Source organism: Arthrobacter sp. Y3221159 (genome assembly GCF_059089885.1).
On sequence record NZ_JBNHFC010000017.1, the window covers coordinates 1 to 57,671 of the forward strand.

53 protein-coding genes (1 of these 53 running past the window's edge) are annotated in these 57,671 nt (G+C 66.8%); 8 read left to right on the plus strand and 45 right to left on the minus strand.

The annotated features are described in order from the left end of the window. From AC5RT3_RS16235 to pyrR, 13 genes are all read right to left on the minus strand, one after another. A partial coding sequence (locus AC5RT3_RS16235; RefSeq protein WP_494124660.1) for a primosomal protein N' family DNA-binding protein occupies nt 1-744 on the minus strand: 744 nt, incomplete at its 3' end. A 67-nt stretch (nt 745-811) separates the two neighbouring features. Further along, entirely contained in the window at nt 812-2,047 is a 1,236-nt protein-coding gene (gene metK, locus AC5RT3_RS16240; protein WP_494053648.1) for a methionine adenosyltransferase, read from the minus strand. 76 nt (nt 2,048-2,123) lie between these two features. Further along, entirely contained in the window at nt 2,124-3,365 is a 1,242-nt protein-coding gene (gene coaBC, locus AC5RT3_RS16245; protein WP_494124661.1) for a bifunctional phosphopantothenoylcysteine decarboxylase/phosphopantothenate--cysteine ligase CoaBC, read from the minus strand. A 37-nt stretch (nt 3,366-3,402) separates the two neighbouring features. Then, complete coding sequence (gene rpoZ, locus AC5RT3_RS16250; protein ID WP_003800778.1) at nt 3,403-3,663, minus strand: DNA-directed RNA polymerase subunit omega; 261 nt, start codon at nt 3,661-3,663, stop codon at nt 3,403-3,405. Between the two features lie 15 nt (nt 3,664-3,678). Further along, nucleotides 3,679-4,272 carry a guanylate kinase gene (gmk, locus tag AC5RT3_RS16255; protein WP_494009248.1) on the minus strand — a complete coding sequence of 198 codons (594 nt, stop codon included), beginning with the start codon at nt 4,270-4,272 and terminating at the stop codon, nt 3,679-3,681. Between the two features lie 46 nt (nt 4,273-4,318). Further along, nucleotides 4,319-4,636: an integration host factor, actinobacterial type gene (gene mihF / locus AC5RT3_RS16260; RefSeq protein WP_494124662.1), complete on the minus strand. Its 318-nt coding sequence runs from the start codon at nt 4,634-4,636 to the stop codon at nt 4,319-4,321. A 111-nt stretch (nt 4,637-4,747) separates the two neighbouring features. Beyond that, on the minus strand, nt 4,748-5,608 hold the full coding sequence (gene pyrF, locus AC5RT3_RS16265) for an orotidine-5'-phosphate decarboxylase (protein ID WP_494124663.1): 861 nt from the start codon (nt 5,606-5,608) through the stop codon (nt 4,748-4,750). Continuing rightward, the gene (gene carB, locus AC5RT3_RS16270; protein WP_494124664.1) at nt 5,601-8,915 is read right to left on the minus strand and encodes a carbamoyl-phosphate synthase large subunit; all 3,315 of its coding nucleotides are present in this window, start codon (nt 8,913-8,915) and stop codon (nt 5,601-5,603) included. The genes pyrF and carB overlap by 8 nt, the downstream gene beginning before the upstream one ends. Beyond that, the gene (gene carA / locus AC5RT3_RS16275) at nt 8,915-10,264 is read right to left on the minus strand and encodes a glutamine-hydrolyzing carbamoyl-phosphate synthase small subunit (RefSeq protein ID WP_494124665.1); all 1,350 of its coding nucleotides are present in this window, start codon (nt 10,262-10,264) and stop codon (nt 8,915-8,917) included. Before carA ends, carB begins: the two co-directional genes overlap by 1 nt. Then, entirely contained in the window at nt 10,245-10,763 is a 519-nt protein-coding gene (locus AC5RT3_RS16280) for a PH-like domain-containing protein (protein ID WP_494124666.1), read from the minus strand. Before AC5RT3_RS16280 ends, carA begins: the two co-directional genes overlap by 20 nt. Next, complete coding sequence (locus AC5RT3_RS16285; RefSeq protein ID WP_494053643.1) at nt 10,763-12,100, minus strand: dihydroorotase; 1,338 nt, start codon at nt 12,098-12,100, stop codon at nt 10,763-10,765. The genes AC5RT3_RS16280 and AC5RT3_RS16285 overlap by 1 nt, the downstream gene beginning before the upstream one ends. Next, complete coding sequence (locus AC5RT3_RS16290) at nt 12,100-13,122, minus strand: aspartate carbamoyltransferase catalytic subunit (protein ID WP_494053642.1); 1,023 nt, start codon at nt 13,120-13,122, stop codon at nt 12,100-12,102. The genes AC5RT3_RS16285 and AC5RT3_RS16290 overlap by 1 nt, the downstream gene beginning before the upstream one ends. Continuing rightward, complete coding sequence (gene pyrR, locus AC5RT3_RS16295; RefSeq protein WP_494053641.1) at nt 13,119-13,706, minus strand: bifunctional pyr operon transcriptional regulator/uracil phosphoribosyltransferase PyrR; 588 nt, start codon at nt 13,704-13,706, stop codon at nt 13,119-13,121. Before pyrR ends, AC5RT3_RS16290 begins: the two co-directional genes overlap by 4 nt. Nucleotides 13,707-13,887: 181 nt before the next feature. Between pyrR and AC5RT3_RS16300 the strand changes: the two genes are divergently transcribed. Further along, entirely contained in the window at nt 13,888-15,165 is a 1,278-nt protein-coding gene (locus AC5RT3_RS16300; RefSeq protein WP_494053640.1) for a PrsW family intramembrane metalloprotease, read from the plus strand. Nucleotides 15,166-15,258: 93 nt separating this feature from the next. Here AC5RT3_RS16300 and nusB read toward each other — a convergent pair whose 3' ends face one another. From nusB to AC5RT3_RS16370, 14 genes are all read right to left on the minus strand, one after another. Next, the gene (gene nusB / locus AC5RT3_RS16305; protein WP_133347200.1) at nt 15,259-15,669 is read right to left on the minus strand and encodes a transcription antitermination factor NusB; all 411 of its coding nucleotides are present in this window, start codon (nt 15,667-15,669) and stop codon (nt 15,259-15,261) included. After that, entirely contained in the window at nt 15,669-16,232 is a 564-nt protein-coding gene (efp, locus tag AC5RT3_RS16310) for an elongation factor P (protein WP_043454411.1), read from the minus strand. Before efp ends, nusB begins: the two co-directional genes overlap by 1 nt. Before the next feature lie 172 nt (nt 16,233-16,404). Continuing rightward, the gene (locus tag AC5RT3_RS16315) at nt 16,405-16,923 is read right to left on the minus strand and encodes a tetratricopeptide repeat protein (protein WP_494053167.1); all 519 of its coding nucleotides are present in this window, start codon (nt 16,921-16,923) and stop codon (nt 16,405-16,407) included. Beyond that, a complete protein-coding gene (gene aroB, locus AC5RT3_RS16320; RefSeq protein ID WP_494053166.1) occupies nt 16,923-18,014 on the minus strand; it encodes a 3-dehydroquinate synthase in 1,092 nt (363 codons plus the stop codon). The genes AC5RT3_RS16315 and aroB overlap by 1 nt, the downstream gene beginning before the upstream one ends. Continuing rightward, nucleotides 18,011-18,580 (minus strand): shikimate kinase, encoded by a 570-nt coding sequence (locus AC5RT3_RS16325; RefSeq protein ID WP_494009259.1) that lies wholly within the window; start codon nt 18,578-18,580, stop codon nt 18,011-18,013. The genes aroB and AC5RT3_RS16325 overlap by 4 nt, the downstream gene beginning before the upstream one ends. Further along, a complete protein-coding gene (gene aroC / locus AC5RT3_RS16330; RefSeq protein ID WP_494053165.1) occupies nt 18,580-19,779 on the minus strand; it encodes a chorismate synthase in 1,200 nt (399 codons plus the stop codon). The genes AC5RT3_RS16325 and aroC overlap by 1 nt, the downstream gene beginning before the upstream one ends. Nucleotides 19,780-19,805: 26 nt before the next feature. Further along, entirely contained in the window at nt 19,806-20,666 is an 861-nt protein-coding gene (locus AC5RT3_RS16335) for a shikimate dehydrogenase (protein ID WP_494053164.1), read from the minus strand. Next, on the minus strand, nt 20,663-22,342 hold the full coding sequence (mltG, locus tag AC5RT3_RS16340; RefSeq protein WP_494053163.1) for an endolytic transglycosylase MltG: 1,680 nt from the start codon (nt 22,340-22,342) through the stop codon (nt 20,663-20,665). The genes AC5RT3_RS16335 and mltG overlap by 4 nt, the downstream gene beginning before the upstream one ends. Further along, entirely contained in the window at nt 22,339-22,938 is a 600-nt protein-coding gene (gene ruvX, locus AC5RT3_RS16345; protein ID WP_494124667.1) for a Holliday junction resolvase RuvX, read from the minus strand. The genes mltG and ruvX overlap by 4 nt, the downstream gene beginning before the upstream one ends. Nucleotides 22,939-22,945: 7 nt before the next feature. Beyond that, nucleotides 22,946-25,624: an alanine--tRNA ligase gene (alaS, locus tag AC5RT3_RS16350; protein WP_494124668.1), complete on the minus strand. Its 2,679-nt coding sequence runs from the start codon at nt 25,622-25,624 to the stop codon at nt 22,946-22,948. A gap of 121 nt (nt 25,625-25,745) precedes the next feature. Further along, nucleotides 25,746-25,973: a DUF6167 family protein gene (locus AC5RT3_RS16355; protein WP_235046815.1), complete on the minus strand. Its 228-nt coding sequence runs from the start codon at nt 25,971-25,973 to the stop codon at nt 25,746-25,748. A gap of 17 nt (nt 25,974-25,990) precedes the next feature. Continuing rightward, entirely contained in the window at nt 25,991-26,365 is a 375-nt protein-coding gene (locus AC5RT3_RS16360; RefSeq protein WP_079596215.1) for a DUF948 domain-containing protein, read from the minus strand. A 143-nt stretch (nt 26,366-26,508) separates the two neighbouring features. Next, the gene (gene rpsD, locus AC5RT3_RS16365) at nt 26,509-27,135 is read right to left on the minus strand and encodes a 30S ribosomal protein S4 (protein ID WP_043454433.1); all 627 of its coding nucleotides are present in this window, start codon (nt 27,133-27,135) and stop codon (nt 26,509-26,511) included. Nucleotides 27,136-27,305: 170 nt separating this feature from the next. Further along, entirely contained in the window at nt 27,306-28,736 is a 1,431-nt protein-coding gene (locus tag AC5RT3_RS16370; protein ID WP_494053160.1) for a replication-associated recombination protein A, read from the minus strand. 64 nt (nt 28,737-28,800) lie between these two features. Here AC5RT3_RS16370 and AC5RT3_RS16375 point away from each other — a divergent pair, with 64 nt between their 5' ends. Continuing rightward, on the plus strand, nt 28,801-29,475 hold the full coding sequence (locus AC5RT3_RS16375; protein ID WP_494053159.1) for an acVLRF1 family peptidyl-tRNA hydrolase: 675 nt from the start codon (nt 28,801-28,803) through the stop codon (nt 29,473-29,475). An 11-nt stretch (nt 29,476-29,486) separates the two neighbouring features. Here AC5RT3_RS16375 and AC5RT3_RS16380 read toward each other — a convergent pair whose 3' ends face one another. From AC5RT3_RS16380 to hisS, 3 genes are all read right to left on the minus strand, one after another. After that, nucleotides 29,487-30,257 (minus strand): GNAT family N-acetyltransferase, encoded by a 771-nt coding sequence (locus AC5RT3_RS16380; RefSeq protein WP_494124700.1) that lies wholly within the window; start codon nt 30,255-30,257, stop codon nt 29,487-29,489. Between the two features lie 146 nt (nt 30,258-30,403). Beyond that, nucleotides 30,404-32,206, minus strand: a complete 1,803-nt coding sequence (gene aspS / locus AC5RT3_RS16385; protein ID WP_494053158.1) for an aspartate--tRNA ligase — start codon at nt 32,204-32,206, stop codon at nt 30,404-30,406. Nucleotides 32,207-32,341: 135 nt separating this feature from the next. After that, the gene (hisS, locus tag AC5RT3_RS16390) at nt 32,342-33,706 is read right to left on the minus strand and encodes a histidine--tRNA ligase (protein WP_494124669.1); all 1,365 of its coding nucleotides are present in this window, start codon (nt 33,704-33,706) and stop codon (nt 32,342-32,344) included. 224 nt (nt 33,707-33,930) lie between these two features. Between hisS and AC5RT3_RS16395 the strand changes: the two genes are divergently transcribed. From AC5RT3_RS16395 to AC5RT3_RS16405, 3 genes are all read left to right on the plus strand, one after another. Further along, a complete protein-coding gene (locus AC5RT3_RS16395; protein ID WP_494053156.1) occupies nt 33,931-34,737 on the plus strand; it encodes a peptidylprolyl isomerase in 807 nt (268 codons plus the stop codon). 63 nt (nt 34,738-34,800) lie between these two features. After that, nucleotides 34,801-36,378 carry a DUF349 domain-containing protein gene (locus tag AC5RT3_RS16400; protein WP_494053155.1) on the plus strand — a complete coding sequence of 526 codons (1,578 nt, stop codon included), beginning with the start codon at nt 34,801-34,803 and terminating at the stop codon, nt 36,376-36,378. A 95-nt stretch (nt 36,379-36,473) separates the two neighbouring features. Further along, entirely contained in the window at nt 36,474-37,205 is a 732-nt protein-coding gene (locus AC5RT3_RS16405) for a type IV toxin-antitoxin system AbiEi family antitoxin (protein ID WP_494053154.1), read from the plus strand. Here AC5RT3_RS16405 and AC5RT3_RS16410 read toward each other — a convergent pair. The 9 genes from AC5RT3_RS16410 to pdxT form a co-directional block, all read right to left on the minus strand. Next, complete coding sequence (locus AC5RT3_RS16410) at nt 37,086-39,476, minus strand: RelA/SpoT family protein (protein WP_494124670.1); 2,391 nt, start codon at nt 39,474-39,476, stop codon at nt 37,086-37,088. The two genes, AC5RT3_RS16405 and AC5RT3_RS16410, sit on opposite strands and share 120 nt — an antisense overlap. A gap of 154 nt (nt 39,477-39,630) precedes the next feature. After that, nucleotides 39,631-40,647, minus strand: a complete 1,017-nt coding sequence (gene secF, locus AC5RT3_RS16415) for a protein translocase subunit SecF (protein WP_494009274.1) — start codon at nt 40,645-40,647, stop codon at nt 39,631-39,633. Next, a complete protein-coding gene (secD, locus tag AC5RT3_RS16420) occupies nt 40,647-42,404 on the minus strand; it encodes a protein translocase subunit SecD (RefSeq protein WP_494009275.1) in 1,758 nt (585 codons plus the stop codon). Before secD ends, secF begins: the two co-directional genes overlap by 1 nt. Nucleotides 42,405-42,502: 98 nt before the next feature. Further along, nucleotides 42,503-42,904 carry a preprotein translocase subunit YajC gene (gene yajC, locus AC5RT3_RS16425; RefSeq protein WP_494009276.1) on the minus strand — a complete coding sequence of 134 codons (402 nt, stop codon included), beginning with the start codon at nt 42,902-42,904 and terminating at the stop codon, nt 42,503-42,505. A gap of 205 nt (nt 42,905-43,109) precedes the next feature. Further along, nucleotides 43,110-44,198, minus strand: a complete 1,089-nt coding sequence (ruvB, locus tag AC5RT3_RS16430; protein WP_494053152.1) for a Holliday junction branch migration DNA helicase RuvB — start codon at nt 44,196-44,198, stop codon at nt 43,110-43,112. Next, nucleotides 44,191-44,835, minus strand: a complete 645-nt coding sequence (gene ruvA / locus AC5RT3_RS16435) for a Holliday junction branch migration protein RuvA (RefSeq protein WP_494124671.1) — start codon at nt 44,833-44,835, stop codon at nt 44,191-44,193. Before ruvA ends, ruvB begins: the two co-directional genes overlap by 8 nt. Nucleotides 44,836-44,922: 87 nt before the next feature. Next, nucleotides 44,923-45,501 carry a crossover junction endodeoxyribonuclease RuvC gene (gene ruvC / locus AC5RT3_RS16440; protein WP_494009279.1) on the minus strand — a complete coding sequence of 193 codons (579 nt, stop codon included), beginning with the start codon at nt 45,499-45,501 and terminating at the stop codon, nt 44,923-44,925. A gap of 50 nt (nt 45,502-45,551) precedes the next feature. Then, entirely contained in the window at nt 45,552-46,307 is a 756-nt protein-coding gene (locus tag AC5RT3_RS16445; RefSeq protein ID WP_133347236.1) for a YebC/PmpR family DNA-binding transcriptional regulator, read from the minus strand. A gap of 3 nt (nt 46,308-46,310) precedes the next feature. Then, nucleotides 46,311-47,021 (minus strand): pyridoxal 5'-phosphate synthase glutaminase subunit PdxT, encoded by a 711-nt coding sequence (pdxT, locus tag AC5RT3_RS16450; RefSeq protein WP_494053150.1) that lies wholly within the window; start codon nt 47,019-47,021, stop codon nt 46,311-46,313. A gap of 90 nt (nt 47,022-47,111) precedes the next feature. Here pdxT and AC5RT3_RS16455 point away from each other — a divergent pair, with 90 nt between their 5' ends. Continuing rightward, nucleotides 47,112-48,404, plus strand: a complete 1,293-nt coding sequence (locus AC5RT3_RS16455; RefSeq protein ID WP_494053149.1) for a MurT ligase domain-containing protein — start codon at nt 47,112-47,114, stop codon at nt 48,402-48,404. After that, entirely contained in the window at nt 48,401-49,162 is a 762-nt protein-coding gene (locus AC5RT3_RS16460; RefSeq protein WP_494124672.1) for a type 1 glutamine amidotransferase, read from the plus strand. Before AC5RT3_RS16455 ends, AC5RT3_RS16460 begins: the two co-directional genes overlap by 4 nt. A gap of 5 nt (nt 49,163-49,167) precedes the next feature. On the opposite strand, the gene AC5RT3_RS16465 is transcribed toward AC5RT3_RS16460, so the two are convergent. Next, on the minus strand, nt 49,168-50,460 hold the full coding sequence (locus AC5RT3_RS16465) for a CapA family protein (protein WP_494124673.1): 1,293 nt from the start codon (nt 50,458-50,460) through the stop codon (nt 49,168-49,170). 85 nt (nt 50,461-50,545) lie between these two features. On the opposite strand from AC5RT3_RS16465, the gene AC5RT3_RS16470 reads away from it, so the two are divergent. Next, nucleotides 50,546-52,558 (plus strand): M3 family metallopeptidase, encoded by a 2,013-nt coding sequence (locus AC5RT3_RS16470; RefSeq protein ID WP_494124674.1) that lies wholly within the window; start codon nt 50,546-50,548, stop codon nt 52,556-52,558. Between the two features lie 232 nt (nt 52,559-52,790). Here AC5RT3_RS16470 and pdxS read toward each other — a convergent pair whose 3' ends face one another. The 5 genes from pdxS to AC5RT3_RS16495 all read right to left on the minus strand — a co-directional run. Beyond that, nucleotides 52,791-53,717: a pyridoxal 5'-phosphate synthase lyase subunit PdxS gene (gene pdxS, locus AC5RT3_RS16475; RefSeq protein ID WP_494009285.1), complete on the minus strand. Its 927-nt coding sequence runs from the start codon at nt 53,715-53,717 to the stop codon at nt 52,791-52,793. A gap of 142 nt (nt 53,718-53,859) precedes the next feature. Continuing rightward, complete coding sequence (gene pgsA / locus AC5RT3_RS16480; RefSeq protein ID WP_494053145.1) at nt 53,860-54,483, minus strand: phosphatidylinositol phosphate synthase; 624 nt, start codon at nt 54,481-54,483, stop codon at nt 53,860-53,862. After that, on the minus strand, nt 54,473-55,060 hold the full coding sequence (locus AC5RT3_RS16485; RefSeq protein WP_494009287.1) for an HIT family protein: 588 nt from the start codon (nt 55,058-55,060) through the stop codon (nt 54,473-54,475). The genes pgsA and AC5RT3_RS16485 overlap by 11 nt, the downstream gene beginning before the upstream one ends. A gap of 18 nt (nt 55,061-55,078) precedes the next feature. Then, nucleotides 55,079-57,088, minus strand: coding sequence for a threonine--tRNA ligase (thrS, locus tag AC5RT3_RS16490; RefSeq protein ID WP_494124675.1), 2,010 nt, complete (start codon nt 57,086-57,088; stop codon nt 55,079-55,081). A 116-nt stretch (nt 57,089-57,204) separates the two neighbouring features. Beyond that, nucleotides 57,205-57,671, minus strand: partial view of a DNA polymerase III subunit alpha gene (locus tag AC5RT3_RS16495; protein WP_494053144.1) — the final stretch only. 3,022 nt of this gene lie beyond the right edge of the window; only the last 467 of its 3,489 coding nucleotides appear in the window; its start codon lies off the right edge, out of view; its stop codon occupies nt 57,205-57,207.

Here is a 57,671-nt window from a genome sequence, read left to right on the forward strand (position 1 = left end):
CAGTTCTAGCGGGCCAGCGCAGCGGTTGCGATGGCGGCGCCGGACTGTCTGGACGAGGGCATGAGGTGCGCGTACCGGGAGTCCGTGGTCAAGGTGGCGCAGGAACGCCGGACCGTTGCGGTATGCCGTCCACGCGGAGGCGGCCGGCAAACCGGATGCAGCCGCAACGTCCGTGCCGGTGCCTGCTTCCGGGACAGTGGGTGATTCCGAACCAGTGGCTGCTTCCGCTTCCGCTGCCCCCTCCGTGGCGGCGAGTAGAAATTCCTTGTCCAGGCGGGCCACCCTGGGCGGCACGGCAAGGCGGAGGACATCGCTGAGTGTTCCCGCGTACCGGGCGGCCACCGCGGCGGCAAGGTCCCGTACAGCGGGGGTCAGCACGGGAACCGGTGAAACCACCTTGCCCAGCGGCAGCAGGCTGGTCCCGGCGTCGGATTCCGCGAGCCGTTCCAGCAGGAACCCGGGCAGGTCCTGGCCGTTGAAGCTGACCTTCACCCGGACACCGGGTGAAGCTTCTTCGTCCATGCTGGCCGGGACCGCGTAATCGAAGGGCCGGTCCAGGTGCGGCAGCGAGGATTCCACCAGCACACGGGCCACCGGAAGGGTGGCAGCCAGGGGTACGCCGCCCGGCAGCTTCCTTGATGGAAAGCCTTGGAGCAGGGAAGGCTGCACGGCCTGTCCCCCTGCACTGGAAAGGGCAGAGCCCGGCTGGACGGACCGGTCACCAACCACTGCTGCCGCCTCCATTCAGTTCCCGTCCGGACATGGCAAGCCAAGCACCGGGCACTGACATTCGGGCTCCCGGCAATATGTCCTAGGCGTTGAAGAATGCTTTCAGCTCGTCCACACGGTCCAGCCGCTCCCAGGTGAAGTCGGGCTCGTCGCGGCCAAAGTGCCCGTGGGCTGCTGTCTTGGCGTAGATGGGCCGCTTCAGGTCAAGGGCGTCGATGATGGCGCGGGGGCGCAGGTCGAAGATTTCGGCGATTGCGGCGCTGATCTTGGCGGGGTCCACGGTTTCGGTGCCGAAGGTTTCCACGTACGTGCCCACCGGGCGGGCCTGTCCGATGGCGTAGGCGATCTGTATTTCCGCCCGTTTGGCAAGGCCGGCGGCCACCACGTTCTTGGCGACCCACCGCATGGCGTAGGCGGCGGAGCGGTCCACCTTGGACGGGTCCTTGCCCGAAAAGGCACCGCCGCCGTGGCGGGCCATGCCGCCATAGGTGTCCACGATGATCTTGCGCCCGGTCAGGCCGGCGTCACCCACAGGGCCGCCGATGACGAATTCCCCGGCCGGGTTCAGGATGTTTTTGGCACGGGAGATGTCCAGGTTCGCCCCGGCAAGAACAGGCTCGATGACCACTGCGGCGAGGTCGGCACGGAGCTGGTCCAGGCTTGCGCCTTCAGCATGCTGGCTGGAGATGACCACGGTTTCCACCGAAACCGGAAGATCGCCGTCATATCCTACGGTGACCTGGGTTTTGCCGTCCGGCCGCAGGTACGGCAGTTCGCCGGATTTCCGGACTTCGGTGAGCCGCTCGGAGAGGCGGTGCGCAAGCCAGATGGGCGTGGGCATGTACGAGGGCGTTTCGTCGCTGGCATAGCCGAACATCAGGCCCTGGTCGCCCGCACCCTGCAGGTCGTAATCGTCCTCCTGGCGCCCCTCGCGGGCCTCCAGGGAGTTGAATACGCCGCCGGCGATGTCATTGGACTGCTGGCCGATGGACACCGAAACGCCGCAGCGGGCGCCGTCGAATCCGTTCGCGGACGAGTCATAGCCGATGCCGAGAATGGTCTCCCGGACGATCTGCGGGATCTCCACATAGGCGTCGGTGGTGACCTCGCCTGCCACATGCACCAGGCCGGTGGTGGCCATGGTTTCCACGGCGACCCTGGATTCCGGATCTGCGGCCAGCAGGGCGTCCAGGATGGCGTCGCTGATCTGGTCGCAGATCTTGTCCGGGTGGCCCTCGGTGACCGACTCGGACGTGAAGAGCCGGAGCGCCGGGGGCGTGGCCGCGGAAGTCTGGGGAAGGTGCAGGGGTAAAGTCACTCAACTACCTTACTGGTTGGAGCACGTTGGCCCCGCGGGAGATGTCTTTCCGCGAAGCAAACGTGGCGCGGAACACTCAGGCCCGGGGTGAAACAGAGTTCAGTTCGAAACCGATGCGGTTGATGATGGCCTCGGAAACCTCTGCCTTGGTCCCCGACGCCTCCTGCGGTTCGGAGCCGGAACGGGCCAGGATGACCACGGAGTTGGTGTCCTGGCCAAACACCTTGTCCGAACCGACGTGGTTGACCACCAGGAGGTCGCAGCCCTTGCGCTGCAGCTTGGCCTCAGCGTATGCAAGGACGTCTCCCTGGCTGTCGCCGGTCTCGGCGGCGAATCCGACGATCAGCCGGTGCCGCCCTTCGTCCCCGGCGGCGTTCCGGACTTCAACCAGTTCATGCAGGATGTCGGGGTTGCGGACCAGTGTGATGACGGGATCGGCACTGTCATCGCGCTTCTTGATTTTGGTATTGGAGACCACGGCCGGCCGGAAGTCGGCGACGGCGGCGGACATAATGACGACGTCTGAATCCGCGGCCGCCGCCAACGCGGCCTCGCGCAGCTGGAGGGCCGTTTCGACCGTCACCACCTCAACGCCGGCGGGCGGCGGAACTTCCATGTGGGCAGCCAGCAGCCGGACAGTTGCCCCGGCGTTGCGGGCAGCCACGGCCAGGGCCACCCCCTGCTTCCCGGAGGACCGGTTGCCAAGGAACCGGACGGGATCCAGGGGTTCGCGGGTGCCGCCGGCGCTGATGGTGACGGTCCGGCCCGCCAGTGGCAGCTGGAAGTCGGTCTGCCCCTGGACCAGGGCCATGGCGGCGTCGAAAATGACCTGCGGTTCGGGCAGCCGCCCGGGGCCCGAATCGGCGCCCGTCAGCCGCCCGGTGGCAGGTTCCAGGACGGCTGCGCCCCGGCCGCGGAGGGTTTCCACGTTGGCGCGGGTGGCCGCATGCTGCCACATTTCGGTGTGCATGGCCGGGGCGAACAGGACCGGTCCGCGGGCCATGAGGAGCGTGTTGGTGAGGAGGTCGCCGGCCTGTCCTGTCGCGGCCTTGGCCAGGAGGTCGGCCGTGGCCGGTGCAACCACCACAAGGTCGGCCTCGTGGCCAAGGCGTACGTGGTTGACCTGGTGGACGTCATCGAAAACGCTGTTGCTGACCGGGTTCCCGGACAGTGCCTCCCAGGTGGCAGTCCCCACGAAGCGGGTGGACGCCTCCGTGGGAATGACGGTCACGTTGTGGCCGGCTTCAGTAAAAAGCCGGAGGAGCGATGCCACCTTGTAGGCGGCGATCCCTCCCCCGACTCCGAGGACTATGCGCACGTGACCTCCGTCAACAGCAAGTCAGTTCAGCGGCAAATTACTCTGCGGCTTCGATCGGCGTGGAAACCAGCTTGCCTTCGTTGATCTCGCGCAGGGCGATCGAGAGCGACTTCTCGTTCAGCTTGGTGTCGACCAGCGGGCCGACGTACTCGAAGAGGCCCTCGTGCAGCTGGGCGTAGTAAGCGTTGATCTGACGAGCACGCTTGGCACCGAAGATCACCAGGCCGTACTTGGAATCGGCTGCCTCGAGCAGCGAGTCGATCGGCGGGTTGATGATGCCTTCAAGGTTCGTGGACACGAATTCTCCAAATTCCTAGCGGGCTGACGGTTCCGGCAGATGCGGATGCGGGGTCAGCCCCATGAGTGAAACAAGCTCGTCCGCTGCCCGGCGGACGTCGTCATTGATGACGGTGTGGTCGAACTCCGGTTCAGCAGCAAGTTCCAGTTTAGCGGTTTCCAGGCGCCGCTGCTGTTCATCGGGCGTTTCGGTGCCGCGGCCCACCAGCCGGCGGACCATTTCGTCCCAGGTGGGCGGGGCCAGGAAGACAAACTGGGCGTCCGGCACGGCCGCCTTGACCTGCCGTGCACCCTGCAGGTCGATTTCCAGGAGCACGGAACGGCCCTCTGCGATGGCCTTGTCCACTGTGCTCTTCAGAGTGCCGTAGGTGTTCTGGCCGTGTACCACTGCCCATTCCAGCAGCTCGCCGTCTGCGATGAGCTGCTCGAACTCCTCCTTGGACTTGAAGAAGTAGTGGACGCCGTCCACTTCCCCGGGCCGTGGCGCCCTGGTGGTGGCCGAGACGGAAAGCCAGACCTCGGGGTAGTTGTCGCGGATGTAGGTGGACACGGTGCCTTTGCCAACAGCCGTCGGACCAGCGAGGACTGTCAGTCCAGGTTTCTTGCTCACGTATTCCTTTGCCGGAGTTCGGGGATGGGCGGGGTACGTGCCCGCCCTAATGCTCGTCTATAAAATCTACCAGCGCCCGGCGCTGGTGGACGCCCAGCCCGCGGACCCTGCGGGAGGTGGCAATGCCCAGCTGCTCCATGATGGCCGCCGCCCGGACCTTGCCGATTCCGGGCAGCGCCTCGAGAAGCTCGGAAACCCGCATCCGCGCCAGGGCGTCGTCCTCCATGGCGGAGTTGATGATGTCCTCAGCGGACCTCTTGCCGTTCTTCAGGCTTTCCTTGGCCGCGGCGCGGGCGGCCCTGGCGGCGGCTGCCTTGTTCAGGGCGTCAGCCCGTTCCGATGCGGTCAAAGGTCGCAGCACCATGGTGGACACCCCCGGATTCGGCGGATTCGTCCAAGGGCGGCCGCCCTTGAACCTGTCCCTGAAACTACCCTTTGGTGCGGCCTGAATCAATGCATCCAGGCAAACGGAACGTTATTCGCCGCGCAGTCCGTCCAGCGTCCTCAGGGCCGCGTCACGGAGGCCGCCAAGTCCCGGGCCGGCAGCGAGGATGTCCCGGCTGGAGGTCCCCAGCACCTGGGAATAGGCCGTTCCGAACGTTGCCCGGAGATCGGCCGGGGTGGCCCCTTGCGCGCCCAGTCCGGGGGCGAGGATGGGACCCCGCACTGCCGCAAGATCCATCCCAAGGTCAGCCAGGGCGCTGCCCACGGTTGCCCCGACCACCAGCCCGACGGAACCGAGCGCACCGGGGTAGCGGGTGTTCTCGGCAGCGGCGGCTCCGGCGATCCCGCGCGCTACGGACTCCGCTCCCCCGACGTGCTGGACGGACGGGCCCTCCGGGTTGGAGGTAAGGGCGAGGACGAAGACGCCCCGTCCGGTCTCCGCGGCCAGGTCCAGGGCCGGCCGGAGCGATTCAAAGCCCAGGTACGGGCTCAGGGTCACCGAGTCGGCTGCCAGCGGTGATCCGTCGCGCAGCCAAGCGTCCGCGTAGGCGGCCATGGTGGACCCGATGTCACCGCGCTTGGCGTCCGCAATCGTCAGCACCGACTCGTCGCGGGCAGCGGCGAGGAGCTCTTCCAGCACAGCCATGCCCGCCGAGCCGTGGCGCTCAAAGAGCGCCACCTGCGGCTTGACCGCGGCAGCGAGGGAAGCCACGGCCTCCAGGACGGTGAGCGAAAAGCTCCTCAGCCCGGCGGCGTCGTCGTCCAAGCCCCAACTCTTCAGCAGGGCAGGGTGCGGGTCAATCCCGACGCACAGCGGGCCGCGGGCGGCCATGGCGGCACCGAGCCGGGAGCCGAATGACTCCCGGCCGACGCCGGATACCTGCTCAGGCATTCTGCAGGGCCGCCTTCTGCGATTCCGCCAGGGCGGCGGCGTGCTCCTGCAGGCTGGTGACCGACCATTCATAGGTGCGCAGGGCCTCGATGGCCTGGACCGCCGCGTTGAACTCGGCCACCGTGGTGATGCAGGGAATGCCGATCGACGTGGCGGCGGCACGCAGCTCGTAGCCGTCGCTGCGGGCCTCGCCGCCGGACGGCGTGTTGAAGACCATGTCGATCTCGCCGGCTACCACCAGGTCGGCAATGGTGCCCTCGCCTTCGGCGCTGCTGCCTTCGGCAACCTTCCGGACCGGGGTGGCCTGGATGCCGTTGCGGCGCAGGACATCGGCGGTGCCGCCGGTGGAGACGATTTCGAAACCGAGGTCCGAGAGCCGCTTGACGCCCATGATGACGGAGCGCTTGTCCCGGTTGGCCACGGAGACGAAGACCTTGCCCTCCGTGGGCAGGGCGTTGTTGGCGCCGGCCTGGCTCTTGGCGAAGGCGGTGTCGAAGTGCTTGTCGATGCCCATGACTTCGCCGGTGGAACGCATTTCCGGGCCGAGGAGGGAATCCACGACCTTGCCTTCGGGGGTCCGGAAGCGGCTGAAGGGCAGGACTGCTTCCTTGACGGCCACCGGCGCGTCCAGGGGCAGCGTGGATCCGTCACCGGTTTCAGGCAGCATCTTGTAGGCGCTGCGGAGCTGGTTGATGGTCACGCCGGTGCCGATCAGGGCGGCGGCCTTGGCCATCTGGACGCCCGTTGCCTTGGACACGAACGGAACCGTGCGGGATGCGCGGGGGTTGGCTTCGAGGACGTACAGGACGTCCGAGGCCAGCGCGAACTGGATGTTGATCAGGCCCCGCACACCCACGCCCTCGGCGATGGCGCGGGTGGCCGTGCGCACCCGCTCGATGACGTTGCTGCCCAGCGTGATGGGCGGCAGGACGCAGGCGGAGTCGCCGGAGTGGATGCCGGCTTCCTCGATGTGCTCCATGATGCCGCCAAGGTACATGTCGGTGCCGTCGAAGAGGGCGTCGACGTCGATCTCGACGGCGTCCTCCAGGAAGCGGTCGATCAGGACCGGGTGGTCCGGGGTGATCTCGGTGGCGTTGGCGATGTAGCGGGAGAGGTTGGCCTCGTCGTAGACGATTTCCATGCCTCGGCCGCCCAGGACGTAGGACGGGCGCACCAGCACGGGGTAGCCGATTTCGTCCGCGATCTTCTTGGCGTCCTCGAAGGACACGGCGGTGCCGTTCTTCGGGGAGACGAGCCCTGCCTTGTCCAGGACCCGGGCAAACGCTCCGCGGTGCTCGGCCAGGTCGATGGCCTCCGGGGAGGTGCCGAGAATCGGAACCCCGGCGTCGGCGAGCTGCTGTGCAAGCTTCAGCGGTGTCTGGCCGCCGAGCTGGACGAACACGCCCATGACGCCCCCGGTCCGCTCTTCGGCCGCGATGACCTCCAGCACGTCCTCGAGCGTCAGCGGCTCAAAGTACAGGCGGGTGGAGACGTCGTAGTCGGTGGAGACGGTTTCCGGGTTGCAGTTGACCATGACGGTCTCGTAGCCGGCCTTGCGCAGTGCCATGGAGGCGTGCACGCAGGAGTAGTCGAACTCGATGCCCTGGCCGATCCGGTTGGGCCCGGAGCCCAGGATGAGGACGGACGGCTTGGAGTGCAGCGCCACCTCGTCCTCTTCGTCGTAAGCGGAGTAGTGGTACGGGGTGTAGGCGGCAAATTCGGCGGCGCAGGTGTCCACTGTCTTGTAGACCGGGCGGATGCCGAGGGCCTGCCGGACGCCACGGACCACGGCTTCGGAGTTGTGCGTGAGCGTTCCGATCTGCTCGTCCGAGAAGCCGTGGCGCTTGGCGCGCTGCAACATCTCCTTGGTGAGGGCGCCGGCCTGCCGGATTTCGCGGGAAATCTCGTTGAGCAGCTGGAGCTGGTCAAGGAACCACGGGTCGATCTTGGTGGCTTCGAACAGCTGCTCCACCGTGGCACCGCCCAGGAGGGCGCGCTGGACCTGGTGCAGGCGTTCGGTGGTGGGGCGCTTGGCCTTTTCGATGAGCTCCGGGACTTCCCATTCGGGAACGCTGCTGAAGTCCAGCTGCGAGCCCTTCTGCTCGAGGGAGCGCAGGGCCTTCTGCAGGGCTTCGGTGAAGTTGCGGCCCATGGCCATCGCTTCGCCCACCGACTTCATGGTGGTGGTCAGCGTGTTGTCCGCTGCGGGGAACTTCTCGAACGCGAACCGGGGCACCTTGACCACAACGTAGTCAAGGGTGGGCTCGAAGGACGCCGGGGTCTTCTGGGTGATGTCGTTCGGGATCTCGTCCAGGGTGTAGCCGAGCGAGAGCTTGGTGGCGATCTTGGCGATGGCGAAGCCGGTGGCCTTGGACGCCAGGGCGGACGAACGGGACACCCGGGGGTTCATTTCGATGACCACCACGCGGCCGGTGGCGGGGTCGATGGCGAACTGGATGTTGCAGCCGCCTGTGTCCACGCCCACTTCGCGGATGACGGCGATGGCGACGTCGCGCAGCTTCTGGTACTCGCGGTCCGTCAGGGTCAGCGCTGGGGCCACGGTGATGGAGTCGCCGGTGTGGACGCCGACCGGATCGAAGTTCTCGATGGAGCAGACCACAACCACGTTGTCGTTCTTGTCCCGCATCATCTCGAGCTCGTATTCCTTCCAGCCCAGGATGCTCTCTTCGAGCAGGACCTCGCTGGTGGGGCTGTACTGCAGGCCCTGGCCGACGATGCGGCGCAGGTCCTCCTCGTCGTAGGCCAGGCCGGAGCCCAGGCCGCCCATGGTGAAGGAGGGGCGGACCACCATGGGGTAGCCGAGATCCTCGGCGGCCTTGAAGGCCTCGTCCATGGTGTGGATGATGTGGCTGCGCGCGGACTCGGCGCCGCAACGCTCCACCACGCCCTTGAACTTCTCACGGTCCTCGCCGAGTTCGATGGCGGCGATGTTGGCGCCGATGAGCTCCACGTTGTACTTCTCGAGCACGCCGTTCTTGTCCAGCGCGATGGCCGTGTTCAGGGCCGTCTGCCCGCCCAGGGTGGGCAGGACGGCGTCCGGACGCTCCTTGGCGATGATCTTCTCCACCACCTCGGGGGTGATGGGTTCGACGTAGGTGGCGTCGGCGAACTCGGGGTCCGTCATGATGGTGGCGGGGTTGGAGTTCACCAGGATGACCCGCAGGCCCTCCTCTTTGAGGACGCGCAGGGCCTGCGTGCCGGAGTAGTCGAACTCGGCCGCCTGGCCGATGACGATGGGTCCGGATCCGATGACCAGGACGCTCTTAAGGTCTGTTCTCTTGGGCATTACTTCTTGTCCTCAGTCTTGTTGGTGCCCTGCTGCGGGGCGGCGTCGCGGTCGATCGGGTTGTGCACGGAGTCCACGGGCTCCTTGGACAGGTTGGCGGTGCGGCCGTCCCGGGTTCCCTCCATCAGTTCGATGAAGCGGTCGAAGAGGTAGGCGGCGTCGTGCGGGCCGGCTGCGGCTTCGGGGTGGTACTGGACGGAGAACGCGGGGATGTCCAGGCAGGCGAGGCCTTCGACGACGTCGTCGTTGAGGCTGACGTGGCTGACCTCAACGCGGCCGTAGCGCTCCTCCGGAGCCTGGGTGGCGCCGTCGAGCGGGGCGTCCACGGCAAAGCCGTGGTTCTGGGACGTGATCTCCACCTTGCCCGTGCGGCGGTCCATGACGGGCTGGTTGATGCCGCGGTGGCCGTAGCGGAGCTTGTAGGTGCCGAAGCCGAGCGCGCGGCCCAGGATCTGGTTGCCGAAGCAGATGCCGAAGTAGGGCAGCTTTTCATCCAGGACGGAGCGGAGCAGCTTGACCTGCGTTTCGGCTGTGGCGGGATCGCCGGGGCCGTTGGACATGAAGAAGCCGTCCGGGTTCACGGCCTTGACGTCCTCAAGGGTGGCGGTGGCCGGCAGGACGTGGACCCGGACGCCGCGTTCGGCGAACCGTACCGGGGTCATGGCCTTGATGCCGAGGTCGACCGCGGCGATGGTGAAACGGGGTTCGCCATCCCAGCCGTGGTCCTTGGGTTCCACGACGTACGCCTCGTCCACGCTGACTTCCTCGGCCAGGCGGGCGCCTTCCATGGGTGCGCTGGCCAGGACCGCGTCAAGGAGTTCCTTGTCGGTTGCCTGGGCTGCCTCGCCGGAGAAGATGCCGGCCCGCATGGTTTTGTGCTCCCGCAGGTGGCGGGTGATGGCGCGCGTGTCCACGCCCTGGATGCCGACGATCCCCTGCTCCACGAGTTCATCGTCGAGGGAGCGTTCGGACCGCCAGTTGGACGGCCGGCGTGCGGCATCCCTGACGATGTAGCCCGCCACCCAGATGCGGCGGGACTCGGCGTCCTCGCTGTTGACGCCGGTGTTGCCGATATGCGGGGCGGTCTGGACCACCAGCTGCCGCGCGTAGGAGGGGTCCGTGATGGTTTCCTGGTACCCGGTCATGCCGGTGGCGAAAACCGCTTCGCCCAGCGCCGTTCCGGTGGCGCCGTAGCTGGTTCCGCGGAAGATGCGGCCGTCTTCGAGGACGAGGGCTGCCGGAGCGGAGGTAGTTGCTGTCACTGTATTCGCTTTCACTGCTGGGTCTGTGGCTGCTGGCGTGTTTGCTGCGGGCGTATCCGTCACTGTCTTACTTTCCACTGTTGGCACCTGCGGCCGGGGCTGAGGAGATTAATTCCTGGAGTGCTGCGTAGAGCGTGTCCTTGTCCGCGGCGCGGCGGGTGCGGAACCCGGTGTCCAGCTCGTGGGAGCCGTGCAGCCAGGTCAGCACCAGCAGCCCGTCCTTCTCGACGAACTTTCCGGCCATCCCGCTGTCCTGCCGGACGCCGCCGAGCGCGGCCGCGGGAATGTACAGCGCCGGGGCACCGGAGCGGTCGAAAAGGACGCCGTGGGGGTACACCGAGAGGGTGGCGTTGGTCCGGATGCCCAGGCCGTGCACGGCGATCCGGTCCAGCCAGTCGCCGCCGGTGGTGGTGGCAACGTACTGGCCCTCGGCTGTGGTGAGCGGTTCGCCGGGTGCCGCGGGCACGGGAGGCAGCTGTTCGACGTCGGACTGGCGCTTCAGGCGGTTCCGCCAGCCGATGGCGAGCAGGACGAAGACGACGGCGACGACCGCCAGCATCGCCAGTCCGGGGAGGATTTTGTCCATCAGGCGGCGCCTGCCGGAGCGGTTGCGTACGGGTACGGTGCGTTCAGTTCGCCGTCCAGGACGGTGGGGTGCCCCTTGAAGAACGTGGCCACCACCTTGCCGGGCAGTTCGCGGCCCTTGAATGGCGAGTTCCGTCCCATGGTGGCCATCCGGTACGGGTCCACGGTCCAGCGTGCCGCCGGGTCCACCAGGATGAGGTTGGCGGGCTCCCCTGCTTCCAGGGGACGGCCCTGGTCGCCCAGGCGACCGATCCTGGCCGGCGCGGTGGAGGTGACGCGGGCGAAGTCGGCCCAGGTCATCAGGCCCGTTTCGATCATGGTGTGCTGCACCACGGACAGGGCTGTTTCCAGCCCGGTCATGCCCATGGCGGCCTGCGCCCACTCGCATTCCTTGTGCTCGCTGGGGTGCGGGGCGTGGTCGGTACCCACGACGTCGATGGTGCCGTCGGCCAGCCCCGCACGCAAGGCCTGGACGTCGGCGTCGGTACGCAGCGGCGGGTTGACCTTGAAGACAGGATCGTAGCTGCGGACCAGGTCGTCCGTGAGCAGCAGGTGGTGCGGCGTGACCTCGGCGGTGACGTCAATCCCGCGTTCCTTGGCCCAGCGGATGATCTCCACCGATCCGGCCGTTGACACGTGGCAGACGTGCAGGCGGGAGCCCACGTGCTGGGCGAGCAGGACGTCGCGGGCGATGATGCTTTCCTCGGCGACGGCGGGCCATCCGGTCAGTCCGAGGACTGCGGAAACTTCGCCCTCGTTCATCTGGGCACCGGCGGTCAGGCGGGGTTCCTGCGCGTGCTGGGCAACGACGCCGTCGAACGCCTTGACGTATTCCAGGGCGCGGCGCATCAGCACGGGGTCGTGGACGCAGATGCCGTCGTCGGAGAACATCCGCACCCGGGCACGGGAGTCTGCCATGGCACCGAGTTCGGCGAGCTGCTCGCCGGCGAGGCCCACGGTGACGGCGCCAACCGGGCGCACGTCCACCCAGCCGGCGGTGCGGCCGAGGCTGTAGACCTGCTCCACCACTCCGGCGGTGTCCGCCACGGGGGTGCTGTTCGCCATCGCGTGCACGGCGGTGTAGCCGCCAAGTGCCGCGGCGCGGGTTCCCGTTTCCACGGTCTCCGCGTCTTCCCGGCCCGGCTCGCGAAGGTGCGTGTGCACATCCACCATGCCGGGCAGGGCCACCAGGCCTGCTGCGTCAATAACTCTTGCATCGCCGGCGGACAGGCCGGTCCCGGTTTCGGCAATGACGCCATCCCGGATCAGCAGGTCCGCCGGTTCGCCGCCCAGGATCGAGGCGCCGCGGATCAGATAGGTTCCGGTGTTGCCTGCCATCAGTTGCTCTCCTTGGTATGGGCGGTGCCGGCCGTGGCCAGGACCGGTTGGGCTGGTTCACGGGTGTCCCCGGAGAGCAGCAGGTACAGGGCGGCCATCCGCACGGACACGCCGTTGCGGACCTGGGCCAGGACGGTGGACCGGGGCGAATCGGCGGCGGCCGCGGAAATCTCCAGGCCGCGGTTCATGGGGCCCGGGTGCATGATGATGGTGTCCTTCATGCCGAGGCGGTCCAGCGCCCGCAGGCGGTTGTCGTCGAAGCCCCAGCGCCTCGAGTATTCGCGGGTGCTGGGGAAGAACGACGCGTTCATCCGTTCACCCTGGACCCGGAGCATCATGACGGCGTCCACGCCCTGCGCCAGCGTGTCGTCCAGGTCGTAACTGACTTTGCAGGGCCATTTTTCGATGCCGATGGGCAGCAAGGTGGGCGGTGCCACCAGCGTGACGTCTGCCCCGAGCGTACGCAGGAGCCAGACGTTGGAGCGGGCCACCCTGGAATGCAGGACGTCGCCGGCGATGGCCACGCGCATCCCTTTCAGGTCGGCGCCCTCCGAGCCCGTGCCGGACAGCCGCGCCCAGTGCCGGCGCATGGTGAACGCATCCAGCAGTGCCTGCGTGGGGTGCTCGTGGGTGCCGTCGCCGGCGTTGATGACGGCGGCGTCGATCCAGTCCGTAGCGGCCAGCCGGTGCGGGGCACCCGATGCCCAGTGACGGATGACGACGGCGTCCGCGCCCATCGCGGAAAGGGTTTGGGCCGTGTCCTTCAGGGACTCGCCCTTTGACACCGATGATCCCTTGGCTGCGAAGTTGATGACGTCGGCGGAGAGTCGCTTGGCAGCGGCTTCGAACGAGATACGGGTGCGGGTGGAGTCTTCGAAAAAGAGGTTCACCACCGTGCGGCCGCGCAGCGCGGGCAGCTTCTTGACTTCCCGGTCGCCCACGGCTGCCATCTCCTCGGCGGTGTCCAGGATGCTGATGGCGTTGGAACGGCTAAGGTCCTGGGTGGAGAGCAGGTGCTTCACGAGCCGCCTTCGATCACTACTTCGTTGGTGGGGGTGCCGCCGGGGGGTGTGTCCGTTTCTTCGAGCCGGACCCGGACCTTCTCGGAGGAGGACGTGGGCAGGTTCTTGCCCACATGGTCGGCGCGGATAGGCAGTTCACGGTGGCCGCGGTCGATCAGCACAGCCAGCCGGACAATGCGGGGACGGCCCAGGTCGATGAGTGCGTCCAGGGCGGCGCGGATGGTGCGCCCCGAGTAGAGGACGTCGTCGATCAGCACCACAACTTTGTTGTCGATGCCGGTGCGCGGAAGCTTGGTGGGATAGGGCGGCCGGGTTCCCTGGTGCGAGAGGTCGTCCCGGAACATGGTGACGTCGAGCTGGCCAACGATGGCGGCAGCGTCAACGGAGCTGTCCGCAGCGGCGATTTTTCCCGCGAGCCGGACTGCCAGCGGGTAGCCGCGGCGCGGGATGCCCAGCAGGACCAGGTCCTTGGACCCCTTGTTGGCCTCGAGGATCTCATGGGCGATACGAGTGAGGGCACGGTCAATGTCAGCCGAATTCAGGACTGTCCTGGCTGGAACCGGTGCGCTGGTGACAGAAGTCAACGCTCGTCTCCCCTTTCCCCGCCTCACAGGACGGAATTAAAAAAGGATCATGTGCGGTTCCAAAATTACCACACGGCGTCCCGCTGGCCGGTCCCGGCAGAACGCGGTGATGGTCACATCCGGGGCCGCCGCGGCGGGAGGATCCTTGGATGGGTGGCGCGGTACACCTAGGCTTTCGGGTATGTCGACGCATCCCCGCCAGCCATCGCCCGGGTGGCCCGAAGATCCGTACTCCGGCCCGGCCTCCCCGCTCCCCCGCCAGGCCAACCCCAGCTGGATGGGACACGTGCAGCCCGAAAACTACCGGCCTGCGCCGGGGCACCAGGGCAGGCCGGTGGAGGCAGTGCTGCCGCCCCAGGTGCAGGGAACCGCGCTGAGGTCGGCGCGGACCAGCGGAGGACTGCTCGGGCTGACGGTGGCCGGCGGCGCCCTCGCGTTCCTCAGCCTGTTCCTGGTGGTGCCGTTCCTGCTGTCCAATACAGGTGCTGCCGGCTTCCTGATCGGGTTCCTGGCCTCGCTGCTGCCGCTCTCGGTGGTGCTGCTGGCGGTCTATGTGATCGACAAGTGGGAGCCCGAGCCGAAGCGGCTGCTCTTCTTCGCCTTCACGTGGGGCGCTGCCGTGTCCATCGCCGCCACCCTCCTGATCCAGCCCTTCTTCGTCCTGGCCTTCCAGTTTTCGGATGTCCCAGACCTACAGACCTACATGGCCACCGTCCAGGCGCCCATCGTGGAGGAATTCGCCAAGTCCCTGGGCCTGCTCCTGCTGCTCCTCCTGGCCCGGCGGCATTTCGACGGGCCGGTGGACGGGGTGGTCTTCGCGTTCACGATTGCCGGCGGGTTCGCGTTCACCGAGAACATCCTCTACTTCGGCCGGGCCATCGCCGAATCGGCGAGCCCGGCCAGCGAGTTCGCCCAGGTGTTCTTCCTGCGGGGCGTCATGTCGCCCTTTGCCCATGCCATCTTCACGGGCACTACCGGGCTGATCATGGGCTTCGCAGCCCGCCGCTGGCATGCGGGGGCTTCGGTGGCGGCCTTTGTTGTGGGGCTGCTGCCGGCCATGTTCCTGCACAACCGCTGGAACAGCATGGGCCAGGGTTTCCTGCTGGACTACATCGTTGTCCAGGTGCCCATTTTCTTCCTTGCCGTGGCGGGAATTGTCCTGCTGCGCGTCGCCGAGAAGAGGCTGACGCGGCAGCGGCTGCTGGAATATTCCGCTGCCGGCTGGTTCACACCTGCCGAGGTGGAACTCCTGGCCACACTCGGGGGGCGCCGCACCGTACTGAACTGGGCCGGCAGCTACGGCCGGAAACGGCAGATGAAGGAATTCCTGAAGGCTGCCACCCGGCTTGCCAACACCCGCCAGCGGATCCTCAGCGGACGCGATGTGCAGCTGCACCAGGCGGAGGAACGGCAGCAGCTGCAGCAGATCCTGGCCCTGCGTGCGGCGGTGGCCTCGTAAGGCAGGCACGAACCACGGCGGATTAAAGCGGAAGGGCCGGCTCCCACCATCGTGGGAGCCGGCCCTTCCGGCATGTTTCGCCCGGCGCTGCTGCTAGGCAAGCAGCGACGGCTTCAGCTGCTGCAGGCGGCCCAGGAGTCCGTTGATGAACTGGGGCGACTCGTCGGTGGACAGCGTCTTGGCAAGCGCCACGGCTTCGCTGACCGCCACGCCATCCGGCACGTCGTCGTTGTAGAGCAGCTCCCAGGTGCCGATCCGCAGGATGGCCCGGTCCACGGACGGCATCCGTTCCAGGCTCCAGCCCTGGGAATAGGTCTCCAGGAACTCATCGATCGCGGCCTGCTGGGACACCACGCCCTCGACGATTTCCACGGTGTACGGATTGACGATCTGGTCCGTCTTTTCCCGGCGCGCCCGCAGGACGTCGAAGGGTGAGACAGAGCGCTGCTCGGCCTCGAAAAGAACATCCAGTGCCCTGCTGCGGGCTTTACCGCGTGCGCTCACTACTCAGTGACCCGGCCGAGGTAGCTGCCGTCGCGGGTGTCCACCTTGACCTTGGTGTTGTTCTCGATGAAGAGCGGGACCTGGATCTCGTAGCCGGTTTCCAGCGTGGCGGGCTTGGTGCCTGCCGAGGAGCGGTCGCCCTGCAGGCCCGGCTCGGTGTAGGTGATTTCCAGCACGACGCTCGGGGGCAGTTCGATGTACAGCGGGGTGCCGTCGTGGATGGCGATGTTGACCATCTGGTTTTCGAGCATGAAGTTGGTGGCGTCGCCCACGGTGGCACCGGAGACCGTGATCTGGTCGTAGTCGGAGGTGTCCATGAACACGAAGTCAGCACCGTCCTGGTAGAGGTACTGGTAATCGCGGCGGTCCACGGTGGCGGTCTCGATCTTGAGGCCGGCGTTGAACGTCTTGTCCACAACCTTGCCGGACATCACGTTCCGCATCTTGGTCCGCACGAAGGCGCCACCCTTGCCCGGCTTGACGTGCTGGAATTCGATGACGTTCCAGAGCTGGCCCTCGAGCTTAAGGACCGTTCCGTTCTTGATGTCGTTAGTGGTTGCCACTGGTTTCCTCTGGTTTCTCTGTCTGGCTGGATGGTCAGACGTTCTATGCCGGCCGGGCAAGCCAGGTGGCCCGCCGGCGCGTGTTTGTCAAAAATCGCGCGGTTCGGAAAAATCCAAGAACCATTCTACCGGTAATCCGCCGGCCGGTTTCCCGGAGCAGGGCGGGGGCAGTTCAGCAGGCCAGTTCCAGGACGTCCCGTGCCCGCTGGAGGGCCACCGTGGACGAGTAGATCAGGGCCGCGTCAGCCGACTCCGCCACCCGCAGGTCGAGTGCACGGGCAAAGGATTCCACCGCCGCGGACGTCTGGCCGGCGCTGTACTGGGTCTTGCCCAGGAACTGCAGCACGAGGGCTTCGCGCGGTGTTCCCTGCACCTCGCTGAGGAGCTGGCGGAAGAGTTCCACCGCACGGTCCGGGCGGTTGGAGACCCGGAGCACTTCAGCTTCGAACGCGCGCAGCCGGAAGGACTCCGGATCCCGGAACCGTGCTTCGGCCAGGAGTTCGGCAGCCTCGGCGGCGTGGCCTTCCACCAGCAGGACGAAGATATGGTCCGCGGGGTCGGTGGACGCGGCCAGTGCTTCGCGGCAGGCATCCTCGTTCACGATGGCAGGCAGCAGTGTTTCCGGATCGATCCTGATCCCCGGAAAGCCGGTCTCCGGCCAGTCGGATGTTCCCGTCATGTCGCCCGCCATCAGGAAGCAATCTCCTGGTAGGCGGCGAACAGGAGGGAGGTATCCGGCACGTCCAGGATCCCCGGCTTCGCCACGCCGTCGAGCACGACGAACCGCAGCAGGTCACCGCGCGATTTCTTGTCCCGGCGCATGCCGTCCAGCAGGCCCTGCCAACGGTCGCGGCGGTAGGTAACGGGCAGGCCCAGCCCTTCCAGGATGGTGCGGTGCCGGTCGGCGTCGGCGTCACTGAGGCGTCCCACGCTGCGGGCCAGTTCGGCGGCGAACATCATGCCCACGGACACGGCCGCGCCGTGCCGCCAGGAGTAGCGTTCCACCAGTTCGATGGCGTGGCCCAGGGTATGCCCGTAGTTGAGGATTTCACGCAGCCCGGACTCCTTCAGGTCCTCCGACACCACTTTTGCCTTGACGGTAATGGCCCGTTCGATCAGTTCCCGGATGGCCTCGGAGTGCGGGTCGGTAACAGCCGCGGTGTCCTTTTCCACCAGATCCAGGATTGCGGGGTCGGCGATGAAACCGCATTTGATGACCTCAGCCATGCCCGAAATGATTTCGTTCCTGGGCAGGGTGTCCAGCGTGTCCAGGTCGGCCAGGACCGCTGCCGGCGGGTGGAAGGCGCCCACCAGGTTCTTGCCTTCCGCGGTGTTGATGCCGGTCTTTCCACCCACGGCGGCGTCCACCATACCCAGCAGGCTGGTGGGCATGTGGATGACCTTCACACCGCGCAGCCAGGTGGCAGCCACAAAGCCGGCCAAGTCCGTCACCGCACCGCCCCCGACGGCGACAATGGCGTCGGAGCGCGTGAAATCGTTCTGCCCAAGGACCTGCCAGCAGAAAGCGGCAACCTGGATGTGCTTGCCCTCTTCCGCGTCCGGGATCTCGGCCGTCAGGGCGGTGAAACCGGCGGCGGCCAGTTCGTCACGCACCGTGTCGCCGGTGAGCCGCAGGGCACGCGGATGGATGACCAGCACGCGGCGGACCCGCTCACCCAGCCGCCCGGGAAGTTCACCGAGCAGGCCCCGCCCCACGACGACGTCGTAATTGTTGGCGGCGGACTCACCGGTGACTTTGATCACTGTTGATGAAGCGTTCACTGTTCAACTTCCTGTTTGGCAGCTGCGTAGTTCCGCAGTGCTGCTTCGAGCCGTTCGCCAAGCTCGGCAACAGTGCCGTGACGAACGTCCAGGGTGATATCTGCAAGCCGTTCGTAAACAGGCTTGCGGGTGGCGAACAGGGCCGTCCAGCGGCCCAGGGCGTCCCCGGCCAGCAGCGGACGCCCGGAGTTTCGGGCAATGCGGCTGGCGACAGTTTCGGCGTCGCACTCGAGGTACACCACGGTGCAGCGGCCGATCAGCTGCTGGGTTCCGGAATCCAGGACTGCACCGCCGCCGAGCGAAATCACCGTTGCGGTCCCTTCCGCCGCTTCTACGGCGGAGGCGACAGTCCGGGCTTCGATTTCCCTGAAGGCATGCTCGCCGCGGCCGGCGAAGATCTCGGCGATGGAGCCGTGCCCGGCAACGATGACGGCGTCGGTGTCGACGAACGGGACATGGAGCTGCTGCGCCAGTTGCTGCCCGATCGCGGATTTGCCCACGGCCATGGGACCGATCAGGACAATCGGCCGGTCGCCGACAGGACCTGTATTGCTACGCTGCGGCACTACTGGCCGATCGAGTCCAGGGACGCCGGAATGCTGTCCAGGTAACCCTTGATGTTGCGGGCGGTCTCAGCAACAGAGTCGCCGCCGAACTTCTCCGTGACGGCTTCAGCGAGGACCAGGGCCACCATGGCCTCGGCCACCACGCCGGCTGCGGGGACGGCACAGACGTCGGAGCGCTGGTGGTGCGCCTTCGCGGGCTCGCCGGTGCTGACGTCGATGGTCTTCAGGGCACGGGGTACGGTTGCAATCGGCTTCATGGCAGCGCGGACGCGCAGGACGTCGCCGATGCTCATGCCGCCCTCAATACCCCCGGCGCGGTTGCTCGCACGGACGATGCGGCCGGCATCGTCGCGGACGATCTCGTCGTGGGCGGCAGAACCGCGGCGCGCAGCGGTGCGGAATCCGTCACCGACCTCCACTCCCTTGATGGCCTGGATGCCCATCAGGGCGGCGGCGAGCCGGGAGTCGAGGCGGCGGTCCCAGTGCACGTAGCTGCCCAGTCCCGGGGGAAGGCCGTAGGCAAGCACCTCCACTACGCCGCCAAGGGTTTCGCCTTCCTTGTGGGCGGCGTCCACCTCGGCCACCATGGCGTCCGACGTTTCGCGGTCGAAGCAGCGCAGCGGATCGGCGTCAAGGGCAATGACGTCGGCGGGGACAGGCAGCGGCCGGCCTTCCGGAACGGTCACGCTGGCGATGGACACGGTGTGGCTGACCAGTTCGATCCCGAGGTGCTTGAGGAACCTTGCGGCCACGGTGCCCATGGCAACACGCGTGGCGGTTTCGCGGGCACTTGCGCGCTCCAGCACGGGACGCGCCTCGTCGAAGCCGTACTTCTGCATGCCGGTGAAGTCGGCGTGCCCCGGGCGGGGGCGGGTGAGGGGGGCGTTGCGGGCCTGGTCGGCGAGCAGTTCGGGGTCCACGGGGTCCGCGGACATGATCTGCTCCCACTTGGGCCATTCGGTGTTCCCCACCTGGATGGCAACGGGACCGCCCTGGGTGATGCCGTGGCGGACGCCGCCGAGGATGGTCACAACGTCCTGCTCGAACTTCATGCGCGCGCCGCGGCCGTAGCCCAGGCGGCGGCGTGCCAAGGAGTCTGCGATGTGCCCGCTGGTGATTTCCACACCGGCGGGGACGCCTTCAATAATTCCCATCAGAGCCGGACCATGGGATTCACCGGCAGTCAACCAACGCAACATATCTTCCATCCTGCCACGGGGGGCGGTTACAAAGCCCGTCGGGGAAGGCCGACTGAGGCGCACATCACATCTATGACGGCCGCATTGACGTCATCGCCGCGGCGGGTGAAAAGGCGTACCTGTTCCACCGCCTGGTACAGCAGCATCTCCAGGCCGGGCACCACAGCGCCGCCGCCCGCCTGCCACACGGAGGCCACCAGGCTGGGCCAGGGGTCGTAGGCAACATCCAGCAGCACGCCGGGGGTGGTTGTTTTCAGCTCCGCTATTTCGGCTGCCAGCCCGTCCGCGGCCCGCGGCGGCAGGGTGGAGATGACGACGTCGGCGGCGGCCGTGGGGTGCGCCGCGTCCGCCAGGCGGCGGATGTCCAGGTCCACGCCCAGGCTTGCGGCGGCGGAGCGGACCTCCCCGGTCCTGGAGGTGTCACGGACGAAGAGCTGGACGTGGTCCGTCCCGAGTTCCTTCAGCGCCGCGATGGCAGAGGCCGCTGTTCCCCCGCCGCCGAGGACGACGGCGGCGGGAGCTGTCCCCGTCCCGGCGTGCCGCAGGGCGTTGACGATCCCGGCAACATCGGTGTTGAATCCCACCATCTTCCGGCCGGCGTCGTGCTCCTCAAAGGACACCGTGTTGACCACGCCGAGCGTCCGGGCCACGCCGCGGACCTCGTCCACCTCGTTGAGCATGGCTGTCTTGAGCGGCATGGTGACCGACAGCCCGCGCCAGCCCGGCTGGTCGCGGATCTGCCGCATCAGCGATGGCAGCAGCTCTTCCGTGACGTCGATGGCCGTGTAGCTGATCCCGATCCCCAGCCGGGTGTAGGCCGCGTGGTGCAGCGCCGGTGATTTCGAGTGGTTGATCGGGTGGCCGAGGACGGCAGCCCGCAGGCTCATGCGCAGCGGCCCACGTTGGCCATGCACCACGCGTTGTACTGCTCAACGAAGACGTTGTGCTCCGCCAGCGTGCGGGAGAACTTGGTCTCCTTGGTGTCCAGGTTGATGGTCACCCAGTACAGGTAGTCATTGGTCTTAGGCTTCGCTGCGGCGTCGATGGCAGTCTTGCCCGGCGAACCGATAGGGCCTGGGGGCAGTCCCGGGTTGGCGTAGGTGTTGTAGGGGTTGGACTTGTCCTGGCGCTGTTCGTCGGTGAAGTTGTAGCTCTTGGTGCCCAGGCCGTAGGTAACGGCGGAGTCCACCTGGAGGTAGCCGTTGGTCTGGTCGTTGGGCTTCAGCCGGTTGTAGATGGCACCGGCCACGTCGCCGTACTCGGCCTGGCCGCCCTCGGCCTGGACGATGCTGGCCACAATCACGGCTTCGTACTGTTTCGCCGGATCGGTGATTCCCTGGGACTTCAGTTCATCGACGGTGATGTTGACGAGCGCCTGGAGGATGTCCTTCGCCGGGGTGCCAAGGGGGAAACGGTGCTCTCCCGGCGCCAGGTAGCCTTCCAGGTTCTTGGCATTGGCGGGGAGGCCGAACTGCGCGGGCTGGTTGCTGAGTGCCTGCAGATCCTGGATAGAGATCCCCGACCCCTCGGAGATCGCCTCCAGGGATTCGTTGACGCGCAGCCCCGCGCTCAGGGCGAAGTAAATGACCTTGGCCTTGTCCTGGCCGAGGAGGACGTCCACGGCGTCGCTGTTCTTCATTTCGGACCTGAAGGTGTAGTCACCGGGCGACAGGGTTCCCCCCGAGGACGCGAACGCCTGCAGGAAGGTGTCTGCGTTGGCCACCACTCCCTTGTTTTCAAGGTCCGCCGCGACGGAGCGGGTGCCTTCGCCGTTCTCCACGGTTACCTGGACTTCTCCCGTTCCCGGGCCAGGGAAGTCGCTGGGCTTGCCGCTGCCGAGGAGCGGTTTGAGGAACTGTGCACCGACAGCCACGGCCGTAACGAAAACGGCAAGGGTGAGGAAGAGTGCCAGCAGCCTGCGCCGGCGCCGGACCTTCTTGGAGGGCCTGGCCACTACCTGCGCCGCCGTGGAGCCGGCCAGGAGTCCATGGTGGCCGCCGTCGTCGTGGTGCGCGTCGTGGTGATGCCCGGCGTCGTGGTGGATTCCGTGGTGGGCGTCGTCGGGGTGGACCCCATGGTGGTAAGCCTCGTCGTGGTAGGCCTGCCCGTGGTCCAGGTCGTCCCGGTAGCCCTGCTCTTCCCGGTAGGTGTGCGCGGGAAGATGGACCTGGTTCAGGTGCTGGGTTGCAGGGGCATGCTGCTGGCCCACCAGCGCGGGCTCCTCATGGACGGCGTGCACCCCGTCCTCGTGCTGAACAGCGTCATTGTGCTCAGCTGGACCGGCATCCTGGATGGACGGGGGCATCATGGGAGGAGCCGGGACCGGCTCGTTAACCGGGGCAGGGTCCGCTGTTTGCACCGGAGCGGCCGGCGCAGGAACCGCGGGCGGCCCGGCGGGTGGTGGCGGAACGTCATGCCCGGTCTCATAAGCCTGCTCGGGAACAATGCCCTGGCCGCCGGTGTTGAGGCTCTTTTCCCGCGCCCGGATTTCCTTGCGCGTCAGGGGCCTCCCCGTCCCGCCGTCAAGCGGGCCGGAAGCATCGTCAATGTTGGCAGGGCTCACTGTTGCCTTCCATTATCTGAAAATCGGGCCGTGTCCCCCGGAGTGCCGGGGACGGACTCGTCCACCCCGCCGGCACTCTGGTCCACGGACAGGGATGGCGCTGTCACGCGTGAGCCGACATCCGCTCCCCTGGCTTTCTGCATGTCGATGGCGTGCTGGAGAATCCCTGCCGCCGCGACCTGATCCACTACTTTACGGTGATTCCTGCTGCTCATGCCAGCTTCGTGCAGGTTGCGGTGGGCCGTCACGCTGCTGAGCCGCTCATCCACGAGGTTGACCGGCACCTCCAGGCTGCGGGCTGCCAGCTCGGCAACCAGCAGTTCCGCGTAGTCGCCGGCCATCCGTGCGGACGAGTGTTCCTCGCCTTTCATGGTCCTGGGCAGCCCGACGATGACCTGGACGGCACCGAGCTCCTCAACCAGCCTGGCGATGAGCTTGACGTCGGAGTTCTTTTTCGGGTTCCGGTCCAGCGTCTTGTAGGGCGTGGCGAGGATCGAGTCGCGGTCGCAGATGGCCACCCCGACCCGGACGGTGCCGACGTCCACCCCCAGTTTCACGCCCTGGGGGTAGCCGCCGGCAGCTGCAGGATTGGTCATGGCAGGGTTAGCGCCGTTCGACGGCGTCGACGACGGCTGCCAGGGCGGCACCCACCTTGCCGGCGTCCGTTCCGCCGCCCTGGGCGACGTCGTCCTTGCCGCCGCCGCCACCGCCAAGGATCCCGGCAGCGAGGCGCACCAGGGCACCTGCTTTCACGCCGGCGTCGCGCGCTGCTTCATTGGTGGCCACCAGGATGACGGGGCGGTCGTTGGCCACGCCCGCCACGGCCACGGTGGCCGCTGCGGAGCCCAGGCGGTTCCGCAGGTCCAGGGCCAGGCCGCGCAGGTCGTCCGCGCCGCTGACCGTGCCGGCATCGTGGGCGATCACGCTGACACCGGCGGCGTCCCGGGCGCTGCCGACCAGCTGGGCTGCGGCTGCCGCCAGCTGCTCCTTGCGCAGGCGCTCCAGTTCCTTCTCGGTCGCCTTGAGCTTGGCGAGGGTGGCGGCGATCCGGTCAGCCAGCTGCCCGGAGGGCACCTTCAGCATTTCGGTGAGTTCCGTCACCAGCGCCCGCTCTGCGGCGAGGTGCCGGAACGCGTCCATGCCCACGAAAGCCTCCACGCGGCGGTTTCCCGAACCCACGGACTGTTCGCCGAGCAGGGAGAGGCTGCCAATCAGCGAGGTGTTGGCAACGTGGGTGCCGCCGCAGAGTTCGCGGGACCAGGCGCCGTCGATCTCCACCACGCGGACTTCACTGCCGTAGTTCTCGCCGAAGAGCGCCATGGCACCCATGGCCTTGGCTTCTGCCAGCGCCATCACCTTGGTTTCCACCGCATAGTTGTTGCGGATGGCGAGGTTGGAAACTTCCTCGACTTCGGACCGGGTGGCGGGGCTCAGGCCTTCGCCCCAGGCGAAGTCGAAGCGCAGGTAGCCGGCCTTGTTGAAGGATCCGCGCTGGGTGGCTTCGGGCCCCAGGATCTGGTGCAGGGCGGCGTGCACGATGTGCGTTGCCGTGTGCGCCTGCTCTGCTGCATGGCGGCGTTCACGGTCGACGGCGGCGCGCACCAGCGCGTCAGCCGGAATCTCGCCCTCGCGGACGATCGCCTTGTGCACGCTCAGTCCCTTGACGGGGCGCTGGACATCGAGGACCTCGACGACGAAACCGTCACCGGTGATCAGGCCGGTATCGGCGGCCTGGCCGCCGGCTTCGGCGTAGAAGGGCGTCTCGCTGAGCACGAGCTCGATCTCGTCGCCGGTGGCTGCGTGGGCCACCCGTTGCCCGCCATGGATGATGCCGCGGACCCGGGACTCGCCGTCGAGCTCGGTGTAGCCGGTGAACACCGTTTCGCCTTCGCCCAGCAGTTCCTGGAACGCGGAGATGTCCGCGTGCCCGCCCTTCTTGGCCTTGGCGTCCGCCTGGGCGCGCTTGCGCTGTTCCTGCATGAGGCTGCGGAATTCGGCCTCGTCAACCTTCAGCCCGGCTTCCTCGGCCATTTCCAGCGTCAGGTCGATCGGGAAGCCATAGGTGTCGTGCAGGGTGAAGGCGTCCTCGCCGGACAGCGGCTTGCCGGCGGCCTTGGAAGCCACCACGGCTTCCTCAAGCCGAGCGGTGCCGGAGGCGATGGTGCGCAGGAAGGCCTTCTCTTCGGCGTAAGCGATCCGGCTGATCCGGTCGAAGTCGGTCTCCACCACCGGGTAGACGCCCTTCATCGCGTCGCGGGACGCGGGCAGGAGGTCAGGCAGGCAGGCCTGCTCAACGCCGAGGAGCCGCATGGCACGCACGGCGCGGCGGATGAGACGGCGCAGGACATAGCCGCGTCCCTCGTTGGACGGGACCACGCCGTCGGCGATCAGCATGAGGGCTGACCGGATGTGGTCGGCCACCACGCGCATGCGGACGTCGTCCGTGTGGTGCGGATCGTCGTCGGACTCGGCGGAGGTGTATTCCTTGCCGGACAGCCCGGCAGCCTTGTCGATGACGGGACGGACCTGGTCGGTCTCGTACATGTTCTCGACGCCCTGCAGGATCATCGCCAGGCGTTCCATGCCCAGGCCGGTGTCAATGTTCTTCTTCGGCAGGTCGGCAACGATGTCGAAATCCACCTTCGAGCGGACGTTATCGATCTGGTACTGCATGAACACGAGGTTCCAGATCTCGACGTAGCGGTTGTCGTCCGCTTCGGGACCGCCCTCCACCCCGTAGGCGGGGCCGCGGTCGTAGTAGATCTCCGAGCAGGGGCCTGCGGGGCCCGGCTGGCCGGTGTGCCAGTAGTTGTCCGACTTGCCCATCTTCTGGATGCGCTCGGCGGGGACACCCGTGTTCTTCAGCCACAGGTCCTTCGCTTCGTCGTCCTCCTCGTAGACCGTGACCCAGAGACGCTCGGCCTCGAGGCCGTATCCGCCGTCGGCAACGCTGCTGGTGAGCAGTTCCCAGGCGTACTTGATGGCGTCTTCCTTGAAGTAGTCGCCGAAGGAGAAGTTGCCGCACATCTGGAAGAACGTGCCGTGCCGGGCGGTCTTGCCCACTTCCTCGATATCGCCGGTGCGGATGCACTTCTGCACGCTGGTGGCGCGGGAATAGGGGGCTTCTTCCCGGGCAGTGAGGTAGGGAATGAACGGCACCATGCCGGCAACCGTGAACAGCAGCGAGGGGTCGCTGGAGACCAGCGACGCGGAGGGAACCGCCGTGTGGCCCTTGCTGACAAAAAAGTCCACCCAGCGCTTTGTGATCTCCTGCGACTTCATGAGCTGTTTACTTACCCTTCTTGGTCCGCGCACCCGCGCGGATAGTTCGTTCAGTTGGCAGGAGTCCGGGGACGGATCCTGCCGGTGTTGTTCCGGCCGGCAAAGGCTGGGGGCCTGCCGGTCAGTGGCGGGCGGCTTCCGCCTCGACGCCCAGGGCGGCGCGAAGGTCCGTTTCCCGTTCGCGCATGCCGTCCCGGACGGCGTCGGCGAATTCGTACACGCCGTCAGCGAGCCGGCCCACCGCCCGGTTGAGGCCTTCCGGCCCCAGGCTGGACTGCGCCTCGCTTACTTTGCGGAAGGCGATGATTCCGATCGCCACGCCGATTCCCATCCAGACAAGTCGTTTCATTTTGGTTCTTTCGGGACTTAGCGGCTGCGGCGGCCGGCTGCGGGCTTCTTGCGGTTGGCCAGCGCGGTGCGCACGCCGTAGCTGAACGCCGCCACCTTGATGAGCGGTGACCCTACCGTGGCGGCAACCAGGGAGGACAGCGCGGAGAGGTTCGCGGACGCGTCGGAGACGTTGGAGGAAATCCCGTCAACCTTCTTGAGCTGCTGGTTGGTGGTGGAAACCGTGGCGGTGACCTCGTCCATCAGGGGCGTGGCGCCGTCGCTGATGGACCTGATGGCCGTCCGCACCTCGTCAAACACCTTCCCCAGCTTCAGGATGGGCACGGCGAGCAGCAGCACCAGGAGCGCAAATACCCCGGCAGCGATCAGGCCGGCGATATCGCCACCAGACATAGACGTTCATCTCCTCGAATTCTGTGGTTTGGTCCATCCTGCGCGCGCCCAGGAAGCGCGTTCTTGCAGATGTCCCCCAAGTACCTTACATACAAAGAAGCCCGCGGCGCTTGCCACGGGCTTCTTTGGATACGCTGCTGGGATTAGCGTGCGTAGAATTCGACGACGAGCTGCTCTTCGCAGGTCACCGGGATTTCGGAGCGCTTGGGGCGGCGGACCAGGCGGGCCTGCAGTGCCTCGAGCTTGACGTCCAGGTAAGCGGGGACGGCAGGCAGGACGTCGCGGTGGGCGCCGGCTGCTGCAACCTGGAGCGGAACCATGGTTTCGCTGCGGCTGTGGACGTGGACCAGCTGGCCCTCGCCGACGCGGAACGACGGACGGTCCACGCGGATGCCGTCAACCATGATGTGGCGGTGCACAACCAGCTGGCGGGCCTGGGCGATGGTGCGGGCGAAGCCGGCACGCAGGACCAGGGCGTCAAGGCGCATTTCGAGCAGTTCGATGAGGTTCTCACCGGTCAGGCCCTTGGTGCGGCGGGCTTCTTCGAAGGCACGGGTCATCTGTGCTTCGCGGATGCCGTACTGGGCGCGCAGGCGCTGCTTTTCGCGCAGACGTACGGCGTAGTCGGAGTCCTGCTTCTTGCGGGCACGGCCATGCTCACCGGGGCCGTACGGGCGGCGCTCCATGTACTTGGCGGCCTTGGGGGTCAGAGCGATGCCGAGGGACCGCGAGAGGCGGGCCTGACGGCGAGCACGAGTGTTGTTAGCCACTTGTGTCCTTCCAATATCTGCGGTGTGTCAGTGTTACTGGCCTCCACGATGGAGAGCATCGGCCAACCGCTGCCTTTTGCTACTGGGCACAGGGCATAACCAGCTCGAAGGAAATTCAAGGGGATTGTGCGTCCGTGCCTTGCCAGACAAACATCCATCCTACCATGGGGCTACTTCCCCCGGACAATCCTCCGCAGGCGCTCCAGCCGCACCGCGATGTCCCGCTCGGCGCCGTTGCCCGTAGGCCGGTAGTAGTCCTTCCCCACCAGGTCGTCCGGCGGGTACTGCTGGGTTGCTACCGCATGCGGGGCATCATGGGCGTATTTGTAGCCCAGGCCGTGGCCCAGCTGCTTGGAACCGGGGTAGTGCGAGTCGCGCAGGTGCGCCGGGATGCCGTTGCCCATGCCGGCACGGACGTCGGCGATGGCCTGGTTGATGCCCATGTAGGCGGCGTTGGACTTCGGCGCCGTGGCCAGGTGCACCACCGCCTCCGCCAGGATGATCCTGCCTTCGGGCATGCCGATGAGCTGGACCGCCTGCGCCGCGGCGACGGCTGTCTGCAGCGCGGTGGGATCGGCCATGCCCACGTCCTCGGCAGCGGAGATCACGATCCGGCGGGCCACGAAGCGCGGGTCCTCCCCCGCCTCGAGCATCCGGGCCAGGTAGTGCAGCGCGGCGTCGACGTCGGACCCCCTGATGGATTTGATGAAGGCGCTGGCGACGTCGTAGTGCTGGTCCCCGGCACGGTCGTAGCGGACGGCTGCCACGTCCAGGGCCCGCTCGGTGTGCTTGAGTTCCACCCTCACCGGGCCGGCATCGGCACCTGCGGCGTCATCGGCGTCCCCGAAAGCCACGCCTGCAGCCGCTTCCAGGGCGGTCAGTGCGCGCCGGGCGTCGCCGCCGGAAAGCCGGACCAGGTGGGCCAGCGACTCGTCATCGAGTTCGGCCTTGCCGTCGAGGCCGCGCGCATCCTGCACCGCCCGGACCAGGAGCCCTTCGATGTCCGCGTCAGTGAGCGGTTTGAGGGTCAGCAGCAGGGAGCGTGACAGCAGCGGGGACACTACCGAGAACGACGGGTTTTCCGTGGTGGCGGCCACCAGGACCACCCAGCGGTTTTCGACGCCGGGAAGCAGCGCGTCCTGCTGGGCCTTGTTGAAGCGGTGGATCTCGTCCAGGAACAGGACAGTGGTGGTCTTGTAGAGGTCGCGGGCGGTGAGGGCCTCGTCCATCACCCGGCGGACGTCCTTGACTCCGGCGGTGATGGCTGACAGCTCAACGAACTTCCGGCCCGGACCGCGGGCGATGACGTGCGCCAGGGTGGTTTTTCCCGTGCCCGGCGGCCCCCAAAGTATTAATGAACTGGGTCCGGCGGGGCCGGACGTGTCCGCTCCGGCTCCGGCAGCGAGCTGGCGGAGGGGTGAGCCCTGGCCCAGGAGGTGCTGCTGGCCAACCACCTCATCGAGGGTGCGCGGACGCATCCGGACCGCGAGCGGACCGCGCGGGGAGGCACTGCCCGCTCCCCCGGCACTCCGGCGGGCGGCTGGCGCACCGTCGTCGCCGTCGTCGTCATTGCCCGGCCCGTGCCCGAAGAGATCTTCCACATAGATAGGCTACTTGGACTCGTCCGGCTTTCCCGCCGCCAGCCAGCTTCCGAAGGATGCCGCCATGACCCAACCGAAATCCCCCGGCGTCCGGCCACAGTCTGTCCGGACGGCATTCGTGCCGGGCAGCCGCCTTGCCGGCTGGGCCGAGCGGTTTGCTGCCTCGCACGGCGGGTACGGCCTCTCGGATGACGACGACGGGCTGCGGCTGGTCGCCGGCGACGGCGCCTCCGCGCTGCTGCAGGCACCCTGGCCGGCGGACGGGCGGCCCGGCCGGGGCACCGACGCCCTCGAACGGCTGGCCAGCCTCGCGGCCCAGCCGCGGCGGCTTGGCCTGCTCCTGGTCAGGCGCGGCGGCTACGGCATCGGCGTCGCCGCGGAAGGGGAACTGCTGGCCGCCAAGGCGGGAACGCGGTACGTCCAGGGCAAGACGGCCGCCGGGGGCCAGTCCCAGCAGAGGTTTGCCCGGCGCCGGGCCAACCAGGCGGATGCGCTGGTGGAAGCGGTGGCGCATCAGGCGGCGGAGGTGTTCAGCCGGGAAGCCTTCGAGTACGTGGTCCCCGGCGGTGACCGGGCCCTGGCTGACCTGGTCCTCGGGCATCCGGCTTTGAAGGACTATGCGCGCCTGCCCCGGCTGCCCTACCTCGACGTCCCCGAACCGCGGCTGGCTGTACTGAAGAAAGCTGCCGCGGACGCCTGCTCTGTCCGGGTGCAGGTAGCCGACACCCCGTCCTCCTAGCGGATCCCTGCTCAGCAGCCCGTCGGTGCGCGCCGCGGCCGTTCCTGCCGGTACAGGTAGCGGCCGGCCTCCCGGAAACCGGCCCGGGCGTAAAGCTCCTGGGCGGACCGGTTTGCGGCGGTCACCAGCAGCCAGTAGCCATCCAGCCCCTGTGCGGAACCGGCGTTGAGCAGCGCGCGCAGGACGCTGGTGCCATAGCCGCGCCGGCGTGCGTCCGGCAGCGTGGCCATGCAGTAGATGCCGCCCCGCTGCGCTGTGTCCCGGCCCCGCTGCGCTGCGTCCCCGCCGGGAATGGCGAGGCGTCCGACGGCGGCCGGCCGGCCGGCGTCGTCCCTCACCAGCGCGTACAGGGAAGGGCAGCCCTTGAGGATGTCCCTGGCGGTCGCGAGGGCATCCGCGCCGCCCCGTCCGTCCACCGCCCACCACACCTTCAGCCAGTCGGCCGACGGCTCGTTGCGGATCTCCACCGAAGCATCCGCCGTGGCGGCATCGGGCAGGGGACCGCGGGTCATGACCAGCGTCTCGGACTGCCGGGTGAACCCTTCGGAGTCGAGGAGCTCGTTTAGCGTGGCCGTCCGGGCGCCGGCGGGCACCTGGAAGATCACCGGCAGCCGCCGTGAGCGGTACCAGGCGCGCGCGTCCCGCAACAGCACCGGCGGCGCTTCAGTACCGCCAGGATTCCGCGGCCAGATTGAGTTTGCCCGCTGGGTGACCCCGCCGGCGGCACGGAACACCCAGCCGCCGGCCTGGTGCCGTTCCGGGGCAGGCCAGGCGGCGTCCATTGCTGCCTCAACGTCCCAGGCAGCATCACCTACTGCCGGCGCTGGTTTTATGCCGGTCCCGCCAGTGGCCACCGGACCTCCTTCATCAACGGCAGGAGGCTCCCCGGCACGGCCGGGAAGCCTCCTGTCATGCAGCTTGTTCCTGCTTACTTCGCGATTGCTTCGGCCTTCTTGGCCTCAACCGGCTTAACCGCCTCGGGCTTGAAGTCCACGCCGGCTTCCTTGCGCTGCTGCGGCGTGATCGGGGCCGGTGCGTCGGTCAGCGGATCGTGGCCGCCGCCGGACTTCGGGAACGCGATGACGTCGCGGATCGAATCCACGCCCGCCAGGAGGGAGACAACGCGGTCCCAGCCGAAGGCAATGCCGCCGTGCGGAGGGGCGCCGTACTTGAAGCCCTCGAGCAGGAAGCCGAACTTGGTCTGCGCGTCCTCCTTGTCCAGGCCCATCAGTTCGAAGACGCGTTCCTGCACGTCACGCTGGTGGATACGGATGGAACCGCCGCCGATCTCGTTGCCGTTGCACACGATGTCGTACGCGTAGGACAGCGCGGACTCCGGGTCTTTGTCGAAGGTGTCAAGGAACTCGGGCTTGGGCGAGGTGAAGGCGTGGTGCACGGCGGTCCACTGTCCGGCGCCGACTGCCACGTCGCCGGAAGCAACCGCGGCGGCTGCCGGTTCGAACATGGGGGCGTCGACAACCCAGCAGAAGGCCCAGTCGGTGGGGTTGATCAGGCCGGTGCGGTGGCCGATCTCCACCCGTGCCGCGCCGAGGAGCGCGCGGGACGGGGTCTTCTCGCCGGCGGCGAAGAAGATGCAGTCGCCCGGCTTGGCGCCGACGGCGTCGGCTAGGCCGGCGCGCTCGGTGTCCGTCAGGTTCTTGGCCACCGGACCTGCCAGTTCGCCGTCCTCCTTGTACAGGACGTAGGCCAGGCCCTTGGCGCCGCGCTGCTTGGCCCATTCCTGCCAGGCGTCCAGGGCGCGGCGGGCCTGCGAGGCGCCGCCCGGCATGACGACGGCGCCGACGTACGGTGCCTTGAACACGCCGAAGTTGGTGTCCTTGAAGAACTCGGTGAGCTCGGTCAGTTCCTGGCCGAACCGCAGGTCCGGCTTGTCCGAGCCGTACCGGGCCATGGCGTCCGCGTAGGTGATCCGCTGGATGGGCGTGGGGATTTCGACGTCGATGAGGCGCCATACGGCCTGGACGATGTTTTCGCCGAGGGTGATGATGTCGTCCTGGTCAACGAAGCTCGCCTCGATGTCCAGCTGGGTGAACTCCGGCTGGCGGTCGGCGCGGAAGTCCTCGTCCCGGTAGCAGCGGGCAATCTGGTAGTACTTCTCGAAGCCGCCCACCTGCAGCAGCTGCTTGAACAGCTGCGGGGACTGCGGCAGCGCATACCAGGAACCGGGCGCCAGGCGGGCCGGAACCAGGAAGTCGCGGGCGCCTTCCGGCGTCGAACGCGTCAGGGTAGGGGTCTCAATCTCCACGAAGCCGTCCCGGTGGAGCAGTTCGCGGGCCACCCGGTTGGCTTCGGAGCGCAGCCGCAGGTTGCGGCTGGGGCCGGGGCGGCGGAGGTCCAGGTAGCGGTGCTTGAGGCGCGCTTCCTCGCCCACTTCCACGTGCTCGTCGATCTGGAACGGCAGGGGGTCCGAGGTGTTCAGGATGACCACCTTGTCCGCCATGACCTCAATGTCGCCGGTGGCCAGGGCCGGGTTTTCGTTGCCCTCGGGGCGCTTGGAAACAGTGCCGGTGACCTGCAGGACGTACTCATTGCGCAGCCCGTGGAAGACCTCTTCCTCGCGGACTACCACCTGGGCCACGCCGGAGGCGTCGCGCAGGTCCACGAATGCCACGCCACCGTGATCACGGCGGCGGCCCACCCAGCCGGCCAGGGTTACGGTTTGTCCAATGTGCTCGGAACGAAGGGATCCGAGGTCATGTGTGCGCAGCACAGCACGCCTTTCTAGAGAGATCAGGGGGAAAACTGTGGGAGATATAAAAGGACCGTTGCAGGAACAGTCCTGTCCGAGTTTACCCGGTGGACAGGCGCCGCCGCCCCATGGCGGCCCCTGCTGCGGGCAATCCGGCTAAACGGCAGCGGGCTCCGCGCTGGCCACCTGCACCGAAAGGTCCTCCGACGGCGGCATCCAGGTTTCGGGGGCTGCCACAACCTGCTCGCCGGTGCGGATGTCCTTCACCTGGTGGGTGCCGTCGTCGTCCGTGAACCAAACAAAGGGGATGCCGCGCCGGTCGGCGAACTTGATCTGCTTGCCGAACTTCTCGGCCTTGGCCGCCACCTCCGTGGGAATGCCGCGGCTGCGCAGCTGGGCCGCAACATCCTGTGCGGCACCCCAGCTGTCGTCGGAGGTGAGGGCTACAAGGACGGCGGTGGGAACCGAGCGTGAAGCCCTGGCCAGGTCCTGGCTGAGGATGCGGGACACCAGCCGGGTCACGCCGATGGACAGGCCGACGCCGGGGAACTTCCGGTTGCCCTTGGAGGCGAGGGCGTCGTACCGGCCGCCGGAGCAAATGGAACCCAGCTGCTCGTGGCCCACCAGGACGGTCTCCACCACGGTGCCGGTGTAGTAGTCCAGGCCGCGGGCGATGCTCAGGTCTGCCAGCACTTTGCCCGGGGCGCGCTGGACTGCGGCGTCGATGACCTGCTCCAGCTCATCCAGCCCTTCATCCAGCAGCTCATTGGATACGCCGAGGGCACGCACCTGGGCCACGAAGGAGGTGTCCTCCGTCCTGATTGCGGCCAGCTGCAGTGCCTTCCGTGCCTGTTCATCGGTGGCGCCCAGCTCGGACTTGAGCAGCTCGGCCACCTTCTCAGGCCCGATTTTCTCGAGCTTGTCGATGCTGCGGAGGACACCGGCGGTGTCGTCCAGGCCGATGCCGCGGTAGAAGCCTTCAGCCAGCTTCCGGTTGTTGATCCGCAGCCGGAAGTCGGGGATGGGGAGCGCGCTCAATGCTTCAGCGATCACCAGGGCGATCTCGACGTCGTAGCGGAATGGCAGTTCGCCGTCGCCCACCACGTCGATATCAGCCTGCGTGAATTCACGGGCACGTCCCTCCTGCGGACGCTCGCCGCGCCATACCTTTTGGATCTGGTAGCGCCGGAACGGGAAGGCCAGGTAGCCGGCGTTTTCCACCACGTAGCGGGCGAACGGAACAGTGAGGTCGAAGTGCAGGGCCAGGGCGTGCGGATCCGCTTTGCCACCCTTGACGGGGTTGTCGCTGTCGTCCTCCTGGAGGCGGCTGAGGCCGTACACTTCCTTGTCAATCTCGCCCTTGCGCAGCAGCTGCCCCACGGTTTCCACGGCACGGGTCTCAATCGAGGCGAAGCCGTGGAGCTCGAAAACCCGCCGCAGCGTGTCCAGGACATGAAGTTCCACCAGCCGCTCCTCGGGAAGCCACTCGGGGAATCCGGACAGGGAGGCGGTGCGTGCCATGGAAGTTCTCCTCTTAATGCGCCGGATGCTGGCCGCAGGCCACGCGATGCGGGCGCTGTTCGGCGGCAGTCCAGCCAGTCATGCATAAACTATGTGCGGCAGTCAGTTTATGCGTCATCGGTGTGCATCTCTAATGCGCGCGGGCGGCAGGGCCCGGCCGCCAAAAAACCTGCGCTTTCGGCCCTGTTGCCCGGAGCGCAGCAGCCCGACTAAAAGGAGGACCCTTGGCGGCCAGTTCACGCAGCGCCCGCGAAGCCAAACGGCGCATCCAGCAGATGGAAGCCAAGCGCGAGCTGAGGCGGGACCAGGAGAAGCGGCGCAAGCGCGACAACCTCGTGGCCGCCGGTGCCGGAGCCGCCGCCGTGGTCCTCGCCGTCGTACTCCAACTCACGGCCTTTGCCGGCAACCCCACGGAGGATGAATTTGCTGCCGCCGAAGCCGGCCTCACCAGCCCGTCAGCCTCCGCCACTCCATCCGCCCAGGCCACCAACGGCCCCAACATTCCGGCCGCAGATACCGCCGCCGGAAAGACGTTCACCGGCGAGCTGGTGCTTAACGGAAGCCCCCTGGGCGTGGAGCTTGACGGCACCAACGCACCCCAGGCGGCGGCCGTCTTCAAGTCCCTCAGCGATGAGGGCTACTACAGCGGAAAAACCTGCCACCGCCTGACCACCGGAGACGCTTTCGGCGTCATGCAGTGCGGCTCCCCCACCGGCGACGGCAAGGGCGATCCCAACTACACTTGGGGTCCCCTGGAAAACACCCCCGCGGACAATACCTACCCGGCGGGGACCATCGCGGTGGCCCGGACAGGCAACAACGCCTACGGTAACGGGACCCAGTTCTTCATTGTCTACAAGGACACCACCATCCCCGCGGACAGCGCCGGCGGCTACACGGTGGTGGGCAAAGTGACGTCCGGACTGGACGTGGTGTCCAACATTGCCGCCGCCGGGATTACGCCGGTCACCAGCGACACGGACGGCGCACCTGTGCAACCAGTCACGATAGACTCGTTTTCTCTGAAGTAGGAGCCCGGCCCGCGGCCGCGGTGCAGTACGGAAGTATTCCCTCCAAGCGAAAGACTTTTAGCGGTGACAGACAGTCAGAAATCCGACGAAACAGCAGCAGAACTGACCGGGACGGCGGAGGCCGCCACGGACGGCGCAGCCATCACGCCTGCAACGGAAGCAGCCGCAGCAATGAACGGCCAGGAATCCGGCCGGGAGCCTGCAGTGGCTGAGGACCACGCAGCCGGCGCCGCTCCCGCCGCGGAAGCACCCTCCGCTCCGGCGGCCGCAGCTGCACCCGCCCCCGGACCCCGCCCGTCTGCACCGTCCCCCGCGGCTTTCGCCTCCCGCCCCAAGCCGGCGGCAGCCGCCCCCGCCGCTGCGGCGGTCCCGGCTCCGCCCGCCACGTCCCTGGCTGAAGCTTCGAAGTGGGGCCGGGTGGAAGGCGACGGCCATGTCTTCCTCACCATCGACGGCGCCGAGCACCCCGTGGGCCAGTACCCGGGCGTCAGCGATGACGAGGCGCTGGCTTATTTCGCGCGGAAGTACGACGACGTCGTGGCCCAGATTGTCCTGCTTGAACAGCGCGTCAGCTCGAAGGCCCCCAGCACCGACATGCAGAAGACCGTGACGCACCTGCGGGAGCAGCTCGCCGAGCGGAACATGGTGGGCGACCTCCGTGCGGCCGAGGCGCGCCTGGACACCCTCTCCACCCAGATCGCCGAGCTCGAAAAGGCGGAGAAGGCCGAGCACGAGGCCGTCCGAGCGTCCGAACTTGCGGCCCGTGAGGCCATAGTGGCCGAAGCGGAACAGATTTCCGGCCAGGACCCGGCCCAGACGCAGTGGAAGACGTCCAGTGCACGGATGAACGAACTGTTCGAGAGCTGGAAGGCGGCACAGAAGAGCGGTGTCCGCCTGGGCCGCAGCAATGAGGACGCCCTGTGGAAGAGGTTCCGCGCAGCCCGCACCGTCTTCGACCGCCACCGCCGGGCCTACTTCTCCCAGCTGGACAGCAACAACTCCGCAGCCAAGGCCGCGAAGGAAAAGCTGATTGCCGAAGCCGAGGCGCTGTCAACGTCCACCGACTGGGGCTTCGCCGCCGGTGAATACCGCCGCCTCATGGACCAGTGGAAGGCCTCCCCGCGGGCAAGCCGCAAGGACGATGACGCCCTGTGGGCGCGGTTCCGCGCTGCCCAGGATGTCTTCTTCACCAACCGGCAGGCCGCCAACGACGAGATCGACCAGGAGTACGCCTCCAACCTCACAGTCAAGGAAGCCCTCCTGGAGGAAGCCAACGGCATCCTTCCGGTGAAGGACCTCGGTGCCGCCAAGAAGGCCCTGCAGTCCATCCGCGACCGCTGGGAGGAAGCGGGCAAGGTTCCGCGCGCGGACATGGGCCGGATCGAAGCCGGGCTCCGTAAGGTGGAGGACGCTGTCCGCCAGGCCGAGGAAGAGCAGTGGCAGCGGTCCAACCCCGAGCGGAAGGCACGCACCAACAGCGCGCTGTCCCAGCTTGAGTCTGCCATCGCCGGCCTGCAGGAGGACCTGGCCGCAGCCGAAAAGAGCGGCGACGAGCGCAAGATCAAGGCGGCCCGCGAAGCCCTCGAGGCACGCCAAGCCTGGCTCGACCAGATCCAGCGTTCGGCCAGCGAGCTTTCCTGACCCCGCGCTACCCGTAACGGGCAGGCCCGGTTCCGGTTATCCACATAACCGGAACCGGGCCTGCGGCTGTTAACGCCAAGGGGCAGGATGGATGAATGGCGACACCACCGGCTTTCCCTGCTGCCCCAGGCCTTGACCACCCCTTGGGGAGCCAGGCGCCCCGCTTTCCTGAACTGTATGCGCCGGGGATGCCCTTCGCCGGCCCGGAACTGCAGTCCCTCGCCGCGGACGGCCTGCTGGCCCGGCTCCACCACAACGGCTATACGCTGCCGGAAGTACCGGGCTCGCCCCAGCTGCGGGCACGGGCCGCTGCGGGCGGTGTCCCCCAGGCAGTCAGGCAGCGCGTCGTGGCAGGCCGGATGACGGCGGCATGGATCTACGGGTGTGCGGCGGAGCCGGACCGGCTTGCATTGCTGGTGGATGCCAAGCGGCGTGTCTCAAGCCTGCGCAACACGCGCGGCTGCACGCTGCATGAAGTCAAGCTGGGTCCCTTCGACGTCGTCAGCCTGGGCGGGCTCATGGTCTCAAGCCCGCTCCGGACGGCGTTGGACGTGGCACTGCACGTGGACGCGGAACGCGCCATTCCTGCACTTGCGGCGCTGCTGGCGCGTCCCCAGCAGGACGTGCGGCTGCGGCTGCTGGTCCTCGCCATAGAGGCCTCGCCCCGGGTTCCGCACAAGAGGGCGGCGCTGGAGAAGCTCGCCTTCCTAGCTCCTGCGCTTGTTTCCGGTGGTGCGGTAGACGTCGAACACTCCGTCGATCCGGCGGACGGCACTCAGAACATGGCTCAGGTACTTGGGGTCACCCATCTCGAAGGCGAACTTTGAGATGGCCACCCGGTCCGTGGACGTGTGGACGCTGGCTGCCAGGATGTTCACGTGGTTGTCCGACAACACCCGCGTCACGTCGGACAGCAGGGACTTGCGGTCCAAGGCCTCCACCTGGATCTCCACGAGGAACACGCTGGACTGGGTGGGCGCCCAGTCAACGTCCACAATCCTGTCCGGCTGGTCCTTAAGGTCGGAAATGTTGGTGCAGTCCGTGCGGTGTACGGATACCCCGGATCCGCGCGTCACGAAGCCCAGGATGGGGTCTGGCGGAACGGGTGTGCAGCACCGCGCCAGCTTGACCCAGACGTCGCCAACTCCGCGGACCACCACACCCGAGTCCGAGAAACGAGCCTTGGTGACCTGGGTGGGGATGCTGACTTCGGTGATGTCGTCGTCGGCGCTTTCCTTCCCGCCGAGACTTTCGACGAGTTTCTCCATGACCGCCTGCGCGGACGTGTGGCCGTCGCCAACACCGGCGTAGAGCCCGGAGATGTCCACGTACTTGAACTCTTCGGCCACCGCCGCCAATGCCTCGTGGGTCATCAGGCGCTGCAGCGGAAGGTTCTGCTTCCGCATGGCCCGCGTCAGCAGTTCCTTGCCGCGGTCGATCGCTTCTTCGCGGCGTTCCTTGCTGAACCACTGCCGGATCTTGTTCCGGGCCCGGGCGCTTTTAACGAAGTGCTGCCAGTCCTGGCTAGGCCCGGCGCCTTCGGCCTTGGAGGTGAAAATTTCCACCCAGTCGCCGTGGTTGAGCTCGCTGTTGAGCGGCACCAGCTTGCCGTTGACGCGGGCACCGATGGTCCGGTGCCCCACCTCGGTGTGCACCGCGTACGCGAAGTCGACGGGGGTGGAGCCGGCCGGCAGTGCCATGACCTCACCCTTCGGGGTGAACACGAACACTTCGCGGGCGTTGATTTCGAACCGGAGCGAATCCAGGAACTCACCGGGATCCGACGTCTCCTGCTGCCAGTCCACCAGGGACCGCAGCCATCCCATGTCGCCGTCGCGGGGGCTGCCGGGGCCGACGGCGGTGCGGTTGGGCTGGTCCTTGTACTTCCAGTGCGCGGCCACACCGTATTCCGCGCGGCGGTGCATCTCGTGGGTCCTGATCTGGATTTCCACGGGCTTGCCGCCCGGGCCAATCACCGTGGTGTGCAGTGACTGGTACATGTTGAACTTGGGCATCGCGATGTAGTCCTTGAACCTGCCGGGCAGCGGGTTCCAGCGCGAATGCATGGTGCCAAGAGCTGCGTAGCAGTCCCGGACGGAGTCCACCAGGACCCGGACACCCATGAGGTCGTTGATGTCGTCGAAGTCCTTGTCCCTGACGATCATCTTCTGGTAGATCGAGTAGTAGTGCTTGGGCCGGCCCGTGATGGTGGCCTTGATCCGGGCGGTCCGCAGGTCCTCGGTGATCTGGTCGCGGATAACGCTGAGGCTCTTCTCGCGCTCAGGCGTCCGGTCCCCCACCATCCGCACGATTTCCTCATACACCTTGGGATACAGTGCCGCGAAGGAAAGGTCTTCGAGTTCCCATTTGATGGTGTTCATGCCCAGGCGGTGGGCCAGCGGGGCGAAGATCTCCAGGGTCTCGCGCGCCTTGCGGGCGGAGGACTCGGCGGACACGAAGCGCCAGGTGCGTGCGTTGTGGAGCCGGTCAGCCAGTTTGATCATCAGCACGCGGATGTCCTTGGCCATGGCCACAACCATCTTGCGGACCGTTTCGGACTGCGCAGCCTCGCCGAAGCTCACCTTGTCGAGTTTGGTGACGCCGTCAACCAGCATCGCCACTTCCGGGCCGAAGTCCCGCCTCAGGTCATCGAGGGTGTAGGGCGTGTCCTCCACGGTATCGTGCAGGAGGGCCGCCGCCAGGGTGGTGCCGCTCAGCCCAAGCTCGGCCAGGATGGTCGCCACGGCCACCGGGTGGGTGATGTACGGGTCTCCGCTCTTGCGTTTCTGGCCCCGGTGGCTTCGCTCCGCCACGTCGAACGCACGCTGGATGAGGTCGAAATCCTCTTTGGGATTGTTGGCCCGGACAGTCCTCAGCAGCGGCTCAAGGATGGGCGAATAGGTGGCTGTGCCGCGCCCGGTCAGGCGGGCAAGCCGGGAACGGGTCCGTTCGCGGCGCCCCGGAAACGTGGCACGGGACCCGGAGTTGTCGACGGGCACCAATGAACCAGGGCGCGCTGATGCCGCGAGCCCGGTTTGCAAACCGGCAGGATTCTTGTCTCCCTGTGCCGTTGGCGCTGACGCCGAACGTTCTTCCAATGAAGCACTCCTCACCACCGCTTTAATTACTTCAGTCTATTCCCCACGCCCGGCAGTTTTAAAACCGGCCCTTAAATATGCCGGGCCGGACAGCGCGATGGTTCCGCTGTCCGGCCCGGGGCCGTCTTTCAGGCCGTTGACTGGAATGATCCGATCAGGCCTGGGCCGGCTCGGTGGAGGCGGTCCGGCCGGCTGCACCGGCACGGCGGTGCTCCACGCGCTTGGCCTGCCTGACCAGATCCGGCTCGTTCTGCCGGAGCCAGGCATACATGGGTGCAGCCACGAAAATGGTGGCGGCCGTGCCGATGAGGATGCCCACGAACAGGGCCAGCGACAGGTCCCGGAGCGTACCCGCACCCAGCAGTCCGGCGCCGATGAACAGGATGGCGCCTACGGGAAGGATGGCCACCATCATGGTGTTGATGGAACGGACCAGGGTCTGGTTCACGGCGAGGTTGACCTCCTCCGCAAAGGTGCGCCGCGTGGAGGCGTCGATGTCGGCAGTATTCTCCCGGATCTTGTCGAACACCACCACGGTGTCGTACAGCGAGTAGCTGAGGACGGTCAGGAAGCCGATGATGGCTGACGGGGTGACCTCAAAATCGCTGAGCGCGTAGACGCCGGCAGTGATGAACATGGTGACCACCATGCCCGCGATGGCTGAGAGCGACATCTTCCACGTTCGGAAGTACAGCGCCATCAGGACCGCAGCCAGCAGGACGAAGATCACCAGGCCGATCAGCGCCTGCTTGGTGACGTCGGCACCCCAGGTGGGACCCACGAACGTGGACGTCACCTCGTTTTCCGTGACGCCGTAGGCCGCGGTCAGGCCTTCCTTGATGCGGAGGGTCTCATCGTCCGTGAGCTTGTCCGTCTGGATCCTCATGGTGGTCCCGGCGACGTTGGCAACGCGGGGGACACTGCCCGCGACGACATCCGTGACGGCTTTCTCGCCCAGGGCGGCGTCCGTGGTCTGCACGTTGGAAACCGTGAACTCGGAGCCGCCGCGGAACTCGATACCCAGGTTGAACCCGCCCTTGACCGCCGGGATGACGATGGAAAGGGCCATCGCCACGGCAGCGATGAGGAACCAGATTTTCTTGGAACCCACAAAATCGTAGGAACGCTTCCCCGTGTAGAGCTCGTTACCGAAATTGGCGAAGCCTGACATTACTTGTTCTCCTTCGCTGCCGTCTTGGAGGAGCCGGCCAGCTGCTCCTGCTTCTCCGCCAGGCGGCGTTCGGCGATGGTCATCCTGCGTTCGGCTTCGGCAGCGGCGCCGGCGTTCTTGGCGCGGACCACCGCCGGCTTGTCCTCCGGGGTGCGCAGGCGTCCGGCACCGCGGTACAGCGGCACGGCACCCAGCCGCTTGGGATCAAGCCCGGAGAGCGGGTGGCCCTCGCCGAAGAACCTGGTGCGGGCCAGCAGCTGCAGCGTGGGGTGCGTGAACATGAACACCACGATGAGGTCTGCGATGGCGGTGAGGCCCAGGGTGAAGGCGAAGCCGCGGACGTTGCCGACGGCCACGAAGTACAGGACCAGGGCGGCCAGCAGGTTCACGGCCTTCGAGGCCAGGACCGTCCGCTTGGCGCGCTTCCAGCCGTTCTCGACGGCGGACACCAGGCCGCGGCCCTCACGAAGTTCATCACGGATGCGCTCGAAGTAGACGATGAACGAGTCGGCCGTCTGGCCGATCGCCACGATGATGCCCGCGACGCCGGCGAGGGAGAGCCGGTAGTTTTCCGTCCAGCCAAGGATGGCGATGGCAAGGTAGGTGAGGATACCCGCGACCACCAGCGAGGCGATCGTGACGAAACCAAGCGCCCGGTACTGGAAGAGCGAGTAGACCACCACCAGCAGCAGGCCGATCAGGCCTGCGAGGAGGCCCATGCGCAACTGCTCGCCGCCGAGGGTGGCGGAGATCTGCTGCTCGCTCTGGATTTCGAAGCTGATGGGAAGGGCGCCGAAGCGGAGCTGGTCAGACAGCGTCTTGGCCGTCTGCTCCGTGAAGCCGCCGGTGATTTGGGGCCGTCCGTCGGTGATGACGGCCAGCGACCGGGGTGCCGAAATGACCTGGTCGTCCAAGACGATGGCGAACTGGGCTTTGGGATCGGTGCCTGATTCCCCGCCGGCGGCCACATAGAACTGGTTCAGGCGTTCGGTGACCTCTTTGAACTTGGCTGTGCCCTCGTCGTCGAACTGAATGTTCACGGCCCAGTCATTGGTCACGGCGCCCTGGGCGCCCTGCTGCAGCTGGAAGGACGAGGTGACAATGTTGCTGCCCTTGACCTCCACCGGACCGAGGATGTACTTGATGGCCGGCGTGGTGTCCGTGGCAGGCTCGCAGGTTACCAGCGGCTTGGCGGGATCCGAGCGTTCCTGTTCATCCTGGGCGGGGTTGTCACAATCCAGGGACTCGAACTGCCGGTAGATTTCCGGGGTGATCCAGTTGATGTCGCTGCTGTTGGCCGGCTCCGCTGTTGGCTTGGGCAGCTGATCCTCGGGAGCCCGTGACTCCTCGGGGACAGGTGCGCCGGCACCGCTCAGGAGGACCGGACGGAAGTTCATGTCCGCGGAGGCCTGGATGAGGTCGCGGGTCTGGCTGGAGGGGGTTCCCGGAAGGCTGACCACCACATTCCGTCCGGACTGGGTGCTGATTTCCGCTTCGGCCACACCGGAGCCGTCAACCCGCTGGCGGATGATCGCCACGGCCTGGTTGAGCTGTTCCTCGTTGATGTCCGAGCCGCCCTCGACCTTCGGCGCCAGGATCATCTGGGTCCCGCCTTCAAGGTCCAGAGCGAGCTTGGGCGCCCAGCTTGCCTGCCCGCTGAGGGTGCCGCCGGCCAGGACAGCGGTCAGCGCGGCGATGATTACACCGAGCCAGACCAGGACCCTGAGGCCTGGTTTCTTAGGGCCAGTTCGTGCCATTGTCGATCTTTCTCTTGATCACGGAAGAACCGCCGGTGCCTGCTGTGGCCAGCACCGGCGGCGGTCCGCAGCGGTAGAGGGTTATGCGTTCAGCGGGACTAGCTGTCCTTCTTGCCCTCGTCGTTGAGGCGCTTGAGGGTTTCGTCGGGAGTTTCCACCGGCGTGGTGGCGGTGCTGCCGCCCTCACGGCCCGTCAGGGAAGAGGCATCGTCCGGAACGGCCGGCGCAGCGGGCTCCGGCTCAACGGCCGCGGGTTCGACGATCTTGGTGACAGCCTGGCGGTGGACGGTGGCGAGGTTGCCAGGGGAAAGTTCCAGGGTGACCTTGTTTTCGGCGTCGTCCACGGCGACAATCCGGCCGAAAAGGCCGAAGCTGGTCATGACGTCGACGCCGGGGCCGAACTTCGACTGGAGCTCCGCCTGCTGCTGCTGCGTCTTCTTATTGCGCCGGAACATCATGAAGATGAAAACTCCGAGCATGACGAACAGGAGAATTGACATTGGATCCAAGGGGAATTCCGTTCCTTAATTGCCGAACCGATTTTCCGGCGACGTCCGCCCCGTTCCGCCAGTGGCCGGGCTGACAGGCACAAGCCTGACGGAATCCCTTCCCCACCGAGGCGGCCAGTTGAATGGCGCCGGCGAAACATGGGCCCGGACGTGCCGAGCGTCATACCAGTCTAAGGGGAAAACTGAAGGGAGCCTGTTATTGGCTTTCCGGGGCCCAGTCTTCGGATGCTGCGGCGGCATCGGAGTCGGGATCGAAGAGCTCCAGCTGCTCCTGCGCAAAGACTCCGGTGGGGATGGCGTAGCCGAGGTGCGTCCACGCCGGTGCCATGGCGATCCGGCCGCGTGGCGTACGGCCCAACAGGCCTTCCCTGACCAGGAAAGGCTCAGCCACCGTTTCCACGGTCTCCGTTTCCTCGCCAACGGCGATGGCCAGGGTGGACAGCCCCACCGGCCCGCCGCCGAACTTGGTGATGAGCGCCTCAAGGACTGACCGGTCCAGGCGGTCCAGGCCCTTCTTGTCCACCTCGTACATGTCCAGTGCGGCGGACGCTGCACGGGCATCGATCTGCTCGATTTCATGGACCAGGGCCCAGTCCCGGACCCGCCGCAGCAGGCGGTTGGCGATTCGGGGGGTGCCGCGCGACCGCCCGGCAATTTCCGTGAACCCGGCCGAGTTCACCTTGAGGTCCAGCAGGCCCGCCGAACGGCGGAGGACCAGTTCCAGCTCCTGGACGGAGTAGAACTCCAGATGCCCGGTGAAGCCGAAGCGGTCGCGCAGCGGTCCGGGAAGCAGGCCGGCCCGGGTGGTGGCACCCACCAGGGTGAAGGGCGGGAGTTCCAGCGGAATGGCCGTGGCCCCGGCCCCCTTGCCCACCACGATGTCCACACGGAAGTCCTCCATGGCCATGTAGAGCATTTCTTCGGCTGGCCGGGACATGCGGTGGATTTCGTCGAGGAACAGCACCTCGCCCTCGGACAGCGAGGAGAGGATGGCGGCAAGGTCGCCGGCGTGCTGGATGGCCGGGCCGCTGCTGATGCGCAACGGGGCGTTCATCTCGGACGCGACAATCATGGCGAGGGTGGTCTTGCCCAGGCCGGGCGGGCCGGAGAAGAGCACATGGTCCGCACTGCGGCCGCGCATCCGGGAGGCCTTCAGCACCAGGGACAGCTGCTTGCGCACCCGGTGCTGGCCCACGAAGTCGTCCAGGTTCTTGGGCCGAAGGGCGGCTTCGATGGTACGCTCTTCCGGCTCCTCCCCTGCCGCCACCAATGACGCTTCAGCCACGGCTGCCTACGCGGTTGCCCGCCCTGGCGCCGTCCTGGCCCAGCCAGCGCAGCGTGGTCCGGAGGATTTCGGGGACGTTGCCGCGGAAGGACACCTCCGGCTCATCCGCCAGGGCTTTATCAATGCTGGATGAGGCGTCTTTTTCGGACCAGCCGAGGCTGATCATCGCCGCCACCACCTGGGGCTTCCATGATGCCTCTGCGGCCGTGGGGGCGGCTGCGGAACCGGCGGTGCCGTGCGGAACCAGTTTCCCGGCCAGCTCCAGCACGATCCGGCCCGCCACCTTGGGTCCGATGCCGGGCACCTTCGTAAAGGTCTTGCTGTCCCCGGTGTGCGCGGCAACCCGGATCGCTTCGGGATCGTGGACCGCCAGGACGGCAAGGGCAAGCCGCGGCCCGACGCCGCTGACGCTGAGCAGCACGTCGAACACTTCCCGCTCGTCATCAGTGGCAAATCCGAAGAGAGTCAGGGAGTCCTCCCGGACAATCAGGGACGTGAACAGCTTGCCTTCCTCGCCGGTGCGCAGTCCGCTGAGGGTCTGCGGCGTGGCGAACACGCTCATTCCGGCGCCGTTGAGGTCGATGACGGCCGTGGACAGGCCTACGTGCGCTACGGTTCCGCGGAGGAAACTGATCAAGGCCGGGGCTCCTGGTGTAGGCCGGATCCCGCGTGGGACCGGCTATCCGAACATATCTACGAATACCCTAGCAAGGGGCCGGGACATTCAGCGGGCACGCCGCGCCTTCGCCTCGGCGGCTGCCCAGGCCTGCTGCGCAGGTGTCAACGCGGAGCTGCCGGGACCGGTGGTGGCGGCAGCCGCGCCGCTCCCGGCCCGCCAGGCGTGGGTAATGGCGAGGGCCAGGGCGTCGGCGGCGTCGGCCGGACGCGGCGGCGCTTCCAGGCGAAGGATCTTGGTGACCAGCTTGGTCACGGCGTCCTTATTGGACGAGCCGCTGCCCGTCACCGCGGCTTTGACTTCCGACGGCGTATGCAGGGCCACCGGGATCCCCCGGCGGGCTGCTGCGGCGATCACCACCCCGGACGCCTGCGCCACGCCCATCACGGTACTGACGTTCAGTTGCGAAAAAACACGTTCGACGGCGAGGACCTGGGGCTCGTAGCGGTCAAGCCATTCGTCGATTGCCGTGGCGATCACCAGCAGCCGCTGGTCCAGGGTCTCCTCCGGGGAAGTCCCGACCACGCCGACGGCCACCATCGTTGCCCGCCGGTTCCGCTCGACGTCCACGACGCCGATCCCGCAGCGGGTGAGGCCGGGGTCCACCCCCAGCACACGCAGTGTCACGCGTGCGGGAAGCGGGCGGCCGGGCCCTGTTCAGCAGGCAAGGCCGGACGTCACTCTGATTCCAGGGCGGCCTGGACTTCGTCGCTGAGGTCGGCGTTGGTGTAGACGTTTTGGACGTCGTCGAGGTCCTCGAGCGCGTCGGACAGCTTCAGGAACTTGCGGGCTCCGTCCAGGTCCAGGTCCACCTGCATGGAGGGTACGAACTCCACTTCGTCGGTGTCGTATTCGATGCCGGCTTCTTTCAGCGCCTCCCGAATCGCGGGCAGGTCACCCGGCTCCGAGTGGATTTCGAAGCTGTCGCCGTTGTCCTTGACTTCCTCGGCGCCGGCATCCAGCACTGCCATCAGGACGTCGTCCTCGGAGAGGCCGTTCTTGGGCAGCGTCACCACGCCCTTGCGGGTGAACAGGTAGCTGACGGAGCCGGGATCGGCAATGGTGCCGCCGTTGCGGGAAATGGCCAGGCGCACCTCGGAGGCGGCACGGTTCTTGTTGTCAGTGAGGCACTCGATCAGCAGCGCCGAACCCTGGGGCCCGCGTGCCTCGTACATGATCTCGGTGTAGTCCACCACTTCACCGGTGAGGCCGGCACCGCGCTTGATGGCACGGTCGATGTTGTCGTTGGGGACCGAGGTCTTCTTCGCCTTGGTGACTGCCAGTTCCAGGCCGGGGTTGCCGGCGAGGTCCGGCCCGCCCATACGGGCTGCAACTTCGATGTTCTTGATCAGCTTGGCGAACGACTTTGCGCGGCGGCTGTCAATGATCGCCTTCTTGTGCTTGGTCGTCGCCCATTTGGAGTGGCCTGACATGCTTTACGCTTCTCCTCTGATCATCCGGATAAAGAGTTCGTGTACGCGTTTCTCCCCAGTCACTTCCGGGTGGAAGGAGGTGGCCAGCAACTGGCCCGAACGCACAGCAACAATTCTAGCTGTCCCCGGCAGGGGGGCGGCGTGGGACGCATGCTCCGGCTCGGCGGGTTCCACCTGCGCCAGCACCTCAACGTCCGGGCCTACCCGCTCCACCCAGGGGCCGCGGATGAACACGGCGTGGACGGGCGGGACGCCCGCATCCGTGGCGCTGAAGTCCAGGCCCTTGAAGTCCAGGTCCGTTTCGAACGAGTCCCGCTGACGGCCGAAGGCGTTGCGGCGCACCGTCATGTCCAGGCCGCCGAAGGTCTGCTGCGGGGCGCCGGAGAGGTCGGTGGCCGGGTCGGCGATGTCCGAGGCGAGCAGGATCATGCCGGCGCAGGAACCATAAACCGGCAGTCCTTCGGCAATGCGCTCCCGCAGGGGTTCGGCCAGGTCGAAGGCCCGCGCCAGCTTGTCGATTGCGGTTGATTCGCCGCCGGGAATGATGAGCCCGTCCAGGCCGTCCAGCTCCTTGGGCCGGCGGATGCCCACGGCTTCGGCGCCGGTGGCCTCAGCGGCCCGGAGGTGCTCCCGGAAGTCACCCTGGAGCGCCAGCACGCCGATCCGCAGGCCTGCACCAACGCGCGCGGAAGCGGCGGAAAGGGAATTTGTCATCCATCCAGCATACGGGCCCGCGCCCTGCCGCCGGGTCCGCCGGGAGCAGCCCGCGGCGGTTGCATGCCGTTGCTGGGATATATTCGAAACATGGTTTCCCTCAGTGTTCCGCTCGGCAAGCTGGTCCGCCGGGCCACCCGGCTCCGGGGCGGCGGCTCCGCCCTGCCGGGCCTGGTGGTCGAAAAAATCGATCCCGGCTTTATGCGGCGGACGCTCAGCACCCTCCCCCATGGCGTTGCGGTGGTGAGCGGCACCAACGGAAAGACCACCACCACCAAGATGGTGGTGGAACTGCTGGAGAGCCAGGGGCTCAGGGTCTTCACCAACCGCACCGGCAGCAATTTCACGCGCGGCGTTGCAGCTGCCCTGCTGGGTGAGGTGGACTGGCGCGGCAGGCTCGACGCCGATATCGCCGTCCTGGAACTCGATGAAGCCCACGCCGTCCACTTCGTCAACAGCGTCCCGCCCCGGTACTGCCTCCTCCTGAATGTCCTGCGGGACCAGTTGGACCGGTTCGGCGAAATCGACAAGACAGCCCAGTTGCTCCAGCAGATTGCCGCCAAGACCACCGGAACGGTGGTCTTGAACCGCGAGGACCCGCGGGTGGCAAGGATCGCCGACACCCTTACCGGGCAGGACGTGAAGTACTTCGGGCTGGACGAGTCACTGCTGGGCACCTTCCCCAACGACGACGACATGCGCGCCGCCCCCGGAAGCCCCGCCCCGGCGGGCCTTTCGGAGAAGCCGGCAGCCGACGTCGTACTCCGCAAGGTGGGTGCGGACACCGCCGAATTCGAGTACGACGGCGGCACGGTCACCACGTCGATGAAGCTTCGGGGCGTCTACAACATTTTCAACGCAGCGGCCGCCCTGACCCTGGCCAGGAGCATCTGCGGCGCCGGCGCCGCCACCGCTGACCACGAAACGCTGCTGGAGGCATTGTCCCAGGTGGCGCCGGCCTTCGGACGCGGCGAGAGCCTCACCGTGGACGGCCAGCCCCTGGACCTGGTACTGGTCAAGAACCCCAGCGGTTTCCGGCTCGGCCTGAAGTCGTTCCCGGCGGGCGGTTACGCCACGATGATTGCCATCAACGACAACTATGCCGACGGCCGGGACATGTCCTGGCTGTGGGACGTGGAGTTCGATTCCCTGCATGCGGAGGGCGTGGACCAGCTCACCGGATCCCGCGCCTACGACATGGCCCTGCGGCTGCAGTATGACGAGGTTCCTTTCGGATCAGTCCAGCCCGAGATCGCACCGGCGCTGGCCTCCTTCATCCGGGAAGCTTCCGGCAAGCCCAAGCGGATCTTCTGCACGTACACCGCCATGCTGGCCATCCGCCGCGAACTGTCCAAGATCACCACCGTGGAGGTTGTCTCGTGAGTTCCGAAACACCCGCCACCGGACCCGTTGAAGGACAGGGCAAGGGGACCCTCCGCGTGGTCCAGCTCTATCCGCGGGACATGAACATCTACGGCGACTGGGGCAACGCGCTGGTCCTGCAGCGGCGCATCAGCTGGCACGGCTACACGCCCGAACTGCTTGAATACAACGTGGGCGACCCCTTCCCGGAAGACGTGGACATCATCGTGGGCGGAGGCGGCCAGGACAGCGGGCAGCTCGTCATCCAGGACGACCTCCAGGACCGGGCCCCCGAGCTGAAGGGCCTGGCGGAGGACGGCGCGCCCATGCTGCTGATCTGCGGCCTGTACCAGCTCTTCGGACGGTTCTTCAAGACTCGCACTGGTGCCGTCATCCCCGGCATCGGCGTCCTCGACGTCGAGACCCACGGCACCGATGAGCGGCTGATCGGCAACGTCAAAGTCTCCACACCCGAGTTCGGTGAAGTCCTCGGCTACGAAAACCACAGCGGCCAGACCACGCTGGGAGAGGGTGTCCGTCCCCTGGGCACCACCGCCAAAGGGACCGGAAACAACAGCAGTGACGGGCATGAGGGCGCGCGCTACCGGAACATCGTTGCAAGCTACCTGCACGGTTCGCTGCTGCCGAAAAACCCGGCCATCGCCGATTTCCTGATCCGCACGGCGGCGGAGCGCAGGTATGGAACGTTCGAGCCCGGCCACCCGGACGACAGGTTTGCCGAGCTGGCAAGGGAACACGCAGCCCGGCGTCCCCGCTGAACCGCCTACGGCTCGCGGCTGATGAGCAGCTCGTGGGCTCCGGCAGCCGCTGCCCCCATTGACTCCACCACTGCCTGCGTGCGCTGCCGGGTTGCGGCATCCGCTTCCGGCCCTGCGCAGGGACCCTGCGGCGCGTCCGAAGCCACCGAACACCAGCGGTAGGGATCGCGGACAATGACCGACGGCGCCCACGCGAGATCGGTGACCGTCCACTTACCGGAACCGTCCTGGCCGAACTGTGCCCGGACCAGCAGGCCTTCGTTGTTCACCACGTACCAGGGCGAGAGTTCCGTGACCCCGTTGCCCAGACCGTAGACGATCCAGGTTCCGTTGTAATTTTCGATCGGCAGGACCGAGTGCGTGTGGTGCCCGTACACCAGGTTGAACTGGCCGCTGTCAGCCAGCGCGTGGGCAACCTCCTGCTGCTGTGCGTTCGGTGCGGTGGCGTACTCGTCGCCGGCGTGCATCGCGCCCAGGACGATGTCCGCGCCCAGGGCCCTGGCCTTTTCCGCCTTGGCGATCATGGCCGGCGCGTCCAGCATGTCCACCTGCCACGGGTACTCGGCGGTGAGTCCGTTGAGCCCGTAGGTGGCCTGGATGACAGCCACTTTGGCGGCCGCAGTTTCCAGGATCAGGATCCCCTGCGACTCATTCTCAGTGCGATACGAGCCTGTGTGCTTGAGGCCCGCCGCGTCCAGGGCGTCGAGGGTGCGCAGCAGCCCGTCGGTGCCGCGGTCGATGGTGTGGTTGCTCGCCGTCGTACATGCCTGGTAGCCCACCGCCTTTGAAGCCGAGATGATCTGCGGCGGGACGTTGAAGGAGGGATAAGCGGAGAATGGCCCCTCCGGTCCGGCCACCGGCGTTTCCTGGTGGCAGATGGCAAGATCGCTCCTGCTGATGTAGCGGCGCTGGCCCTCCAGCAGCGGCACAAAATCAAGGCCGGGTTTTCCAGCGGCGGCGGCATCCTGCTGCGCCTGCTGCCACAGCTCGGTATGGACCAGCATGTCGCCCGTGACCAGGACCGAGGTGCACCGCAGCACCGGGCACGCCGGCCCCTTCCCGGGAGTGGGAACCGGTGTGGGTGTGGCGTCAGGGGGCGGCGTCCCGGTTTGCTCGCCTGTACCAGGCCGGGCAGTACCAGGCTGGACCGATTCGGCCGGCTGCTGCGGCGTACCGTTCTGTTCAGCGAGCAGGCCGCAGCCCGCCAGCACACCTGTCAAGCCCAGCGCTCCGGCCAACGACAATGCCACGACGCGGGCGCGCCAGCGCCCGGCCGCCCCGGCAGCTATGGTCCCCATACCCGTCATTGTAGGGATGGCTGCCGCCGGCAAACGGCATTGTTGCCACATTGAGAAGCGTGGCTTGCTGTGAAAGGTTTACCCCATGACGAACCCCCTCCTGGCTCCCAGCCTCCTCCCCTATGGACTCCCCCCGTTCAGATCGATCGAGGATTCGCACTACGCCGAAGCCATCGAAGCCGGACTGGCCGAACACCTCGCTGAGATCCAGGTGATCGTGGATAACCCTGAGCCTGCCGATTTCGAGAACACGGTGGTGGCGATGGAACGGTCCGGGCGGTTGCTGGAGCGGGCTGCGGCGCCGTTCTTCACCCTGGTGTCAGCCCATGCGTCCGAACGGATCCGGCAGCTGGAAACCGAATTTTCGCCGCGGTTTTCCGCACACCAGGATGAGGTCTTCCTGAACCGTGCACTGTTCGAAAGGTTCGCTTCCGTTGATGCCTCCGCACACGATCCCGAGCAGGCCCGCCTGCTGGAGGAGTACCTGAAGGAGTTCCGCCAGTCCGGCATCCAGCTGGACGGGCCTGGGCAGGAGCGGCTCCGGGCAATCAACGCCGAGTTGGCCCGCCTTGGCACGGAGTTTGGCCAGCGGGTCAAGGAAGGCATGAAGTCAGCTGCCCTCCTGCTGGACAGCCCTGCCGAACTTGCGGGCCTGCCGGCGGATGACGTGGCCAGTGCTGCGGAAGCGGCCCGCGAAGCGGGACACGATGGCAAGTACCTGCTTACCCTCGTCCAGCCGGGAAACCAGCCTGCCCTTGCCTCGCTGGCGGACCGGAGCGTGCGGCGCCGCCTGTTTGAGGCGTCGGTTGCGCGCGGCAGCAGCGGCGGGGAACTGGATGTCCTTGACCTCGCGCGCCGGATGGCCGGCCTGCGGGCCGAGAAGGCGTCCCTCCTGGGATACGCCAACTACGCCGAACTGGTGGTGGACCGGCAGACCGCTCCGGACTTCGGGGCCGTCCAGTCCATGCTTGGCCGGCTGGCGCCGGCAGCCGTCCGGAACGCCGACGCCGAGGCAAAGGCACTGGCCGGCGTCGCGGGCCATCCGCTGGAAGCCTGGGACTGGGCCTACTACTCCGCGAAGGTCCGGAAGGAAAGGTACGACGTCGACGAACAGGCGCTCCGGCCGTATTTCGAGCTGGACACGGTGCTGGTGGACGGCGTGTTCCATGCCGCCACCTCCTTGTACGGCATCACCTTCCAGGAGCGGACTGACCTTGCCGGCTACCATCCCGACGTCCGGGTCTGGGAGGTCCGCAACGAGGACGGGAGCGGGCTGGGACTGTTCCTGGGCGACTACTACAGCCGGGAGTCCAAGCGCGGCGGCGCGTGGATGAATTCCCTCGTGGACCAGTCAGGCCTGCTGGGCACCCGCCCCGTGGTGATCAACAACCTAAACATTTCCAAGCCGCCGGCGGGCGAACCCACGCTGCTGACCCTGGACGAGCTCCGCACGGCGTTCCACGAGTTCGGGCACGCCCTGCACGGGCTCCTGTCCAACGTCACGTACCCCAGGTTCTCCGGCACGTCCGTCCACCGGGACTTTGTGGAGTATCCGTCGCAGGTCAACGAGATGTGGATGATGTGGCCGGAGGTGCTGTCCAACTACGCCCGGCACCATGTCACCGGGGAACCGCTTCCGCAGGACATCGTGGACCGCCTGGAAGAATCCCGGCTCTGGGGTGAAGGCTTTGCCACCACGGAATACCTCGGCGCGGCGCTGCTGGACCTGGCCTGGCACACGCTGGAGCCGGGCAACGTCCCGGAGGACGCGCTCGAGTTCGAGGCGAAGGCCCTCGCGGCAGCGGGGATCGCCCATCCGCTGATTCCGCCGCGGTACCGGACGGGCTATTTCCAGCACATTTTTGCGGGTGCGGGGTACGCCGCCGGCTACTACTCCTACATCTGGAGTGAAGTGCTGGATGCCGAAACGGTGGACTGGTTCAGCGAGAACGGTGGCCTCACCCGGGCAAACGGCGAACGGTTCCGCCAGGAGCTCCTCTCGCGCGGCAACAGCCGCGACCCGCTCGAGTCCTTCCGCAACCTCCGCGGCCGCGAAGCCAGTTTAGAACCCCTGCTAAAGCGCCGCGGCCTCGAGTAAAAGCTCCCCCTACCCCAATTAAAAGAAGTACGACGCCGGTCCCCCACCCACAGAGGGCAAGGAACCGGCGTCGTCATCACTTAGGCGAAGCGACCCGCAGCGACGGACGGTGCTGTCCGTTAGCGTGCGTAAAAGGGGCCCCGCCCTCAGCCACCGCCCATATGGCGGCAGCGGGAGGCGGGGAATAGCACGCAGAGGACCGCGCCGTTCGGCGCGCCACACAGAGTGGAAATTACCAGCCGCGCTCGGCCAGGCGGTGCGGCTGGGGGATCTCGTCTACATTGATACCCACCATGGCTTCGCCCAGGCCGCGGGAGGCCTTGGCGATGACGTCAGGATCGTCGAAGAAGGTGGTGGCCTTGACGACGGCGGCAGCGCGCTGGGCAGGGTTGCCGGACTTGAAGATGCCGGAGCCTACGAACACACCGTCAGCACCGAGCTGCATCATCATCGCGGCGTCGGCCGGGGTGGCGATGCCGCCGGCGGTGAACAGCACCACGGGAAGCTTGCCGGTGGAGGCGACTTCCTTGACCAGTTCGTACGGTGCCTGCAGTTCCTTGGCGGCGACGTAGAGCTCGTCCTCGGGCAGGGCGGCGAGCTTGAGCAGCTCGGCACGGATCTGCCGCATGTGCGTGGTGGCGTTGGAGACGTCGCCGGTGCCGGCTTCGCCCTTGGAGCGGATCATGGCCGCGCCCTCGTTGATGCGGCGCAGCGCCTCACCGAGGTTGGTGGCACCGCAGACGAAGGGAACGGTGAAGTTCCACTTGTCGATGTGGTTGGTGTAGTCGGCCGGGGTGAGGACCTCGGACTCGTCAATGTAGTCGACGCCGAGGGACTGCAGGACCTGGGCTTCGACGAAGTGGCCGATCCGGGCCTTGGCCATGACCGGGATGGACACGGCGTCGATGATCTGGTCGATCATGTCGGGATCGGACATGCGGGACACGCCGCCCTGGGCGCGGATGTCGGCCGGGACGCGTTCGAGCGCCATGACAGCAACGGCACCGGCGTCTTCGGCGATGCGGGCCTGTTCGACATTGACGACGTCCATGATGACGCCGCCCTTGAGCATCTCGGCCATGCCGCGCTTCACGCGGCTGCTGCCCGTGACGCTGTTCGCGGAGGAACCGGCCTCGCTGCTTACATCAGGTGTAGACACAAAAACCCCTATGGGTAGATAGATGACCTTCGCCGGGCGTGCAGGCGGCAAGTGCCGGACTGTGCACACACGGATAGTGCCGGATCCATTGACCGGGCAGTCCTAATACTAGTCCCACCAGGGCCGGGCGGCTTAATCATGCTTAATCAGCGGGCGTCGGTTCCGCCTGTGCCTGCCGGCGGACGGACAACACGCGCTGCACAACGGTGATGAAGCTGGCCAGGGCGAGCAGCGCGAGGGTGGCCAGGAGCACCACGGGTGGCAGGCCCACGCCGGTCAGGCCGGTAACCACCAGCACTGAAACCAGGCGTTCCGCACGCTCGGCGATTCCCACGTTCGCGGTGAACCCGAGGGACTCCGCCTTGGCCCTGGCATAGGACACCACCATGCCAAGGACCAGGCAGATCATGGCAGCAACTGCTATGGGGGTATCCGCCCCGCCCGTGAAGAACCAGATGGCCAGGCCGGCAAAGAGCGCGCCGTCGGCGATGCGGTCCAGGGTGGAGTCGAGGAAGTTTCCCCACCGGCTTTTCACATCCTGCATCCTGGCCATGATGCCGTCCAGGACGTCGGAGAAGATGAATGCGGTGATGAACAGTGTTCCCCAGAACAGCTGCCCCAGGGGATAGAACACCAGTGCGCCCACAACAACTCCGGCAGTGCCAATGACGGTAACGGCGTCCGGCGAGACGCCCATCCTCAGGAGCCAGCGGGCCAGCGGGGTGAACAGCGCGGTGAAGAATCCGCGCGCGTGCCTATTCAGCATCCGTCTCCCCGGGCCAGGCGTCGGCCACCTGCTGGCGGACCTCGTCGAGGGTCTGCGTGATGGCCTTGGTCTGGGCGATGATCGGGAAGAAGTTCCCGTCCCCGCCCCAGCGTGGAACCACGTGCTGGTGCAGGTGGGCGGCGATGCCGGCACCGCCCACCACGCCCTGGTTCATCCCCAGGTTGAACCCGCCGGGGTTCGCCACTTTCCGCAGCACGCGCATGGCGGTCTGCGTGAGGTCGGCAAACTCAGCGGTTTCCTCAAGGGTCAGGTCCGTGTAATCAGGAATGTGGCGGTAGGGGCACACCAGCAGGTGCCCCGGATTGTAGGGGAAGAGGTTCAACACCACGTAGCAGGTCTTGCCGCGGTGGACGATGAGCGCATCCTCGTCCGTGCGGCCCGGCCCCAGGCAGAAAGGGCAGTCGTTTTCGTTCTTGAACTGGTGCTGGCCGCCCTTGATGTAGGCCATGCGGTGCGGAGTCCACAGGCGCTGGAAGGCGTCGGGGACACCGGCGAGGGCAAAGTCGTCGGTAACGCCGGCATCCCCTGGATACCCTGCGCCTGTGTTCTCCTGCACGCTGCTGGTTCCGTTCCGCTAGCTGGTCCGGTTACGGACGGCTTCCGTGATCCGCTTGATTGCCTCGGCCACCGGAACACCGTTGTCCTGGCTTCCGTCACGGAAGCGGAAGGACACGGCACCTGCCTCGGCGTCGTCCCCGCCGGCAATCAGCACGAACGGGATCTTGTCCTTGCTGGCCGTGCGAATCTTCTTCGGGAAGCGGTCCGACGACGTATCCACCTCGGCGCGGATGCCTGCCGCCTTAAGCTGGTCGACGACGTCGAACATGTACTCGTTGAAGGCTTCCGCAACGGGGATGCCCACCACCTGGACGGGCGCCAGCCAGGCCGGGAACGCGCCGGCGTAGTGTTCGGTCAGCACGCCCATGAACCGCTCCACGGAGCCGAAGAGCGCGCGGTGGATCATCACCGGCCGCTGCCGGCTGCCGTCCGCTGCCTGGAACTCCAGTTCGAAGCGCTCGGGCAGGTTGAAGTCCAGCTGGATGGTGGACATCTGCCAGGTGCGGCCCAGGGCGTCCTTCGCCTGCACGGAGATCTTGGGTCCGTAGAAGGCTGCTCCGCCCGGGTCCGGAACAAGTTCCAGCCCCGACTCCTGCGCAACCTCGGCGAGGGTCCTGGTGGCCTCTTCCCAGGCGGCGTCTTCGCCGACATACTTTTCCGGGTCCTTCGTGGATAGCTCCAGGTAAAAGTCGTTCAGGCCGTAGTCCTTGAGCAGGTCCAGGACGAATGTCAGGGTCTTGGTGAGCTCGTCCTTCATCTGTTCGCGGGTGCAGTAGATGTGGGCGTCGTCCTGTGTCATTCCGCGGACCCGGGTGAGGCCGTGGACAACGCCGGACTTCTCATAGCGGTAAACGGATCCGAATTCGAACAGGCGCAGGGGCAGTTCCCGGTAGGACCGGCCGCGGGACCTGAAGATCAGGTTGTGCATGGGGCAGTTCATCGGCTTCAGGTAGTAGTCCTGGGCCGGCTTGCGCACGGTGCCGTCCTCGTTCAGTTCGGCGTCCACCTGCATGGCCGGGAACATGCCGTCCTTGTACCAGTCGAGGTGGCCGGAAACCTCGTAGAGGTGGCCTTTCGTGATGTGCGGCGTGTAGACGAACTCGTAGCCCGCCTCGACGTGGCGCTGGCGTGAGTAGTCCTCCATCTCCTTGCGGATGATGCCGCCCTTGGGGTGGAAGACGGGCAGGCCGGAGCCCAGCTCGTCCGGGAAGGAGAAGAGGTCCAGTTCCGAGCCGAGCTTCCGGTGGTCGCGGCGTTCTGCCTCGGCGAGCCGCTCCTGGTACGCCTTGAGCGCGTCCTTGGTGGGCCAGGCGGTGCCATAGAGGCGCTGCAGCTGCTGGTTCTTCTGGTTGCCCAGCCAGTAGGCGGAGGATGACCGGGTCAGGGCAAAGGCGTTGGAGATGAGCTTGGTGTTGGGCAGGTGCGGCCCGCGGCAGAGGTCGCACCAGACGGTGGTGCCGTCCTTGCGCTCCACGTTGTCGTAGATGGTGATGTCACCGGCACCCACCTCGACGTTCACGCCTTCACCGGCCTCGGCGGCGTCGTTCTTCTTGCCCAGCAGCTCCAGCTTGTAAGGCTCGTTCTTCATGGCCTCACGGGCTTCGTCCTCGTTGACCACGCGGCGGACGAACTTCTGGTTCTGGTTGATGATCTTCTGCATCATCTTCTCGAGGGTCTTGAGGTCCTCGGGGGTGAACGGCTCTGCGACATCGAAGTCGAAGTAGAAGCCGTCGGTGATGTAGGGGCCGATTCCCAGCTTGGCGTCCGGCCGCAACTGCTGGACTGCCTGGGCCATGACGTGGGCGGTGGAGTGGCGGAGCACGTTCAGCCCGTCAGGGGAATCGATGGTGACGCCTTCGACGTCGGCGCCCTCGGGAAGTTCCTGGTCCAGGTCCTTCAGTTCGCCGTTGACGCGGGCCACAACTACATCGCGGCGCTCAAAGAAGAGTTCCGCACCGGTTGTCCCGGTAGTCACCTTGGTCTCTTCGCCATCGACGACGAGGGTGATCTGCTGGGCATCTGACACGGGTGTCTCCTATTCAAAGTTCAGGCTTCATAGCTTGTGGCGTACGGGGACCACAGCCAGCCATCGTCAATGCTATCTGTTCGGGGATAGGCCGACCAACGCGGCGCACGGCAGTGTCAGCCGTTGAATCCGGTAATGGCGAGGCTTCTGCTGATCCCGTCCAGAGGATGTGGCACGTCCGGCGCCTGGGCTGCGGGATCCGGGAACGGCAGGGTTTCGGTCCGGCTCAGGTCCCAGGCCATGCTGGCACTCAAACTGATTCCCCGGGGACCGGTCCGCCGGGTGGTACCCCTGATCAGGAGCAGCCGGGTGCCGAACAGGAGCATCCCAGCTTTTTCCTGGGCCTCGTGGAAGAAGACAGAGTCAACACAGCCGGTGCCGTCGTCGATGCTGATGAACACCACCCGCCTGCCGCCCCGCATGGGAGGCGTCTGGGTGGCCACACGCACCCCGGCCACCAGGACCTCCGTACCGTTGCGCAGGCCCAGCAGTTTGTCTGCGGTGGTGACGCCCAGCCTGTCCAGCAGGGGCCGGTGGCTGTCCATCAGGTGGGTACTGACGTCCACCGCCATCAGGTCAAGCT

What these genes read in the sequence shown, in the direction of transcription:
- AC5RT3_RS16405 (WP_494053154.1), top strand. Translation starts at nt 36,474, where the DNA reads ATGGCGACACCACCGGCTTTCCCTGCTGCCCCAGGCCTTGACCACCCC.
- AC5RT3_RS16355 (WP_235046815.1), bottom strand. Translation starts at nt 25,973, where the DNA reads ATGAAACGACTTGTCTGGATGGGAATCGGCGTGGCGATCGGAATCATC.
- hisS (WP_494124669.1), bottom strand. Translation starts at nt 33,706, where the DNA reads ATGGCACGCACCGCCTCCCTGTCCGGATTCCCCGAGTGGCTTCCCGAG.
- AC5RT3_RS16300 (WP_494053640.1), top strand. Translation starts at nt 13,888, where the DNA reads ATGTCGACGCATCCCCGCCAGCCATCGCCCGGGTGGCCCGAAGATCCG.
- AC5RT3_RS16470 (WP_494124674.1), top strand. Translation starts at nt 50,546, where the DNA reads ATGACGAACCCCCTCCTGGCTCCCAGCCTCCTCCCCTATGGACTCCCC.
- AC5RT3_RS16280 (WP_494124666.1), bottom strand. Translation starts at nt 10,763, where the DNA reads ATGGACAAAATCCTCCCCGGACTGGCGATGCTGGCGGTCGTCGCCGTC.
- AC5RT3_RS16315 (WP_494053167.1), bottom strand. Translation starts at nt 16,923, where the DNA reads ATGGCGGGCGACATGACGGGAACATCCGACTGGCCGGAGACCGGCTTT.
- AC5RT3_RS16465 (WP_494124673.1), bottom strand. Translation starts at nt 50,460, where the DNA reads ATGGGGACCATAGCTGCCGGGGCGGCCGGGCGCTGGCGCGCCCGCGTC.
- yajC (WP_494009276.1), bottom strand. Translation starts at nt 42,904, where the DNA reads ATGTCAATTCTCCTGTTCGTCATGCTCGGAGTTTTCATCTTCATGATG.
- AC5RT3_RS16360 (WP_079596215.1), bottom strand. Translation starts at nt 26,365, where the DNA reads ATGTCTGGTGGCGATATCGCCGGCCTGATCGCTGCCGGGGTATTTGCG.
- pdxT (WP_494053150.1), bottom strand. Translation starts at nt 47,021, where the DNA reads ATGACAAATTCCCTTTCCGCCGCTTCCGCGCGCGTTGGTGCAGGCCTG.
- AC5RT3_RS16380 (WP_494124700.1), bottom strand. Translation starts at nt 30,257, where the DNA reads ATGGACGCCGCCTGGCCTGCCCCGGAACGGCACCAGGCCGGCGGCTGG.
- pyrF (WP_494124663.1), bottom strand. Translation starts at nt 5,608, where the DNA reads ATGCCTGAGCAGGTATCCGGCGTCGGCCGGGAGTCATTCGGCTCCCGG.
- AC5RT3_RS16285 (WP_494053643.1), bottom strand. Translation starts at nt 12,100, where the DNA reads ATGGCAGGCAACACCGGAACCTATCTGATCCGCGGCGCCTCGATCCTG.
- ruvX (WP_494124667.1), bottom strand. Translation starts at nt 22,938, where the DNA reads ATGACCAATCCTGCAGCTGCCGGCGGCTACCCCCAGGGCGTGAAACTG.
- mihF (WP_494124662.1), bottom strand. Translation starts at nt 4,636, where the DNA reads ATGGTGCTGCGACCTTTGACCGCATCGGAACGGGCTGACGCCCTGAAC.
- secF (WP_494009274.1), bottom strand. Translation starts at nt 40,647, where the DNA reads ATGTCAGGCTTCGCCAATTTCGGTAACGAGCTCTACACGGGGAAGCGT.
- carB (WP_494124664.1), bottom strand. Translation starts at nt 8,915, where the DNA reads ATGCCCAAGAGAACAGACCTTAAGAGCGTCCTGGTCATCGGATCCGGA.
- aroC (WP_494053165.1), bottom strand. Translation starts at nt 19,779, where the DNA reads ATGTTGCGTTGGTTGACTGCCGGTGAATCCCATGGTCCGGCTCTGATG.
- pgsA (WP_494053145.1), bottom strand. Translation starts at nt 54,483, where the DNA reads ATGCTGAATAGGCACGCGCGCGGATTCTTCACCGCGCTGTTCACCCCG.
- AC5RT3_RS16445 (WP_133347236.1), bottom strand. Translation starts at nt 46,307, where the DNA reads ATGTCAGGCCACTCCAAATGGGCGACGACCAAGCACAAGAAGGCGATC.
- AC5RT3_RS16455 (WP_494053149.1), top strand. Translation starts at nt 47,112, where the DNA reads ATGGTTTCCCTCAGTGTTCCGCTCGGCAAGCTGGTCCGCCGGGCCACC.
- alaS (WP_494124668.1), bottom strand. Translation starts at nt 25,624, where the DNA reads ATGAAGTCGCAGGAGATCACAAAGCGCTGGGTGGACTTTTTTGTCAGC.
- AC5RT3_RS16375 (WP_494053159.1), top strand. Translation starts at nt 28,801, where the DNA reads ATGACCCAACCGAAATCCCCCGGCGTCCGGCCACAGTCTGTCCGGACG.
- secD (WP_494009275.1), bottom strand. Translation starts at nt 42,404, where the DNA reads ATGGCACGAACTGGCCCTAAGAAACCAGGCCTCAGGGTCCTGGTCTGG.
- AC5RT3_RS16335 (WP_494053164.1), bottom strand. Translation starts at nt 20,666, where the DNA reads ATGAGCCTGCGGGCTGCCGTCCTCGGCCACCCGATCAACCACTCGAAA.